The following is a 54473-nucleotide window of genomic DNA, read 5'->3' as shown; positions in this document are numbered from 1 at the left end:
GCCCGCTCCCGGCCCGGTGCGGACAGGAGCCTGCCTGATGCCGGCTTTGGTGCTGATGCAGATCTGGCTCGGCGGGCTGGTGGCCGGCTCCAAGGCCGGCCTCGTCCACAACACCTGGCCGGACATGGACGGGATGTTCCTACCCCCAAGCCAAGCGCTGTTCGCGCAGGTGCCGTGGATCGAGAACTTCGTCGACAACCTCACCCTGGTCCAGCTCAACCACCGCCTGTTCGCCTATCTCGTGGTGCTGGTGGCGCTGATCCACGCCGTCGATGCGCTCCGCCGCTCCGCCGGACCGGCGGCGGGCCGGGCCGTGGGCGTCGCGGTGCTGGCGACCGCCCAGATGGGGCTCGGCATCGTCACGCTGCTGTTGCAGGTGCCGCTCTGGGCGGGCCTCGCCCATCAGGTCTTCGCCATGGCGGTGCTGGTGATGGCGACCGTCCACGCCCGGCTCAGCCTCGGCACCGCCGCCGCGCCCGCCCCGGCCGCGCCCCAGCCGATGGTGCCGATCGGGTTCGAGGCCCTGGCCGGGCGCTGACCCGCATGGCGCGGCAGCGCCCTCCCCTGCTGCCGTGCCGGACGCTGTGGGGCACTTGCGAGCGGCACGATGCCCGGCCCGGCTGGCGCCGCTTCGCCCACGCGGATTTCCACCCGATCGACGGCGACGCACCCTGGGGCCTGTTCGCCCGCGATGGCAGCCTCCTCGGCACCGGACGCGCGCCGAGCGTGCCGCTGCCCGAGCCGGAGCCGGTGGAGACCGGGCCCCTGCTCTCCATCGGCCTGCTCGCGCTGCATTACGGGCATTTCCTCATCAACACCCTGCCCCATCTCTGGCCGCTCGTCGGCTGGCAGGGCGAGCGGCCGAAGCTGCTCTGCCACGCCAAGCTCGGAAGCTGGCGGAGCGCACCGTTCCTGGAAAAAATCCTTGGGCGGCTGGGCTTCACGCTCGACGATCTCGTCACCTTCGAGCGCCCGGTGCGCCTTGCCGATGTGCTGGTGCCGGAGCCGGCGCTGCACGAGCAGGCGAGCGTCCACGCCGTCTACGGCGATCTCTGCCGCGCCATCGGCGCGGGCTTCTGGACACTGGGCGAGGTCGATACCGTGGCGCGCCCGGCCTACCTCGCCAAGACGCGGCTCGCGTCCGGCATCACCCGGCTCGTCAACGAGGACGAGATCGCCGACGAGCTGGCGCGCCACGGCGTCGAGATCGTCCATCCCGAGACCCTCGATTGGCCGGCGCAGGTGCGCCTGCTCTCGGAGCGGCGGACGATCCTCGGCACCGTGGGTTCGGCCTTCCACACCACCGTATTCGCGGCCCCGAACCGGCGCCTCGTCGGCCTCAACTGGCAGCCGGCCTTGAACGCCAACTTCGCTCTGCTCGACGGCCTCAACGGGACACGGGCGCGCTACCTCCACGCGCCCGGCACGCTCTACCGCGAACGCGGCGCCTTCGAAGTCTCGTGGGAGGTGCCCGATCCGCGCGGGATCGCCCAGGCGATGCTGGCGGAAGTCGAGGCGCTCGACCGAAACGAGCCCGCGCCCCGCCGCGGCTTACGGTCTCGCTCCTGATCCCGGTGTGCCACCCGGTGGTTGGCTCGAAACCTGCTGCGTGCGCGGCGGCGGTTCACGAAACCGTCGCGGTCCGTCCCGATCCTGCACGCTGCGTGCACGGCGATGCAACATGCCATGCGCTTCTTCTTGCGCCGCACAAGGCAAGACCAGTTGTCATTCGTTCATGACTCTCGTGCGACACTCAGATTGACACCTGTGGATGCGTATTTTTCGGATGGAACGACTTGTGACTTGAAGAATTGAACGACACCAACGCGGGAGCATAGGATGTTTGTCGCGGACGATGGGCGCCCCCTGGGCCTGACCTGGCACTATACGCCGCGCGAGATGCGGGCGGATGGAGCCGTCCACGTCGCGGGCGTCCTCTTCGGTGTTCTCGGGGCGGTCTGCCTGATCGTCACCGCGGCGCTGAACCATCTCGGCTGGATGGAGCGGGCCTCACTGCTGGTCTACGCGACCGCTCTGGTGGCGATGCTCGGGGCGTCCGCCGCCTACAACATGTGGCCGATCTCGCCACGCAAATGGATCCTGCGCCGGCTCGACCACGCCTTCATCTACCTGATGATCGCCGGCACCTACACGCCGGTCGTGGCGCTGGTTGGCTCGGGAATCGTCGCCTGGAGCCTGCTCGCCCTGGTCTGGACGGTCGCGCTCGCCGGCATCGCCATCAAGATCCTGATGCCGGGCCGCTGGGACCGGGTCTCGATCGTGCTCTACCTGATGCTCGGCTGGAGCGGCGTGCTCGCCTACGAATCGGTGATCTCGGGCTTGAGCCCCTCCGCCTTCTGGCTGCTCGCCACCGGCGGCCTGCTCTACTCGGTCGGCGTGGTGTTCCACGTCTGGCGGAGCCTGCCGTTCCAGAACGCGATCTGGCACGCCTTCGTGCTCGCCGCCACCGCGTGCCATTACGGCACGATCATCACGAGCGTGCTCGCCGCGGGGACGTGATCCCTCCTGCCCCCCTCATCCTGAGGTGCTTCGCTGAAAGCGAAGCCTCGAAGGAGGGCTCCAGGGATCGCTGAGCGAACTGGAGCCCTCCTTCGAGGCTGCTGCGCAGCACCTCAGGATGAGGGGGATGGGCGGGGAGACGCGCGGTTCGAAAAAACCCTCACGCGCTCTCCGGCCCGCCGCCTTCGCCGATGGTGTCGGAGGCGCGCTCGACCGCGCCGATCGCGTCGAGCAGGTGCTGCACGCTGCGCTCCACCTCGATGGCCGGGCGGTCCATGGCGGCGGCGCGCTCCACCAGCCCTTCGAGCCGATCGAGAACGTCCAGGAGATCACCCGCCACGGCCGCCGCGTCGCTGGCGACGCGGGAACGGGTGGGTTGGGGCCTGCGGAAGGGAACGACCGTGCTCATCGAGAGCCTGTGTCGCGGATGGCGGGCGTCCGCGCCACCCCGAAGCCCGCGCCCATCCACATTTGCAGGCCGATCCGGCGGTCTCCCTCGCGGATTGGTGAGTTTTGGGTGAGGCCGTTGTTCGAGATGCGCGGCAAACCGGCAAGGTTCGGGGTCGGCCGTAGCCATTCCGAAGAGTCCGGTGAAACCGAACACTCCGAATCGCGTGTTTGCCGACACGGATTGACAAGGATGGCGCGGCGGAAGAGGTTGGAATCGTTCCGAGGGGGGCCCTAACCGGGCTGAGAGTGGGCACCACGCCCTGACCCTTGAACCTGATCCGGTTCGTACCGGCGGAGGGACGGGAACCTGTGGCCGGCGCGCGAGGCGTCGGCCTTCCGCACCATCGTCGGGACCAACGGGTCGCCTCCCACGCCAGGAGCGACAGCGATGAACGCACCCGTCCGTCCCAAAGACTTCCCCCAGAACAATCCCGCCAGCGTGACCACCGGGCCGATCCAGGGCTCGCGCAAGGTCTACGACGCGGTCCCCGGCCATCCCTACATCCGCGTGCCCTACCGTGAGATCGCGCTCTCCGACGCCAAGGAGGCGCCGGTGCGGGTCTACGATCCGTCCGGCCCCTACACCGAGACGGATGCCGGCATCGATCTGGAGAAGGGCCTGCCGACGGCCCGCGAGCCCTGGATCGCCCGGCGCGGCTACGCGGCGGTGAAGCCGCGTGAAGTGAAGCCCGAGGACAACGGCTTCGCCTCGGCCGACAAGCTCGTCGCCCCGTGCCCGGCCGAGCGCACGATCCGCCGGGCCGAGCCCGGCCAGATGGTGACGCAATACGAGTTCGCAAAGGCCGGAATCGTCACCGAAGAGATGATCTACGTCGCGCACCGCGAGAACGCGTGCCGCGCCGAGATGCTGAAGAGCGCCGAAGCCGCGCTCGCCGACGGCCAGAACTTCGGCGCGGCGATCCCACCCTTCATCACCCCCGAATTCGTCCGCGAGGAGATCGCCCGCGGCCGGGCCATCATCCCGGCCAACATCAACCACCTCGAACTCGAGCCGATGGCGATCGGCCGCAACTTCCTCGTGAAGATCAACGCCAACATCGGCAACTCAGCCGTCACGTCGTCGGCCGCGGAAGAGGTCGAGAAGCTGGTCTGGTCGATCCGCTGGGGCGCGGACACCGTCATGGACCTCTCGACGGGCCGCAACATCCACAACATCCGCTCGTGGATCGTGCGCAACTCCCCCGTGCCGATCGGCACCGTGCCGATCTACCAGGCGCTGGAGAAGGTCGGCGGCGACCCGCTCAAGCTCGATTGGGAGGTGTTCAAGGACACGCTCATCGAGCAGGCCGAGCAGGGCATCGACTACTTCACCATCCATGCCGGCGTGCGCCTCGCCCACGTGCCGCTGACCGCGCGGCGCACCACCGGCATCGTCTCGCGCGGCGGCTCGATCATGGCGCGCTGGTGCCTCGCCGGGCACCGTGAGTCGTTCCTCTACGAGCGGTTCGACGAGATCTGCGACATCATGCGGGCCTACGACGTGTCGTTCTCGCTCGGCGACGGCCTGCGCCCCGGCTCAATCGCGGATGCCAACGACGCGGCCCAGTTCGCCGAGCTGGAAACGCTGGGCGAACTCACCCAGATCGCCTGGGCGAAGGGCTGCCAGACCATGATCGAGGGCCCCGGCCACGTGCCGATGCACAAGATCAAGGTCAACATGGAGAAGCAGCTGCGCGAATGCGGCGAGGCGCCGTTCTATACGCTCGGCCCGCTGACGACCGACATCGCGCCGGGCTACGACCACATCACCTCCGGCATCGGCGCGGCGATGATCGGCTGGTTCGGCTGCGCCATGCTCTGCTACGTCACGCCGAAGGAGCATCTCGGGCTCCCGAACCGCGACGACGTGAAGACCGGCGTCATCACCTACAAGATCGCCGCCCACGCCGCCGACCTCGCCAAGGGCCACCCCGCCGCGCAGCTGCGCGACGACGCCCTCAGCCGCGCCCGGTTCGATTTTCGCTGGGAGGACCAGTTCAACCTCTCGCTGGACCCGGACACGGCCCGCGCCTACCACGACGAGACCCTGCCGAAGGACGCCCACAAGGTCGCCCATTTCTGCTCGATGTGCGGCCCGAAATTCTGCTCGATGAAGATCACGCAGGACCTGCGCGCCGACGTGCTCGCCATGGAGGAGGCCGGGATCGTGCTGGGGCAGGCCAAGCCCCTCTCGGAGGCGGAGCGCGAGGCCGGCATGGCGGCCAAGTCCCAGGAGTTCCTGGCCGAGGGCGGCAAGCTCTACGTCGACGCCGCCGAGTAAGCTTTGTGGGGGGCGGCCGGCACACGCGCCGGCCGCCCCTTCGTGACAGCCCGTATCATTCGATCGTTTCTTTGGGAAAATCTTTACGATTCATCGACTCCGTTCCGCGGCAGCGGGGGAGAACGAGCCTCGTTTAAGACTCCACTTATCGTCCGCGCGTGTTCTTGGGGTCATGGTTCCTCCCTGAACCTGAGAAGGACACCCGCCATGGACGCGATCCGTCCAGCACCGCCGATGCCGCCCGTCGCACCGGCCTCTACCGTCACCCCGATCCGTCCCGTGGCGGGCCCGTCGAACGGACCCGAGTCGCGGGTGCTCGACCCGGCGGTCTCCATCGACGTGCGCCCCGACGCCGCCGAGGCCAAGTCCTCCGAGCCGGAGCGGCGCGCCTACATCCGCGATCAGGACACCGCCTCCCTGGTCTTCCGCGTCACCGACCCCAAGACCGGCGACGTGGTGATGCAGCTCCCCACCGAGGTGGTCCTGCGGGCCCGCGCCTACGCCCGCGAAAACAGCGCGGCCTTCAGCGGCGAGCGGCTCGTCAAGACGGCGTGATCCGACCGCCCCTGCGCCGCCGCACCGCGGCGGCCGATGCCTTGACTCTCGGGGCCTCGCCCCAATCTTCGGCTGAAAGCGGGGCCATGCCCCACACTGGACAGCCGGACCCCACCTCATGCGCTTGTCGATCCTCACCACCTGCTTTTCCGCCGTCGTGATCCTGGCGGCCCTCGGACCGGCGGATGCCGCCAATCGCAAGGTTCAGGTGCCGCACCGCTACGATGGTCGGTGGAGCATCGAGGTCGTGACCCGCGACGGCCCCTGCGACCGCGCCTACCGCTACGGCGTCCAAATCCAGCGCGGCGAGGCGGTCTATGGCGGCGGCGAGGTGAACATTCAGGGCCGGGTTTCGGCCAACGGCGCCGTACGCGGCATCATCTCCCGCGGCGACAACGCCGCCCAGGTGACCGGGCGCCTGACCCCCGGCGGCAGCGGCTCGGGCACGTGGCAGACGGTCGGCAACGGCCTCATCAGCTGCAGCGGCAACTGGAACGCCATGCGCCGGGGCTGAACCCGCTCTGTGGCGCCGGGGAGACAACCGAACTTTGTGTCGCGCTGCGGCATGGAGTCGGCCCCGATGCCCTAGATCTGTCGGTTTGTTCAGGGAAGGATGGGGGCGTTCGACACCGGTTCGAGACGCCCCATGAAAGCCGTGCTGCTCTGCGGTCTTGCCGTCGCCCTCACCACCTCGGCCGTGGAGGCGCGCCCCGCCGCCCGCCAGCACGTGCCCGGCACGGCGCTTACGGTGCTGGCCCCGCTCGAAGAGGCCGCCACCGCCTGCTTTGCCGAGACGGTACTGTCGAACCCCAAGGCGATGCGCTTCGCCCGCGAGGCTCGCTGGTTCGAGGCCGCGGGCGTCATCGGCTTCCTGTGCCGCCCCGAGGTGCAGCGCATGGCGGTCGCCCATGACCAGATCTACGGCCGCGGCACCGGCGAGCGCTTCTTCAAGGGCGCCTATGCCCGCCATCTCGACAAGCAGCTCGCCGCCCGCCTCCAGCCGATGCTGGAGACGAAATCGGTCGCCAGCGCCGAGCCCCCGGCGGAGAAGGCCGTGCTGACCGACGTCACCGAGACCGGCTCGACCTCCGACGAGCACTGAGCCCGGTCGGCTCGTCCAACCCCCCCCCTCATCAAGAGGTGCCATAGCGTAGCGAAGGCCTCGAAGAAGGGCGCGGGTGTGTCGTGGCTTTCGAGACGGCTACTGACCTGCCCGTTCCGCCGCCAGCGCCTCGGCGCGCTTGCGCTCGTCCGGGGTGAGCCCGGCGGTAGCCTGATCGAGCACGTCGTCGGAGCGCCCCTGCGCCGTTGCGGCGAGGTTCCAGCCCGCCGCCTCGATGAGGTTCTTGGGCACGCCGCGGCCGTGGAGATAGAGCCGGGCGACGCGGTTCTGGGCGATGGCGTTGCCGCGGCGCGCCGCGTGCAGGAAGTAGCGGGCGGCCCGCGCCTCATCCTTGGTCACGCCGTCGCCGAGAAACAGCCGGATCGCGAACTCCACCTCGCCCGCGAGGTCGCCGTTGTCGGCGGCGCGCCGGAACCACTGCGCCGCCTGGACCGTGTCGCGCTTCACGCCCTTGCCCTGGAGGTAGAGCACGCCGAGCGCGTGCTGGGCCGAGGCGATCTCGGCCTCGGCCGCCTTGCGGAAGTTGGTTGCCGCGGCCGCGTGCTCCTCGGGCTTCGCGTCGGCGATCTGGATCAGGGCGAGGTTGTAGGCAGCAGCCGGCTCGCCGCGCTGGGCCGCCTTCTCCAGCCACTCGCGCCCGGCCTTGGCGTCCTTGGGCTGGCCGCGCCCGTCCATCGCCATCAGGCCGAGCGAGGCCATGGCGTGCGGCTCGCCCTGGGCGGCGGCGAGGCGGTACCATTCGAGCGCGCGCTTGGGGTCCTGCTTGGTGCCGAGGCCCTGGTTGTAGAGTTCGCCCAGCAGCGTCATGGCCGGGGCATCCTTGGGGTTTGCCTCGATGCGCTTGGTCGCCTCGCGGAACGCCGTGACGTAGCGCCCGCGCTGATAGGCGCCGTAGGCCGCATCCGGGTTCGGGCTGGGCCGGGCCGGCAGCACTCCATCGGATTTCGCGCTGTAGGGTGAGGGCAGCTCGCGATCGAGGCCCTGGCCGGGCTTCTTGGCCGGGGCCGCCTCCTTGGCGGGCGTCTCGGCGGGCTTGGGCACCGCGAGCGCCACGCCCGGCACGACGGCGAGGCCGGCACCGAGCGCCCAAAGCCTCAGCTGGCCGCCGCGACCGCGCGAAAAAACGTCCAAATCTCCAAAAAAAATCATCGAGCCTTGTCGAGAATCGCCTGCGCCGCGCGCACGCCCTCGGCATCGCCGAGCCAGAGGGCGCTTTCGAGGCCGACGAACTCGGCCCCCGTCGCGGCGAGCGCCTCGACCTCGTGGGCCAGTGCCGCAACCGCGATGCAGGGCGTCTCGAAGATCTCGGCCCACCACGTCGCGCGCTCGCGCACCTCGTCGGCGTCGGGCGCCACGCCGTCGGGAAACAGGCCGCCGAACAGCAGGTAGTCGGCGCCGGTCTCGCCCGCGAGCATGGCAGCATCGCGCGAGCCGAGCACGCCGCCCGCCCCGAGGATGCGCCCGTCGCGCAGGCGCCCGCGCAGGTCGCGCAGGGTCTCGTCGTCGGCGCGGTCCACATGGACGCCGTCGGCCCCGCCGCGGGCCGCGACCGAGACGAGATCGCCGTCGAAATCCGGCACGGCGACGACGACCGCCGCGCCGCGCTCCTGCGCCGCCGGGCAGAGCTTCTTGAGCAGGGCGACGAGGCTGCGTTCGTCGGCACGCGCGAGCCGCAGGATCACCGCCGCCACGTCGCCGGTCGCGCAGGCAGCTTCGAGCGCCCGCGCGGTCGCCTCGGCTTGCTCGGAGCCGAGGCCGTAGAGAGACAGGAGGGCGAGGCGGGGTTTAGGGCCCGCCGCTTGCGGCTCGCTCACGTGGATTGCCTCAGGCGTCGATGCGGGGGTCGAGGGAGCCGCTGGCGTAGCGCTTGGCCATCTCGGCGACCGAGATCGGGCGGATCTTCGAGCCCTTCCCCGCCGTCTCGAACTCCTCGAAGCGCTGCTTGCACAGCTTGGTCATCGCCTCCATGGCGGGCTTCAGGTACTTGCGCGGATCGAACTCCTCCGGGCTCTCGGTGAGGATGCGGCGGATCTGGCCGGTCATCGCCATGCGGTTGTCGGTGTCGATGTTGATCTTGCGCACGCCGTGCTTGATGCCGCGCTGGATTTCCTCGACCGGCACGCCCCAGGTCGGCTTCATCTGGCCGCCGAACTTGTTGATGATGTCCTGCAGCTCCTGCGGCACCGAGGAGGAGCCGTGCATGACGAGGTGGGTCGTCGGCAGGCGGCGGTGGATCTCCTCGATCACGTTCATGGCGAGCACGTCGCCGTCGGGCTGGCGGGTGAACTTGTAGGCACCGTGGCTGGTGCCCATGGCGACGGCGAGCGCATCGACCTTGGTCTCGCGCACGAACTTCACCGCCTCCTCCGGGTCGGTCAGGAGCTGGTCGTGGGACAGTTCGCCCTCGGCGCCGTGGCCGTCCTCGGCCTCGCCGGTGCCGCTCTCGAGCGAACCGAGCACGCCCAGCTCACCCTCGACCGAGACGCCGGCCCAGTGGGCCATCTTGGTGACGTTGCGGGTGATCTCGACATTGTAGTTGTAGTCGGCCGGGGTCTTGCCGTCGGCCTTCAGGGAGCCGTCCATCATCACCGAGGTGAAGCCGTACTGGATCGCGGTGGCGCAGGTGGCTTCGTTGTTGCCGTGGTCGAGATGCATGCAGACCGGGATGTGCGGGTAGATTTCCACGAGGCCGTCGATGAGCTTGGCCAGCACCACGTCGTTCGCGTAGGCGCGCGCGCCGCGGCTCGCCTGGAGGATCACCGGCGAATCGGTGGCGTCCGCCGCCGCCATGATGGCGAGGCCCTGCTCCATGTTGTTCAGGTTGAACGCGGGCACGCCGTAGCCGTACTCGGCGGCGTGGTCGAGGAGCTGCCGGAGGGTGATGCGGGCCATGATTCGATCCTCGTCCGATGCGGCCCTCGCGCGGGCCTATCCCTTTCGGGCGTATATAGACGCGTCCGTGCGGTCAGGCTGCGCGCGGGCGCGAAAAACTTGAGTGTAAATCCCGTTTCCGTAGCAAGCCCTCACCCGCGGAGCGGGGAGGGTTACGTGTGCGGTGTCAGCCCTTTGCCCGCAGCGCCTCGACGCCGGGCAGCTCCTTGCCTTCCAGCCATTCGAGGAAGGCGCCGCCCGCGGTCGAGACGTAGGAGAACGCCTCGCCCACGCCCGCGTGGTTGAGGGCCGCCACTGTGTCGCCGCCGCCGGCCACGCTGACGAGCTGGCCGGCCTTGGTGCGGGCCGCCGCGTGTTGCGCCACCGCGACCGTGCCCGTGTCGAACGGGGTCAGCTCGAAGGCGCCGAGCGGGCCGTTCCAGACCAGCGTGCGGGCCTCGTCGATGGCGCCGTCGATGGTGGCCATGGAGGCGGCGCCGACATCGAGGATCATCGCGTCCGAGGGCACGGCATCGACCGGCACCGTCTCGTTCTCGGCATTCGCCTTGAACTCGCGCGCCACCAGCGCGTCGGCGGGCAGGATGATGGTGCAGTTCTTCTCCTTGGCAGCGGCCAGGATGCGCCGGGCGGTCTCGGCCAGATCCTTCTCGCACAGCGACTTGCCGACATCTTTCCCTTGCGCGTGCAGGAAGGTGTTGGCCATGCCGCCGCCGATCACCAGCATGTCGACCTTGGCGACGAGGTTTTCCAGAAGGTCGATTTTGGTCGAGACCTTGGCGCCGCCGACGATGGCGATGACCGGGCGCGCGGGGGACTCGAGGCCCTTGGTCAGGGCGTCGAGTTCGGCCTGCATTAGGCGCCCGGCATAGGCCGGCAGCACGCGGGCGAGGCCTTCGGTCGAGGCGTGGGCGCGGTGGGCCGCCGAGAACGCCTCGTTGACGTAGAGGTCACCGTTGGCGGCGAGCGCCTGGGTGAAGTCGGGATCGTTCTTCTCTTCACCGGCGTGGTAGCGGGTGTTTTCGAGAAGAAGTACGTCGCCGTCCTTCAGGGCATCGACGGCCTTCGCCGCGGCCTCGCCGACGCAATCCTCGCCGAAGGCGACCGGCTTGCCGACCTTTTCCGAGAGCGTCGCCAGGATGGGCTTGAGCGAATCCTTCGGGTCCGGCTTGCCCTTCGGGCGGCCGAAATGCGCGAGCAGGATCACCTTGCCGCCTTGGTCGGCGATCTCGCGGATCGTCGGCACCACCCGCTCGATGCGGGTCGCGTCGGTGACGCGGCCTGCGTCCATCGGCACGTTGAGATCCACGCGCAGGAGCACGCGCTTGCCCTGGAGCGGGCCGGCATCGTCGAGGGTGCGGAAATCGGGCATGGCGCTCTTACGGGTTGGTCGTGGTGGTCTGCGGCTGGCCGCCGAGGCTCGGCGGGAGCAGCTTGTCGAGGTTCGCCCGCTGCACCGCGACCATCAGGGCCACGGTCAGGACGGCGGTGATGAGAGCGGTGAGCACCAGGGCGCCGGTGCCGGGCAGCCGGTTGATGCGGTCGGCCATGCCGCGGACTTCGCTGCGCAGCGAGGCGAGGTCGGCCTGGCGCGCGGCCTCGTTCATGCGGGAGGAGGCGTTCTCGACCTTGTCCTCGACGCGCGACAGCAGCGCCTCGGAGCGGGCGTACTTGTCCTCGATGCGCGCCGCCTTGTCCTCGATGCGGGCGAGCTGGTCGGAATGGTTGACCGGCGCGGCGGCCGAAAGGTCCGCCTTGGCAAGGGAGGGCGCCGGGGCCGGCGCGGGCGCAGCAGGGACCGGCGGAGTGGTCGGGATGAAGTCGGTCCCGGACGACTTGGTCGGCGAGGTCTCGGTCATCGCGTGCACACCATATCTGTCAGCGAGGGCTAAGCCCCGGTCATGCGTGAGGCGGCCGGCACAAGCCAGCCGCCTCGTCTCGGGCTGATCTAGGCGATCAGATCAGCTTGGCCATGGCGACGGCGGTGTCGGCCATGCGGTTCGAAAAACCCCACTCGTTGTCGTACCAGGACAGGATGCGCACGAAGGTGCCGTCCATGACCTTGGTCTGGTCGAGATGGAACGTGGACGAGTGCGGATCGTGGTTGAAGTCGATCGACACGTTCGGCCGGTCGGTGACGCCGAGCACGCCCTTGAGCGGGCCGGCGGCGGCGGCCTTGATCGCCTCGTTGATCTCCTCGACCGAGGTCGCGCGCTTGGCGGTGAACACGAGATCGACCGCCGAGACGTTCGGGGTCGGCACGCGGATCGCGGTGCCGTCGAGCTTGCCCTTCAGCTCCGGCAGGACGAGGCCGACGGCCTTGGCTGCGCCCGTCGAGGTCGGAATCATCGAGAGCGCCGCGGCGCGGGCCCGGTACAGATCCTTGTGCATCTGGTCGAGCGAGGGCTGGTCGTTGGTGTAGGAGTGGATCGTCGTCATGAAGCCGCGCTCGATGCCGACGGTCTCGTTGAGCACCTTGGCGACGGGGGCGAGGCAGTTGGTGGTGCAGGAGGCGTTGGAGACTACGAGGTGCTCGGCGGTCAGGCCGTCGTGATTGACGCCGTAGACGACGGTGAGATCGGCGCCGTCGGCGGGCGCCGAGACGAGGACGCGCTTGGCGCCGGCGTCGAGATGGGCCTTGGCCTTGTCCTTCGAGGTGAAGATGCCGGTGCATTCGAGCGCGACGTCGACGCCGAGATCGCGGTGCGGCAGCTCGGCCGGATTGCGCACGGCGGTCACGCGGATGCGCTTGCCGTTGATCACGATGGCGTCGCCCTCGACCGCGACCTCGGCCGGGAAGCGGCCGTGGACGGAATCGTAGCGCAGCAGGTGGGCGTTGGTCTCCACGGGCCCGAGATCGTTGATCGCCACGACCTCGATGTCGGTGCGGCCGGCCTCGACGATGGCGCGCAGCACGTTGCGGCCGATGCGGCCGAAGCCGTTGATGGCAACCTTGACGGTCACGGCGTGACTCCTTGGGATTGGGGCGCGCCTTCGCGCCGACGGGGAAGCGGGGATGCGGCGGACGATTGCCGGACCGGTCCAAGCGGGGCCGCACTGAACCTCGGATGAACCGCGACACGACCCGCGCTCGTCCGGACGGCGGACGGTCTGCGCGGGGAGCCGGAGAGAGGCAAGGTCGGGTTTCCGGTGGGCGGCGGCGCGCGGAGGGCGCGCGAGGGGCCGGACGCGGGCTCTCTAACATGGCCGTGGGGGCTGTCAAAGATCGTGGGTGCAACGGCGAACAGGCTGGAATTTCGAATGCGCTTGGCTGAAACCTCTTGAAGCGGAGCGCGGCGGGGAAGGATCGATTCAGCAATATGGCGAAGGCGGGTGAGAGGGCGGCGATCCCGCTTGAGGAAGCGATCGGCCGGCTCGATGCGGCCCTGGCGCTGTTGGAGACGGCGGTGGCGCGGCGCCTGGAGGCGGAGCGCAGCCGCGGCGACCGCGAGACCGAGTTCGCCCTGCTGGAGGAGGACCGGGCGCGGCTCGCGGCCGAACTCGACGCCGCGGGCGCCCGGCTCGCGCGGATGAACGTCACCACCGGCGAGGTCGGGCGCCGCCTCGATCGCGCCATCGAGACCGTCAAGGATGTCCTGTCCGGCCCGTCCGGCTCTTAATCTCTTCGTGGTCGCACGATGATTTCGGAAAACCGGCGCCACTTTTCCGCATCGTGCTCAGAGACGAAAGTACGCGTCCCATGCCCCATGTCAGCGTCACCATCGCGGGCAAGAGCTACCGGATGGCCTGCGCCGAGGGCGAGGAGAGTCATCTCGAAGCGCTGGCAGACGACCTCGACAAGCGGGTCGCCGACATGCGCGGGGCCTTCGGCGAGATTGGCGACATGCGCCTCCAGGTCATGGCGGCCCTGACGCTGGTCGATGAGTTGCAGGAGGCGCGCCGCCGCCTCGCCGACATGGAGCGCGACGCCGCCCGCGAGGCCGGCGAGCAGGCCCGCCTCGCCGCGGGTGTGGGCGTCGCTGCCGAGCGGATCGACCGGCTGGCGCGGGCCCTGTCGGGGCATTCGGGGGGCTGACGCGCCAGACGCACGCGTCAAACGAAGCCGACATCGGATTTCTTCGCACCTCGCGGCATTCGGCCCCTGGCGCCACGGCCCCGGCCCGGCTACATCTCGTGGGCGGGGCTGCAGAGTTCGCCAGGAGAACTTTCCCCGGGGCCTTATCGACTCCCTAGGGAGCTGTTCCTGGCCTCGTCCGTGGACTTGGCCAACACGGCGCCCACCTACACCGTAGGTTTCCCGGGATCGACACTCCGACGGCTCAGGTGGCTCCGCACTCCTCCCCCCTTCGCGCCCACAAGGCGCAACTGCGCGCCGAGGTTCTGGCCCGGCGCGACGCGCTCTCCCCCGAGGCCCGCGCCGCCGGCGCGCAGGCCGTGGCCGAGACCATCGTCCGGGAAATCCCCGAATTGGCTGCGGCGCCGCTCGTCGGCGCCTTCTGGCCGATCCGCAGCGAGATCGATCCGCGTCCGCTGATCGAGCGGCTGTTCGCCCGCGGCCAGCGCGTGGCCTTGCCGAAGGTGACGGAGCAAGGCCTCGTCTTCCGCGAGTGGCGGGCCGGTGAGGAACTATTTCAGGGCCGCTTCGGCCTGTCCGAGCCGCGCGACGACCTGCCTCCGCTCGATCCGACCGCCCTGATCGTGCCGCTCGCGGCCTTCGATCGGGCCGGCCAGCGCATCGGCTACGGCGCGGGCTACTACGATCAGGCGATCGAGCGGCTGTCGAAGAACGGGCCGGTGCTGACCGTCGGCATCGCCTTCTCGGTGCAGGAAATCGCGCAAGTCCCGGCCGAGCCGCACGACCGGCCCCTCGACCACATGGTCACCGAGCAGGGCCTCGTGCCGCTTCGGCAAGCCTGAGCCTCCCAGAATGCGCATCCTCTTCCTCGGCGACATCGTCGGACGCCCCGGCCGTTACGCGGTGACCGAGCGGCTGCCGTCCTTACGCGAGCGCTGGCGGCTCGATTGCGTCGTCATCAACGGCGAGAACGCGGCCGGCGGCTTCGGCATCACCGAATCGATCTGCGACGAGATCCTCCAGGCCGGCGCCGACGCGGTGACACTCGGCAACCACTCCTTCGACCAGCGCGAGGCCCTCGTCTTCATCGCCCGCCAGCCGCGGCTGATCCGGCCCGCGAACTACCCGCCGGGCACGCCGGGCCGGGGCGCCACGGTGATCGAGACTGCGCGGGGCGCCCGCGTCCTCGTCGTCAACGTGATGGGCCGCATCTATCTCGACCCGCTCGACGACCCCTTCACGGCGGCCGACCGCGAGCTGGAGGCCTGCCCGCTCGGCGCCGCGGCGGACGCCGTGATCGTCGACATGCACGCGGAAGCCACCAGCGAGAAGCAGGCGATGGGCCACTTCCTCGACGGCCGCGCGAGCCTCGTCGTCGGCACCCACACCCACGCGCCGACCGCCGACCATCGCGTCCTGCCCCACGGCACCGCCTACCTCTCGGATGCCGGCATGTGCGGCGACTACGATTCGGTGCTCGGCATGCAGAAGGAGGAGCCGGTGCGCCGCTTCCTCCAGAAGACGCCGGGCTCCCGCCTGGAAACCGCCACCGGCCCCGGCACGCTGTGCGGCGTCGCCGTCGAGACCGACGATGCGACGGGGCTGGCCAAGAAGGTCTGGGCGGTGCGGCTCGGGCCGCATCTGGAGGAGAGCTGGCCGCGGGAGTGGGATTAGGTTCGAGACCCGTTCGGCTCGAGCGTGCGGACGCCCGCTGAGGGTGGGACGCTGCGATTCAGCGCTCCCCGGCTGGATGCCGGGCTCCGGCCCAACGCCGTCTTGCTGGCGGGAATAATCTGACTCGAAAAGGGGACCGTCGGGCCGCGTTTGCCGGCGACCTGCAGGCGCAGGCCGAAGCGTACGACGTGACGTCCGGCGGACCGGTCAGGTCATCGCACCGGCGTTCATCAGCCCGGCCGGATCGACCGCGCGCTTGACGGCGGCGAGGAGATCCAGGCGGACCGCGTCGCCGTAGCGGCCGAGCAGGTCGCGCTTGAAGCGGCCGATACCGTACTCGGCGCTGAAGCTGCCGCCGAGTTCGATCGCCACCGCGTAGACGGCGTGGGCGATGCCCTCTTCCACCTCTGCGGTGAAGGCGATCCGGTCGCGTCCCGCCGGCACCATCAGGTTGAAGTGGATGTTGCCGTCGCCGACATGGCCATAGAACGACAGGCGCGTGCCCGGTGCATGCTCGGCGACCACCGCGCCCGCCCGCGCCAGAAAGTCCGAGACGGCCGAGGTCGGAACCGCGATGTCGAGCTTCACCGAGCCGCCCGCGTGCTTCTCGGCCTCGGGAATCGTCTCGCGGATGGTCCACATCTCGCGCCGCTGCCGCTCCGACTGGGCGAGCACCGCGTCCTCGACATGGCCGGCCTCCATCAGCGCCTCGAGGGTGCCGAGCAGGATGTCCTCGAGCGGAATGCGCGGCGAGGATGCGGAGAGTTCGAGCAGCACCGCACCGCCGGGTCCGGCCGACAGACCGAGGTCGGCGCCGCGCATGGCGGCGACGAGCCCCAGCGACGAGGCCGAGATCAGCTCGAAGGTCGAGGCGAGATCGGCGGTCTCGCGCCGAACCAGAGCTGCGATCTCGGGGATCGGCGCGTCGGCCGCGAGCTGCATCCAGGCGGTGGCGCGCTGCGTCTGCGCCGGCCAGAGCTTGAGCACCACTCCGGTGACGATGCCCAGCGTGCCCTCGGCGCCGATGAAGAGCTGCTTGAGATCGTAGCCGATGTTGTTCTTGCGCAGCGTCCGCACGTCGGAGAACAACGATCCGTCCGGCAGGACGACTTCCAGGCCGAGCACGAGGTCGCGCGTCATGCCGTAGCGCAGCACCTGCAGCCCACCCGCATTGGTGCCGACGTTGCCGCCGAGGCGGCAGCTCCCCTCGGCGCCGAGGCTCAGCGGCAGCAAGCAGCCGTGGGCCTCCGCGGCGGCCTGCGCGTCGGCGAGGATCGTGCCGGCGTCGCAGGCCAGCGTGAAGCCCGTCGCGTCGACGGATCGGATGCGGCTCATCCGTTCGAGCGAGACGACGAGTTGCCCGCGTCCGGGCTCGGGCGTGGCGCCGCCGACATAGCCGGTGTTGCCGCCCTGGGGCACGAGGCCGAAGCCGTGGCGCGCCGCGAGGCGGACGATCTCCTGGACCTCCTCCGTCGAGCGCGGGCGCAGGACGCCCGGCGTCTGCCCCTGCATGAGCGCCCGCTGATCATGGGTGTAGCGGGTCAGGCTGGCCGCGTCGGTGACGACGCCGCCCTCGCCGAGCAGGTCGTGGAAGGGGGACAGGTCGGGCGACGGCGGGAATGACATCCGAGATCGATCGGCTCGTGACGAGAGTTGAAGGGCTCAAGCGCCGATGCCGGACCATCGGTGCTTCAGCTCGGCGGCACTCTATCCGGAGCTCTCGACACGGCAAGCGCGTCCATCCGGCTTCGTCGTCGATTCCCCCGCAGATGTCTCGACCACCCCGGCATAGTCGCGCTGAACCGATCGAGTGGATTGCCACCTTTTGACCCAGGAGGACGTCGAGCCCGCGGCCGCCGAGAGTCCGGATGGGCGCGCAAACGGCCCGCCGCGGGGTCAAGCCGACTGGATTGCGATCCGACCCCCTCGCGGCGCTCCAGGACCGAGACAGCGTCGTGACTTGATCGCGCACGGCCAAGCCGCCAGAGTGCCGCCGCTGATCCCCCGCGCGGTGCCCTCCTCCCGGCGCGGCCGCAAACACGAGCATGGACCCGATGGCGGCCCGTCCCGCGTCTTCCCCAGACAGCCCGCCGCTTGCCAAGCCCGGCATGACCATCGTCAGGATGCTGGTCTTCCTCGTGCTGGTCGGCTTCCTCGCCTTCGTCCTCTACCGGCAGATCACCCCGGCCTTCCTCGCCAATCCCGGCCTCAACGGGCTGATCCTCGGCGTGCTGCTGATCGCGGTGCTGCTGGCCTTCGGGCAGGTGACGCGGCTGTTTCGCGAGACGCGCTACGTCAACGCCGTCGCCGCCGGCGAGAAGCCCAAGGACCGGCCGGTGCTGCTGGCCCCGCTCGTGCCGGCGCTGGAGGCGCGGCGCGAGGGCGTGACGCTGACGGGCACCCGCGCGCTGCTCGACACCACCGCCGCGCGCCTCGACGAGGGCCGCGAAATCCTGCGCTACAGCGCCGGCATCCTGATCCTGCTGGGTCTCCTCGGCACGTTCTGGGGCCTGATCGAGACGCTGTCGGCGGTCGGCTCCGTGATCGGCGGAATGCGCGGCGGGGGCGACGCCGCGGTGATGTTCGATGAGCTGAAGAGCGGGCTCGCGGTGCCGCTGTCCGGCATCGGGTTGGCCTTCTCGGCCTCGCTGTTCGGCCTCGCCTCCTCGCTGGTGATCGGCTTCCTCGATCTCCAGGCGGGCCAAGCCCAGGCGCGCTTCCACAACGAGTTGGAGGATTGGCTGATCTCCGGCGAGGAGCAGGCGGTGGTCTCCGCCGCGCGGCCCGCGCCCGCGCACGACCCGGCGGTCGCCCGCGAGCTTCAGGCGGCGGTCGAGCGCCTGAGCGGCGTCATCGCCGAGGGCGGCGGCGGGCGGGCCGCGACCCAGGCGATGACCAACCTCGCCGAGGGCATCCAGGGTCTCGTCCAGCACATGCGCGCCGAGCAGCAGATGATCCGCGACTGGGTCGAGGCCCAGGCCGCCCGCGAGCGCGAGTTGAAGCTGGTGCTGGACCGCATCGCCCGCGAAAAGGCGGAGTGATGGCCTCCCGGCGCCTCCGCGCGCATCGCGGCCTCAACGTCTGGCCGGGCTACGTCGATGCCCTGGCCACGCTCCTGCTCGCCGTGGTGTTCCTGCTCACCGTCTTCGTGGTCGGACAGTTCTTCCTGTCGCAGGAGCTGACCGGGCGCGACGCGGTGCTGACCCGCCTCAACCGTCAGATCGCCGACCTCACCGACCTGCTGGCGCTGGAGCGCTCCAGCCGCCGCGCCCAGGAGGAGGCGGTGGCGGGTATGCGCAACACCTTGACGGCGACGGAAGCCGAGCGCGACCGGCTCCAGGCGCTGGCCGACGCCGCGACCGCGGCTCAGGGCAAGAGCACGGACGTGGACGCGCAGCTCGCCGCCGAGCGCGGTGCCACCGCCCGCGCGCAGAATCAGGTGGAGTTGCTCAACGAGCAGATCCGGGCGCTGCGCCGCCAGCTCGCCGCGCTGGAGGACGCTCTGTCGGCCTCGGAATCGCGCGACCGCGAGAGTCAGGCCCGCATCGCCGAACTCGGCAGCCGCCTCAACGTGGCGCTCGCGCAAAGGGTGCAGGAACTCGCCCGCTACCGCTCCGACTTCTTCGGGCGCCTGCGCCAGATCGTCGGCGCGCGCTCGGACATCCGCATCGTCGGCGACCGCTTCGTGCTGCAATCCGAGGTGCTGTTCGCGGCGGGCTCGGCCTCGCTGAAACCCGAGGCCGGGCCGGAGATCGACCGGATCGCGGGCGCCATCCTTGACATCTCGAAGGAGATTCCCGCCGACATCCCGTGGGTGCTGCGGGTCGATGGCCACACCGACGCGCGGCCGATCCAGTCGCCGCAATTCCCCTCGAATTGGGCGCTCTCGGCGGCGCGCGCCATCGCGGTGGTTCAGTATCTGCGCAGCAAGGGGATCCCGCCGCAGCGCCTGCTGGCCGGCGCCTTCGGCGAGTTCCAGCCGCTCGATTCCGGCATGAGCGAGGAGGCTTATTCCCGCAACCGGCGCATCGAGATGAAGCTGACGGAGCGGTGATTTCGCTCGAGGTCGAGCCCGTCCGAGAGCCTGTCGGACCGGCTCATCCATTCGGCCCCCCTCATCCTGAGGTGCCGCGCCAGCGGCCTCGAAGGACGGCTCCAGGGATCGCGCGGCTGGTTGGAGCCCTCCCTCAAAGCTCCGCTTCGCTCCGCACCTCAGGATGAGGGGGGATGGAGGGGAGGTTCGGCTCCGCCTCGCAATGACGGGGCGGGACCAAAATCCCAGAAAATCACCGCATCCGGCGCCAGGTCTGGCGCTTGCAGATCACGCTGAGCACGCAGCCCGCGACCTCGACGGTGTCCGGGCCCTTGGGCGTAAGGCTGCCCGAATAGGTCTTGCCGTCCTTCGGGTTGTAAAGGCTGCCCTCGAACCCCTCCCCGCTCGGGGTGCCGGCCTGCATGATCTGCACGCCCACGAGTTTTCGCGTGCGCAGGGAGGCGTCCGGGTTCTGGCTGTCGAGGCCGGGGCCGGGGGTGGCCGCGATGGTGCCGCAATAGCCGCCCCCGCAGCGGGCGATCCGGACGGTCGAACCCGCCGTCTCGGTCTGCCACACGCCGGAGAGGTCGCCGGCCTTCTGCGCGAGGGCCGAGCCAGTGGACGACGCGACGAGCAGGGCGGCGAGCGCGGTTCGGCGGAGGGAAACGAGCGCGACCATCGTGAGCGGAACTCCGGATGAGGCCACGGGGGGCGGCCGGGGCGGCAGCGGTATGGCCGCCGCCGCCCCGGCGCAACCCCTGCCGCCGCGCACGATTTTTCGAGGGCGCCGCCTTGACTTCGCCGCCTTGGGCCGTCTCAAGCGGCCCCAATCGCCCGCCATGCGGGCCGGCCGCTTTGGGAACGGATCGAATGCAGGTGATCGACACGGAGATCCCGGCGGTCAAGCGGGTGGTCCCGAAGCGCCACGGCGACGACCGCGGCTGGTTCTCGGAAGTGTTCCGAGCCGACGTGCTGGCGCAGGCCGGCATCGCCAACGTCTTCATCCAGGACAACCAGTCGTTCTCGGCGCCGCAAGGCACCGTGCGCGGCCTGCACTTCCAGACGGCTCCGGCGGCGCAGGCCAAGCTGATCCGGGTGCTCGCCGGCGCGATCCTCGATGTCGCCGTCGATCTCCGCTCTGAGTCGCCGAGCTACGGCCGATACGTCGCCGTGCGCCTCGATGCGCAAGGCGGCGAGCAGCTCTTCGTGCCGGCCGGCTTCGCCCACGGCTTCTGCACCCTGGAGCCGAACACGATGGTGGCCTACAAGGTCGACGCCTATTACAGCCCGTCCGACGACCGCAACTTGCGCTGGAACGATCCCGCCATCGGCATCGACTGGCCGGTGACCGAGGCCGAGGCGACCGTGTCGGGCAAGGATAAGACGGCGCCGCTGCTGGCCGATCTCGGCCGCGTGTTCTGACGCCGCTCACTGACGAAATCGACGGAGACTTCTCGCGATGCGCATTCTGGTGACCGGCGGCTGCGGCTTCATCGGCTCCGCGCTGGTGCTGCACCTCGTGCAGGACCTCGGCCACGAGGTGCTGACCCTCGACGCGCTGACCTATGCGGCCAACCCGATCTCGCTCGATCCCCTGAAGGACGATCCGCGCCATCGCCTGGAGCAGGCCGACATCTGCGATCCGGCCCGCGTCCACGCCCTCTACGCCGAGTTCAAGCCGGAGGCCGTGATGCATTTGGCCGCCGAGAGCCACGTCGATCGCTCGATCACCGATCCGGGCGCGTTCGTGCGCACCAACGTCATCGGCACCCAGGTGATGCTCGACGGCGCCCGCACCCACTGGGAGAGCCTGGAGGGCGAGGCGAAGACGAATTTCAGGTTCCTCCACGTCTCGACCGACGAGGTCTACGGCTCGCTGCCGCCCAACGGGTTCTTCACCGAGGAGAGCCGCTACGATCCCCGCTCGCCCTACTCGGCCTCGAAGGCCGCCTCCGACCACCTCGCCCGGGCGTGGCACGAGACCTACGGCCTGCCGGTGCTGGTGACGAACTGCTCGAACAATTACGGGCCGCGCCACTTCCCCGAAAAGCTGATCCCGCTGATGATCCTGGCCGCGCTCGACGGCAAGAACCTGCCGGTCTACGGCGACGGCATGAACGAGCGCGACTGGATCCATGTCGAGGATCACGCCCGCGGCCTCGTTGCGGTGCTGGAGCGGGGTCGGCTGGGCGAGACCTACCTGCTCGGCGGGCGCGCGGTGCGCAACAACCTCGCCGTGGTGAAGGCGCTGTGCGCCGCCTTCGATCGGGTGCGGCCGGAGCACGGCCCGCACGAGCGGCTGATCACCTTTGTCGCCGACCGCCCCGGCCATGACCGGCGCTATGCCATCGACCCGACCAAGGCCGAGCGCGAAGTCGGCTGGGCGCCGACCAAGGTGTTCGAGGAAGCCCTGGTCGAGACCGTGCAATGGTATCTCGACAACGAATCGTGGTGGCGCCCGATCCGCGAGGGCCGCTATTCCGGCGAGCGCCTCGGCCTCGCGAAGTAGGCCGCCCGATGGATATCCTCATCCTCGGCGGCGCCGGGCAGGTCGGCACCGAACTCCAGGCCTATCCGTGGCCGGAGGGCGTGCGGGTGCACGCCCCCGACCGCCGGAGCCTCGACATCACCGACGAGGCGGCGGTCGCCGCCGCGCTCGATGCCCGCGCCTACGCCGCGGTGATCGTGCCGGCGGCCTACACCGCGGTCGACAAGGCAGAGAGCGAGGTGGCCGCCGCATGGCGCCTCAACGCGCTGGCGCCCGCGATCCTCGCCGCGGAGACCAAGCGACGAAATATTCCGCTGATCCACGTCTCGACCGATTACGTGTTCGAGGGCACCGGCGAGGGCTTCTACGCCCCCGACGATCCTGTGAACCCGACAAGCGTCTACGGCGCCAGCAAGGCCGCGGGCGAGATGGCGGTCCGCACCGGCAACCCGCGCCATGCGATCGTCCGCACCGCCTGGGTGGTCAGCCCGCACCGGGGCAACTTCGTCAAGACGATGCTGCGGCTCGCGGGCGAGCGGGACAAACTCACGGTGGTGGACGACCAGCACGGCTGCCCGACTTCCGCCGCCGACCTCGCGGGCGCGCTGGCCGTCATCGCCCTGCGGCTCGCGCAGGACGCGGCGGCGCCGACCGGCACCTTCCACTTCGTCAACGACGGTGCCACCACGTGGTGCGGCTTCGCCCGCGCCATCGTCGAGGGCTCGGCCAAGCGCGGCGGGCGCAGCATTCCGGTCGAGGGCATCCCGACCTCCGCCTACCCGACCCCGGCCCGGCGCCCGGCCAATTCGCGGCTCTCGACGCAGAGCCTCACCGACGCCTACGGGATCGCGCCGCGGCCCTGGACCGTGGCGCTCGACGACATCCTCGACCGTCTGGTCGGGCCGGCGCACTGAACGATAGGGTTATTCCGATGAAGGGCATCGTGCTCGCCGGCGGCTCCGGCACCCGGCTCCACCCGGCCACGCTGGCGATCAACAAGCAGTTGCTGCCGGTCTACGACAAGCCGATGATCTACTACCCGATCTCGGTGCTGATGCTCGCCGGCATCCGCGAGATCCTGATCATCTCCAGCCCCGAGCACCTCGGCAACTACCAGCGCCTGCTCGGCACCGGCGAGCAGTTCGGCGTCACCTTCACCTACGCGGTGCAGCCGCGGCCGGAGGGGCTGGCCCAGGCCTTCATCATCGGCCGCGACTTCGTCGGCACGGACGACGTGGCTTTGGTGCTCGGCGACAACCTGTTCTTCGGCAACGGCATGAGCGCGCTGCTCGGCAAGGCGCGCGCGCGGAAGTCGGGTGCCACGGTGTTCGCCTACCACGTCGATCACCCGGAGGCCTACGGCGTCGTCACCCTCGACGACGAGGGCCGCCCGATCCGCCTCGTGGAGAAGCCCAAGACCCCCGAGAGCCCCTGGGCGGTCACCGGCCTGTACTTCTACGACAATCAGGTGCTCGACATCGCCGCCGAGGTGAAGCCCTCCGAGCGCGGCGAGTTGGAGATCACGAGCGTCAATCAGGCCTATCTGGAGCGCGGCCAGCTCCACGTGGAGCGGATGAGCCGCGGCTACGCGTGGCTCGACACCGGCACCCACGACAGCCTGCTGGAGGCCGCCGAATTCGTGCGCGTGCTCCAGCACCGCCAGGGCCTCCAGGTCGCCTGCCTCGAAGAGATCGCCTATCTCCAGGGCTTCATCAGCAAGGAGCAGCTCCAGGCCCGCGGCGAGCTGTTCGCCAAGACCCATTACGGCCAGAACCTGCTGCGGCTGGCCCGCGAGGGACGGCGCGTCGATCAGGCGTTTTGATTTTCTTTTTTACGCAGCGCTCGTCGAACTACTTCATCCCACCCATCCCCCTCATCCTGAGGTGCCCGCCGCAGGCGGGCCTCGAAGGAGGGCTCCAGCCAGCCGCGCGATTCGCTGGAGCCCTCCTTCGAGGCTCCGCTTCGCTCCGCACCTCAGGATGAGGGGATGGGTGGGAAAGGCCGGCGCGAAGGGTTGCGCCCAACAAGCCATTCGCCGCAGCCCGCGCCGCGCGGCACTCCGCGCGCCATATCCGGCCCATGGCCGCACCCGCGCTCCTCGACATCGACCGCATCTTCCTCGAACCGGCCGTGGCGGATTTTCCGCGCGGTCGCGAGATTCTCGCGCGCTTCCCCGACGCGACGCGCATCGAAGTCCCCTCGCACTGGAACATCCCCTCGCTCCACGGCAACGCCGGCTCGGTCGAGGATTGGGTGCGGATCAAGCGCTCGACGCTGGTGCTCGGCGTCAAGAAGGGGCTCGCGATGCGCCCCAACGGGCGCTCGGCCCACTTCATCGCACCGTCGATCTCGAACGGCTGCGCCATGGCCTGCGCCTATTGCTACGTGCCGCGTCGCAAGGGTTTTTCGAACCCGATCTCGCTGTTCGTGAACGTCGAGGCGGTGGCCGCCGCCATCACCCGCCACGCCGCCAAGCAGGGGCCGCTGCCCCAGCCCGATCAGGTCGATGACGCGGCCTGGGTCTACGATCTCGGCGAGAACGGCGACCTCTCGGTCGATGCCATGCTCTGCGACAACGTCCGCGACCTCGTCGCCCTGTTCCGGGCCCTACCGAACGCCAAGGCGTCGTTCGCCACAAAATGGGTCAATCGCGACCTGCTCGACTACGACCCGCGAGGGCGCACCCGCATCCGCTTCTCGCTGATGCCGGCGCGGATCGCCAAGATCGTCGATGTCCGCACCGCGCCGATCCCGGAGCGGATCGCCGCGATCGATGATTTTCTCGCCGCCGGCTACGAGGTCCACGTCAACTTCTCGCCGGTCATCCTCTACGAGGGCTGGGAGGCCGATTGGGCCGAGCTGTTCACCGAGATCGACGACCGGCTCTCGGACGCGGCCAAGGCCCAGCTCAAATGCGAGATCATCATGCTGACCCACAATGCGGGTCTGCACGCGGTCAATCTCGGCTGGCACCCGAAGGCCGAGGCGCTGCTGTGGCGCCCCGACATCCAGGAGGCCAAGCGCTCTGAGGGCGGGGGCGACAATCTGCGCTACCGCACCGGCTGGAAGGGCCAATGGCTCACCCGCTTCCGCGCGTTGCTCGCCGAGAGGCTGCCGTATTGCACGGTACGCTACGCCTTCTGATTCACGGCGAGGGACCAGGCATGAGCGAACACGAGACCTACCTGCGCGAGGCGGTCGAGATCGCGCGGGCGAACGTGGCGGAGGGAGGGCGGCCCTACGGTGCCGTGATCGTGCGCGGGGGCGAAGTGGTGGCGCGCGCCGCCAACGGCATCCATGTCAGCCACGATCCGACCGACCACGCCGAGATGGCGGCGCTCCGGGCGGCGAGCCGCAAGCTCGGCACGCCGAAGCTCGATGGCTGCATCGTCTACGCCAGCGGCCAGCCCTGCCCGATGTGCCACGCGGCGATGCGGCTCGCCGGGGTCGAGCGCGGCTACTACGCCTTCACCGCCGTGGAGGCCGAGGCCGAGGGGCTGTTGAGCGCCGGCATCTACGCAGAACTGTGCCGCCCGGCGGACGAGCAGCCGATGCGCGTCAATCACCTGCCGTTGCCGGACGAGGCGAGCCCGCTGCGGGTCTGGGGCGAGCGGCAGCGGGGCGGCTGACGCCCGGCTGAGGCGGGAAGGACCGAGCCTTCCCGCCGCGCGCTCAGTGCGTCCAGGGCGCGGTACGGTTGAACTTGAAATTGTCCGAGTAGGACAGGCCCTTGCGCAGCACCGGGGGCTTGGCCTCCTCGACCCGGTAGGCGATGCCCTGGGACTTCGCGTAGGACACCGCCTCCTCGGCGGTGTCGAATTCGAGCCGCACCTGCTGCAACATGTCGGACGAGCCGGTCCAGCCCATCAGCGGATCGGTCTCGCGCGGGGCGGTCTGGTCGAACTCCAACAGCCATTGCTTGGTGCGCGCGAGCCCGGACTGCGACGGGTCCTTGGCGGGGCGGTAGATGCGGGCGCTCGACATCGGACGGTGTGCGACTCCGGGAAGGGCATGGTCGGGGCGATAGGATTCGAACCTACGACCCTCTGCTCCCAAAGCAGATGCGCTACCAGACTGCGCTACACCCCGACACCCTGACGGGCCCGCTGGAGATACGACCTTAGGGGCGTTCCAGCAAGCGGCGGCGGCATGGGAAGCGCGGGCTGTCACCGATCCTCGTGCAGCGGACACGTCGCGGAACCGGCCGAGCTTGACCGGAGGCACCGCGGTTCCCACCTCGCCGCCACCGAACCCCGCTCAGATGCGAGGCACAACCATGATCGACCTGCACTACTGGCCGACCCCGAACGGCCACAAGGTGACGCTGGTTCTCGAAGAGACCGGCCTGCCCTACCGCATCCATCCGGTCGATATCGGCAAGGGCGCGCAATTCGAGCCGGCCTTCCTCAGAATCGCGCCGAACAACCGCATGCCGGCCATCGTCGATCACGAGCCCGCCGACGGCGGCGCCCCGGTCTCGCTGTTCGAGTCGGGCGCGATCCTGCTCTATCTCGCGGAAAAGACCGGCCGCTTCCTGCCGGGCGACCTGCGCGGCCGGGTCGAGACGCTGCAATGGCTGTTCTGGCAGATGGGCGGCCTCGGGCCGATGCTCGGCCAGAACCACCATTTCTCGCAGTATGCCCCCGAAAAAATCCCCTACGCGATCGACCGCTACGTCAAGGAGACCAACCGGCTCTACGGCGTGCTCGACCGACGGTTGGCCGACCGCACCTTTGTGGCGGGTGAGGACTACACCATCGCCGACATGGCGGCCTATCCCTGGATCGTGCCGTGGGAGAAGCAGGGCCAGAGCCTCGACGACCACCCGCACCTGAAGCGCTGGTTCGAGGCTATCGCCGAACGCCCGGCGACCAAGGCCGCCTACGCCAAGGCCAAGGAAGCCAACCCGAATTACGGCCAGCCGATGAGCGAGGACGCCAAGAAGGTGATGTTCGGCCAGGACGCAGCGAACACGAAGCGGTAGTCGCCGAAAAAGCCTGTGTCCTGCGTGCCACCATCGGGAAACGGTGCGCAGGGCACCCCGGCGACCGGGTTGTGCGCCCTGACACACGCCGCATAGTAATTGTGTTGAACGAACACCCTCCCGTCACGAAGGCCCTGCGGCTCACAGGGCTTACGGCGGCCTCGCCGACCGCCGTCAACCGAGTAGGCAGACGGGAAGGGGGTGAGCGATGTGCTGATGTTTCCGCTTCTGCGGATCACCGTTACGAAAAACCCGAGCGGTGAGTGGTCGATGACCATCACGCTCGGGCTCATCTGGTAGTTAGTTCAATAAGAGCGCCCGCAGGTAGCCGCCTGCGGGCGCTCACCCAGAATATGGAGTGCGCGCTCCGCGAATGCAATCAGCGCGCGCCGCCTGTGCTCACCGCCCGCTGCGCCGCGCCGCCACCGTGGCCAGCGCCGCGAAATCCCGGTCGCCGTCGCCATGGGCGATGGCGTCGAGGAGGTTGTCGCGCAGCACGCTGGCGAAGGGCATCGGCACGGCGGCTGCCTCGCCGGCTTCCAGCGCAAGGCGCACGTCCTTGAGGCCGAGCCGCAGGGTGAAGCCCGGCGGCTCGTAGCGACCCTCCATGATCATCGCGCCGTAATTCTTGTAGACCGGGGCGGCGAACAGCGTGCCGGTGAGCATCGCCAGCACGTCGGCGCCGGGGATGCCGTGGCCTTCCGAGAAGGCCGCGACCTCGCCCATCGTCTCAATCGCCGAGACGATCATGAAGTTGCCCGCGAGCTTGACCGCGTTGGCCTTCTCCGGCTCGGCCCCGAAGCGCCAGGTCTTGGTGCCCATGGCGTCGAACAGCGGCTGGACCCGTCCGATCGCCCCGTCCTCGCCCGCGGCGATGATGTTGAGCGCGCCGCTCGCCGCCGCATCCGGCCGGCCGAAGACCGGGGCGGAGACGTAAGCGACACCCGCCCGCTCGTGCACCGCGGCGAGTTCCTTGGCGAGCGCCACCGAGATCGTCGACATGCCGACATGCACCGCCGGGCGCGAAGCGCCGTCGAGCAGCCCGCCCTCGACGATCACGGCGCGGAGCGCCGCGTCGTCGGCCAGCATGGTGATGGCGGCGTCGCCCGAGAACGCTTCCGCGGCGCTGCCGACCGGCTCCGCCCCCTCGACGGCGCGGGCGGCCTCGGGCGAGCGGTTCCACACCCTGACCCGGTGGCCCGCCGCGACGAGCCGGGCCGCCATCGCCCGGCCCATGCGGCCGAGCCCGATGAATCCGACGTCCATATCCGTCTTGCTCCTCAGTTGCGGTCGAGGAAGTCGAGCACCAGCCCGTTGAACATGTCGGTCGCCTCCATGTGGACGAGGTGGCCGACATTGGCGATCACCTCGGCGCGGCCGTTGGGCATGCGCGCGGCGAGCGCCCTCGCGTGGCCGGTGTTGTCGCCCATGTTGGCCCGCACTTCCGGCGGCGCGAAGGCCTTGCCCGGCGCGTTGCGGTCGTTGGCGCCCATCACGAACAGGGTCGGCGCCTTGACGAGCGGTATCTCGTGGACGACCGGCTGGCCCCAGATCGCCTGATACGACTGCACGAACGAGCGCAGCCAGCGCGGATACTCGCCCGAGGCCTTCACCCGCTCGCGAATCTGCACGAACGGCTCGATGGACGAGGCCGGCAGCGACAGCGAGTAGCTCGTCATCAGCTGCTTGCGGTAGGCGTCGGCCGTCAGCTCGCCCTCGCGGGTGAGCAGCAGGTCGTCGGTGACCGGCGGCACGGTGAAGCGGTAATCCTCCAACCCGATCGGGGCTTCGAGCACCAGCGCGTTGACCCGCTGCGGGAAGTTGCGCGCCATCCGGACCGCCAGCATCCCGCCCATGGAATGGGCGACGACGTCGAAGCGCTGCAGCCCGAGGGAATCGGCGAGCGCCACCGTCTCGGCGGCCATCCGGTCGAACGTGAACGGCTTGATCGGCTTGGAGGACTTGCCGAATCCGAGCTGATCCGGGACGACGACCCGGTACCCGCCCTCCGCCAGCGCGCGGATCACCGGCTCCCAGTAGCTCGAAGGAAAGTTGCGCCCGTGCAGCAGCAGGACGGTGCGGCCGTTGGCGGTCCTGGTCGGGGCGACGTCCATGTAGGCGAGGCGCTGCGCCTCGTGATCGCGCGTCAGCGGCAGGAACTTCACCGGATAGGGATAGGCGAAACCTTCGAGGCCGATGCCGAGCGGCGTCATCGTGCCCTCCTGGGCGGGGGCCGGCGCGGCGGTGAGGGCCAGCGCCAGCAGCGCCAGGATGGGGGCGGATCGCATGGGAACTCCTTGGTCGACTGTATAAGGATAGGACAGCCGGGCCGTCTGCGCGCCTCTGTAGCGCATTTCAGCGGGGCGCGACCGTCATGACGCGGGAGGTCACCGACGGGCTGCCGCCGCGGGCGCGGGGGCTGGCCTTTTCAGCGATGGCGCTCGCGATGGCCATGGCGGTGCTCGACGGGGCCATCGTCAACGTCGCGCTGCCCGTGATCGCCCGCGACCTCGGCGTGCCGGCCTCCGAGGCGATCTTCGTCGTCAACGCCTATCAGGCCGCGGTGACCGCAGCCCTTCTGCCGCTGGCCACACTTGGGGAGAGTCTCGGCTACCGCCGGGTCTATCTCTGGGGCCTCGCCGCCTTCACCGCGGCCTCGCTCGCCTGCGCGCTCGCGTCCGATCTGCCGAGCCTGATCGCGGCACGGATCGTCCAGGGGCTCGGCGGGGCCGGGATCATGAGCGTCAACACCGCGCTCGTGCGCTTCATCTACCCGAACCGCCTGCTCGGTCGGGGCGTGGGCAACGTGGCGCTCGTCGTCGCGGTCTCCTCCGCCGCCGGGCCGACGCTGGCGGCGGCCGTGCTCACCGTGGCCGAGTGGCCGTGGCTGTTCCTCGTCAACCTGCCGGTCGGGCTGGCCGCACTCGCGGTCGGGGCACGCACGCTGCCGCTGACGCCGCGCTCGGCGCGCGCGTTCGACTGGACCAGCGCGGCCCTCAACGCACTCACCATCGGCCTGCTGATCGTCGGCCTCGACGGGCTGAGTGATCCGAACCGGCGACCCTACGCGCTCGCCGGCCTCGCGGTGGCGCTCGTCGTCGGCACGGTGTTCGTGCGCAGCCAGCTCGGGCTCGCCCGGCCGCTGCTGCCGCTCGATCTCCTGCGGATTCCGGCCTTTGCCCTGTCGATGGTCTCGTCCGTCTGCGCCTTCGCCGCGCAGATGACCGCCTACGTCGCCCTGCCGTTCCACTTCCACGACGGACTCGGCCTGTCGGTGGCGCAGACCGGCTTCCTGCTGACGCCCTGGCCCCTCGCCATCGCGGTCGCGGCGCCGCTCTCGGGGCGATTGGCCGACCGCTACCCGCCGGGGCTGCTCGGGGCGCTCGGCCTGCTGCTGCTGGCCTTCGGCACCGCTTCGCTCGCGCTGCTGACGCCCGAGGCCACCACCCTCGACATCGTCTGGCGGCTCACGATCGCAGGCCTCGGCTTCGGGCTGTTCCAGTCGCCCAACAACAAGATCATCATCACCAGCGCCCCCCGCGACCGCAGCGGCGGGGCCAGCGGCATGCAGTCGAGCGCCCGGCTCGTCGGGCAATCCCTCGGCGCGGCTTTGGTCGCCGTCGCCTTCGGCCTGAGCGCCGGGGGCCCGGCCGCCGCCTTCGCCCCGACCCTGTGGTGCGCCGTCGCCCTGGCGCTCCTCGGCGCGCTCGCGAGCGGCCTGCGCCGGACGAAGCCTTGAGCCGCTTCGCGCGTTGATCCAGGGGGCCAAGCACGACGGACGAGACCATGGACATCGACCTGAACGGGCGCAGCGCCCTCGTGACCGGCTCGACCGGCGGCATCGGCTACGCCATCGCCAAGGCCCTGGGACAGCTCGGCGCGACGGTGGCGGTCAACGGGCGCACGGGCGAGCGGGTCAACGCCGCGATCGAGCGGCTGCGCGGCGAGGTGCCGGGCGGCGGCTTCATCGCCGGCATCGGCGATGTCGGCACCGAGGAGGGCGCGGCCGAACTGGTCGCGGCTTTGCCCAGGGTCGATATCCTCATCAACAATGCCGGCATCTTCGAGCCGAAACCCTTCTTCGAGATTCCCGACGGGGAGTGGCGCCGCTTCTTCGAGGTGAACGTGATGAGCGGCATTCGCCTCGCTCGCGCCTACGGGCCCGGCATGGTCGAGCGCGGCTGGGGCCGCATCGTGTTCATCGCCAGCGAGTCGGGCATCAACATCCCCGTCGAGATGGTCCATTACGGCATGACCAAGACGGCGCAGCTCGCCGTCTCCCGCGGGCTGGCCGAGACGGTCGGCGGCAGCGGCGTCACCGTCAACAGCGTGCTGCCCGGCCCGACGCTCACCGAGGGCGTGGCCGATTTCTTGGAATCCATGGGCGGGGCCGGCGGCGACCTCGAAGAGAAGGGCCGCGCCTTCATCGCCGAGAACCGCCCGACCTCGCTCCTCAAGCGCCTCGCCCAGCCGGAGGAGGTCGCCAGCATGGTGGCCTATCTCTGCACCCCGGCGGCCAGCGCCACGACGGGGGCGGCGCTGCGGGTCGATGGCGGGGTTCTGCGCAGCATCGCGTGAGCTGGTTCGCTCGCCGCGCGTTCAGCCGGCTCCCCCCCCCCGTGCGGCGAGAGGGGATGCGCGGCGTCGACGTGATCGAACAGAGCCATAGACAAAACGAAACCCGGTCCGCGGGAGCGAACCGGGTCGAGAATGTCGGCGCGGCGAACGCGCCGGATCCATCGCTTCCGAAAAAATCAGCCCTTCAGATGGGCGGCCAGGTGCTTGTTCATCTCGAACATCGAGCACTTGTCCTTGCCGAAAATCTTCTTGAGCTTGTCGTCGGCCAGAATCTCGCGCTTGTTCTCGGGGTTCTGGAGGTTGTGCTTCTTGATGTGTTCCCACACCTTGCTGACCACCTCGCCGCGGGGGAGCGGCTTGTCGCCGACGATGGCGGCGAGGTCGGCGGAGGGCTTCAGCGGCTGCTGCAGGGCGTTCGGCTTGGCGCCGGCCTCGGCCTTGGTCGCGGTGGCCTTCTTCGGGGCGGCCTTTGCGGCGGGCTTCTCAGCCTTGGCGTCGTCCTTCTTGGGGGCGGCGGCCTTCTTCTCCGTCGTCTTCGTTGCCATGGTGTCCCTCCGTTCTGCGATCCGGCAGCAATTTCGAAACGAGCCCGGGGGTTCCGGGGCGCTAGGGAGCAACAACTAAGCGGTACCGCGCCCGTTCCAAGAGCGGGGGCGCGCCGTTCGCGTGTCCATCCACAGATCAGGAGCGGTTTTCGCCATCTTGTGCAAGCCTTCGCGCTCCGAGGGCGCCACTGAGGGGGCCGGCATGCACAGGCGTTTGCCGCGGGGAACCGCTCACGCTGCACCGCATTCAACGCAGGACCCCGCCTCACGGGTGCAGCGAGGAGACCCGGATGCCGACGGACCTGCCCGCCGAGCGTAACCTACTACGGAAACCCGGAAGCCTGGAACTCGACCCCGCGGGCGGCGCGGGCATCGCCATCGACGAGACGCCGCGCCTCATCGCCTCCGACAAGGTCGAGGGCACACCGGTCTACGACGGCACCGGGCGCCATCTCGGCACCGTGCACAATTTCATGGTCGACAAGACCTCGGGGCAGGTCGCCTACGCGGTCCTGTCCTTCGGCGGCTTCCTCGGGATCGGCGAGACCTACCATCCGCTGCCGTGGTCGGCGCTGACCTACTCGGTCGAACTCGGCGGCTACGTGGTCGACATCGACCCGGCCGATCTCGAAGGCGCGCCGAGCCAGGGACCCGGCGACGACCCGTTCTCCGATCCGTCCTTCGGCGGCCGGCTCGACGACCACTGGGGTGGCCGCAAGGCGCCGACCGCCTGAGCCGGCGATGGTCTCAGAACTTTCCGCCGACCCCGACGCCGCCGGATCCGACCGAGGGGGCGAGCCCGCCCGACGAGGAGCGTCCGCCCTGTCCCGCGCCCTCGAGTTCGTCGCGGCTGATCCGGCGGGCGCCGGCGTCGGCAGCGCGGGCGTCGCCCCGCACGTTCTTGGGGAGGTCGAGGCGCCGGGTCGGGGTCGAGGGCAGCGGGGCGCCGTCGTCATCGACCTGCGAGGTCCGGGCGGCCCGGCCCGGAAGAGTGCCGCGGGCCGAAGGCGGCGGGCCGATCTCGGTCTCGGGCATGACGCCGGCGCCGCCGCTGAAGGCCTGGCAGCCGCCGAGGCTCGCGGCCAGCAGCGCCGCGGCGGTGAGTCTTTGGCAAAGGTTCGGGAAGGCCGCGGTGCGGAACATCGGCGGAAGGGGCATGGGTGTCGTCCTCGTCGCGGCCGCGTCCAGCGGCGGCCCCGCTTCACTCGCGTCTTCTCCTGCACGGCTCTAAGGCAGGGTTGGGGCGAAAACCAGACGGCGGGCGGCTACGGTGAGGCCTCGATCCACCGGTCCCGCTGCGCCGGCTATCCGGTTCGCAGTTCTTCACCCCGCCCCGGCGGGTCCTTAACTTCGCCGCGGTTGCCGCGCATCGCTGCGACATCCGCGCGCTTCGCTCTGACCGGCCGCGGCCCGTCGACGGTGTCCACGGCGCGACGATGACGATTCCAGGCGGCGAGAGGGGTTTAGGGGTGCGCAGACTGATTCGGACGATCGTGGCCTCGGCGATCGCCCTCCTGCCCGTCGTGGCGCTCGCGGGCGACGCCACCCCCAACGGCCCCGGCGACGCGCCGGCCGCCCCGCCGCCCGCGGCCCCTGCGCCGACTCCCGCCCCCGCGACGCCGCCCCCGGCCCAGGGCGGCGGTACGCCCGCGACCGTGCTCGACACCCAGGATTACGAGAGCCTGCTCGGAAAGAGCGTGCGCGCCATGAACGGCGACGACCTCGGCCGGATCATCGACGTGATCATCGACCGGGACGGTCGCCCGCGGGCGGCGGTGATCGATTTCGGCGGCTTCCTCGGCGTGGGCTCGCGCAAGATCGCGGTGGACTGGCGGGTTCTGAAATTCACCACCGAGGGCAAGGTCGGCCGCCTCGTGCTCCAGCTCAACCGCAATCAGGTGCGGGTCTCGCCCGAGTACAAGGCCGGCGAGCCGATCGTGGTGCTCGGCGCCTCCGGGCCGGCGACCGCCGCGGCGCCCGACGCCGACCCCGCGACGCCGGCCCCCACGCCCGCGGCGGCCCCTGCGCCCGCAGCAGCCCCCGCGCCCGCGCCGGCCCCCGAGAAGCCCGCCGACCCCGTGAAACAAGACAAGTCGCCGGACAGATGACGGCGATCCCGGCGACGGAAAGGCGGGCGGTCCTGCCACGCGAGCGCGACGTTCCCCGACCCGATCCGCGCGACCGGGCCGGCTGGCGCCCCGCGCGCCGCCGCGGCCCCGGCGCGGGCGAGCCGGCCTCCGCCGGGCCGGCGCCGAGTGCCGCGCGCGGGCTCGACGCCTTCACCTTTTTCATCGCCAACCTGCAGACCGGCTTCGGCCCGTTCCTCGCCGTCTACTTCACCCAGCAGAAGTGGACGCAATCCGACATCGGCCTCGCGCTCACCGTCGGCAGCCTCGTCAGCCTGCTTGGGCAGATGCCCGGCGGCGCCTTCGTCGATGCCTCGCGCTCGAAGCGCTTCGCCGCCGGCTTCTCGGCCTTCTGGGTGGGGATGAGCGCGGTGATGCTCGCGGCCTTCCCGACCTACCTCATCGTCCTGCTCGCCATGGCGATCCACTCGGCGGCGAGCTGCGTGCTGACGCCGGCCATCGCCGCCATCTCGATCGGCCTCGTCGGCCACGCCAACGCCGGCGCCCGGCTCGGCCGCAACGCCAGCTTCTCGGCCATCGGCAACGCGCTGGGTGCCGCCAGCATGGGCGCGGTGGGCTACTACCTGTCGAACGACGCGGTGTTCTATCTCGCGGGCGCGCTCGTCATCCCGGCGCTGATCTCGCTGCGCTTCATCCCCTCGCGCCGCACCGACGTGGCCCGCCCGGCCGCCGCGGACGAACCGCCGTCGCCGCCCTCGGCCGGCGGCCTGGCGGCGCTGCTCAAGAACCGCGCGCTCTTGTGCTTCGCCGCCTGCATGGTGCTGTTCTTCCTCGCCAACGCCGCGATGCTGCCGCTGGTCGGCTCGGTGATGACCTTGCGCGCGAGCGAGACCGCGACCGCGCTGGTGGCCGCCTGCATCATGGTCCCCCAGGCGGTGCTCGCCGTCACCGCGCCCTTCGTCGGACGCCTCGCGCAGAGTTGGGGCCGCAAGCCGCTGCTCGTCATCGGCTTCGCCGCGTTGCCCGTGCGCGGCCTGCTCTTCGCCTTCGTCAGCGACCCCTACTGGATGGTGGCGATCCAGGTGTTCGACGGCATCTCGGCCTCGGTGCTCGGCGTCATGGTCCCGCTGATCGTCTCCGACCTCACCCGCGGCACCGGCCGCTTCAACACCGCGCTCGGCGCCGTCGGCACCGGCATGGGCATCGGCGCCGCGCTCTCGACGGCGCTCGCCGGCTTCATGGCCGACAACCTCGGCAGCCAGAGCACCTTCTTGGGACTCGCGGTGATGGGCGCGGTCGGCCTCGTCCTCGTGCTGCTGATCATGCCGGAGACGCGGGGTAAGGCACCGGACGAGCGCGCGAGTGCGTGAAGAACGGGCGCCCCTGCGCTCACATACCTTGACCTAGGCCCCGCGACGCGCTTGGAGTCGTTGCTGCGCCGCACGGTCGCTCAAGTCCCGTTCAGCTTGGCCGCGATAGTTCGCGGGAAAGCGGCCCGCGCTTGAAACATAAGGCGACGCTTCGCGTTGCGGTTAACGGGCTCGGCGTGCGCTTCGCCGCCCACGGCATGCGTCTCGCCGCCCTGCGGGTCTGATCGAATCGGGATTGACGGTCGCGATGGAAGATCTCTGCCAATACGCCAACCGGCCCTTCGCCTTCGTCGGGCGCTATCTCAAGCGCCGCATCGTCCCCCATCTCATCATCCTGTTCGCGGTTCTCGGCGCCGTTACCTTCTCGGTCTCGACGGATTATGCGCTGAAGGGCGTGGTCGATGCGCTGGGCAAGGGGCCGAGCGCCGGGCAGGTCTGGACGGCGCTCGCGGTGCTGATCGCCTTCATCGCCGCCGACAACCTGCTCTGGCGCGTCGCCGCGCTCGTCGGCGCCTTCACCTTCGTGGGCGTCACAGGCGACATCCGCCGTGACATGTTCCGCCACATGACGGGCCACGCCCCGTCCTTCTTCGCCGACCGGCAGCCTGGCACGCTGGCGTCGCGCATCACGGCGACCTCGAACGCGATCTTCACCGTCGAGAACATGTTCACGTTCAACGTGATGCCGCCCTGCGTCGCGGCCGTGCTCTCGATCATCTACATCGGCACCGTCAACCTCACGATGGCGCTGGTGCTCGCCTCCATCTTCACCGCTGTGGTGGTGCTGATGTTCAAGATGGCGTCCGCCGGCAAGCCGCTGCACCACGACTTCGCGGCGAAAGCTGCCAGCGTCGACGGTGAGATGGTCGATCTCGTCGGCAACATGCCGCTGGTGCGCGCCTTCTCGGCCTTCAATCGCGAGTTCGTCCGCTTCGACGGCACCATCGGCACCGAGATGCGGGCGCGGCGCTCGTCGCTGATCTACCTCGAGAAGCTGCGCATCACCCACGCGATCCTCACCGTCGTCTCGATCCTCGGCCTACTCTACTGGTCGATCAAGATGTGGGAGGCGGGTCAGGCGACGACCGGTCAGGTCGTGCTGGTCTGCACCCTCGGCATCCGCATCCTCGCCGCCACCCGCGACCTCGCCGTGGCGCTGGTGGACGCCACCCAGCACACCGCTCGCCTGTCGGAGGCGCTCCACACCCTGCTGCAGCCGCACGAGTTGGTCGATCACCCGGAGGCCGAGACGCTGGTGGGCCAGACCGGGGCCGAGATGCATTTCGACCACGTCGCCTTCAGCTACCCCGACGGCCGCCCCGTCTTCTCCGATTTCGACCTGCTGATCCCGCCGGGCCAGACGGTGGGGTTGGTCGGCAAGTCCGGCGGCGGCAAGTCGACCCTGTTCTCGCTGATCCAGCGCTTCTACGAGGTGCAGGGCGGGCGCATCCTCATCAACGGCCAGGACATCACCCGGGTCACGCAGGAATCCCTGCGCGAGGCCATCACGGTGGTCCCGCAGGACGTGTCGATGTTCCACAGAAGCTTACGCGAGAACATCCGCTACGGTCGGCCCGACGCCAGCGACGAGGACGTGTGGAAGGCGGCCGAAGCCGCGCATTGCACCGACTTCATCCAGGCGCTGCCCGAGGGCTTCGACACCATCGTCGGCGACCGCGGCGTGAAGCTGTCCGGCGGCCAGCGCCAGCGCATCGCCATCGCCCGCGCGATCCTGAAGGACTCGCCGATCCTGCTCCTCGACGAGGCGACCTCGGCGCTCGACGCCGAGTCCGAGGAGGCGATCCGCGCCGCGCTCGCCAACCTGATGAAGGGCCGCACCGTCATCGCCATCGCCCACCGCCTCTCGACGCTGAAGGACTTCGACCGGATCGTGGTGCTGGAAGGCGGCAAGATCATCCAGGACGGCTCGCCGGAAAAACTGACCCATCTCGACGGCTTCTACCGCGAGCTGATGAAGAAGGAATCGATGTCGATGTCGCTCGCCGCCGCGTGAGGCGACGCTTTCGTCATCGTCATCCCATCACCCCTCATCCTGGGGTGCCGCGAAGCGGCCTCGAAGAAGGGCTCCAGTCGGCTCAGCGATCCCTGGAGCCCTCCGTCGAGGCTCCGCTTCGCTTCGCACCTCAGGATGAGGGGGTGAGTGGAAAGGGCCGGTTCCTCCAGCCGTTCCGCTTACCAAGCCCCGAGCTTTTGGTTGCGGGACACCGACCCGCTTCATAGCTTAGGCTGCTCTCGAGGCGGCTCCGCCGGACCGGTCCCGCCCTCCCCCCATGGCAGGAGCGAGCCGCACGGTGCCCGACCAGCAATTCGCCAGCGACAACTATGCCGGGATCTGCCCGGAGGCGATGGCTGCGATGGTGGCCGCCAATGCCGGCCACGCCCCGGCCTACGGCGCCGATAGCTGGACCCAGGCAGCCGCGGACGGGTTTCGCCGGCTGTTCGAGACCACTTGCGAGGTGTTCTTCGTCTTCAACGGCACGGCGGCGAACTCGCTGGCGCTGGCTTCGCTGTGCCAGTCCTATCACAGCGTCGTCTGCGCCGACTCGGCCCATATCGAGACCGACGAGTGCGGCGCGCCGGAATTCTTTTCCAACGGCTCGAAGCTCCTCACCGTCGCGAGCCCGGACGGCAAGCTGACGCCCGAGTCGCTGCGCGCGATGGCCGGGAAGCGCAGCGACATCCACTTCCCCAAGCCCAAGGCGGCGACGATCACGCAGGCGACCGAGACCGGCCGGGTCTACCGGCCGGACGAGATCGCCCGACTGTCCGAGACCTGCCGCGCGCTCGGCCTGCACCTGCACATGGACGGCGCGCGCTTCGCCAACGCCTGCGCCTCGCTCGACGCCTCCCCCGCCGCGCTGACGTGGAAGGCGGGCGTCGACGTGCTCTGCTTCGGCGGAACCAAGAACGGCATGGCGATCGGCGAGGCGGTGGTCTTCTTCGACACCGCGTTGGCGGAAGACTTCGACTACCGCTGCAAGCAGGCGGGCCAGCTCGCCTCCAAGATGCGCTACCTCTCGGCCCCCTGGGTCGGGATGCTGGAGGACGACGCGTGGTTGCGCCACGCCCGACACGCCAACGCTTGCGCCCGCCGCCTCACCGCGGCCATCGCCGACGTGCCGGGCGCCGCGCTCGCCGCGCCCGTGGAGGCCAACGGCGTGTTCCTCAACCTGTCGGCCGCAACGCAGGAGCGCTTGCGCGCCCGCGGCTGGCACTTCTACGGGTTCATCGGCGGCGCCTCGCGCTTCATGTTCGCGTGGGATTCGAAGCCCGAGCGGGTCGATGCACTGGCGCGGGATATCCGGGCCTGCGCGTTGTCGGCGGCAGCGTAGGTTTCAAAGCCAATCAGCTTAGCCATGCGAGGGGCCGCTTCCGACCCTGAGCAGACATGACCCCTTTGTGCTGGTCGTTCTTCCGGTCACGCCACGGCAGAAGATTTTTCGGGTCGGGGTCGAGAAATCGCCCTTTGCGGCGCCTCTTTAAGACCCGGCATACGCCGTCTCCAGAGAAGGAGGGCTACCTTGAACGCGGATCGATCGATGTTGCCGACGGCACGCAGGTATCTGCGCCCGCTTGCACTCCCCCTCTTGCTCCTAGGTTCCGCTACTGCGCTCGCGGAGGGGCTGGACAAGAGCCGCATCGACGCCGCGGCCAACACCTTCATGGAACGCACCAGCGCGCCCGGACTGGCTGTCGGCATCGTGACCCCGGATGGTGCGAAGGTGTTCTGCTATGGCGTCGCCTCGAAAGAGACTGGTACGCCGGTGGACGAGCGCACACTGTTCGAGGTCGGGTCAATCAGCAAGACTTTCACCGTGGCGCTGGCCTCCTACGCCGCGGAGACCGGGGAACTCCAATGGGATGCCGCACCCGGCCGATACATCCCTGAACCGAAGGACAGCGCCCTCGACCGGGTGTCACTCCTCAACCTCGCGACCCACACGACCGGGGGTATGCCCCTGCAATTACCCGACAACGTGAAGACCGACACCGACCTCATCGCCTACTTCCATACTTGGACACCGCCGTCGCCGCCGGGGAGCGTGCGCACCTACGCCAATCCCAGCATCGGTCTGCTCGGCGTGGTGACGGCCCGTGCGATGAAGGGCCAGTTCGCCGCACTCGTGCGAGAGCACATCACGGGTCCGCTCGGGCTTCAGCACACCTTCCACGACATCCCCAAGACTGAACAGGCGAACTACGCCCAGGGCTACACGCGAGACGGCAAGTCGGTCAGGGTCTCGATGGCCCCTCTCGCCACCGAAGCCTACGGCGTTCGCACGACAGCGCGTGATCTGCTGCGGTTCGTAGAGGCGCATCTCGGGCGGATCGAGATGAGCCCCACGATGCGACGTGCTCTCTCGGCAACGCAGGTCGGCCAGTTCCAGGCTGGACCGATGACGCAGGCGCTAATCTGGGAGTGGTATCCGCTCCCGGTCTCGGATGATGACCTCATGGTCGGCAACGGTGACGCGATGGTGCTGAAGCCCACCCCGGTCACGCGCCTCAGCCCACCCCAGACACCGCCTGCCGACAGCCTCGTCACGAAGACGGGAGCCACCAACGGGTTCGGGGCCTACGTGGCCTTCATCCCTGGCCGCAAGATCGGGCTTGTGCTGATGGCGAACCGCAACCATCCGACAGCCGTGCGGCTCGCCCTCGCCAAGCAAATCTTCGCGGCACTGAACATCCAAGGGATCCCCGCTCAGTAGATGGCGGGGAAGCCGATCCTCAACGTCGGCTTTCCAACCTCAACAGCCCTTCGACCCTTCAATCTGACTAAGCTTTGACTTGAAGGGCCTAGCCTCTCACCGCGGCGTCGAAGAAACCCCCGACGCATCGATCGACCCCGGCAGCCACGCCACCGGCTCGCCCGCGGCGATCGGCAGGGTGCCGGTCACCCGTCCCTGATGCAGCTCGGCCAACTCCACGGCCTGCCGCGTGTCGTCCTCGGTGAGGAACAGGCCGCGGGCCTTGGAGCCGAGGCCGAGGCGGGTCGAGCTGGTGAGCACGCTCTGAGCCGGGCTGGTCAGCAGGGCGAAGGCGACCGGGGCCATCCAGGCGGCGAGCAGCGGAAAGCCGGCCAAAGCGACGAGGACGGCGAGCGCCAGACCCGTGGCGATCGCGTCGCTCTGGAGGCGGCAGGCCTCGCCCCACGGCACGCTGCGGTCGTCGCGGGATTGCGCGTCCCAGCGCACCACCCGGCCGAACAGGGTCGAGACCACGGCGCCCGCGCTGAACAAGGCCATCACCGGCCACAGCAGAACCCAGACCGCCTGTTCGATGGCGGCGCTGACGAGCAGCGAACTGGCACCGCCGAAGGCCGCGCGGCGCTCACGTGAGGCCAGGACGTAGCCGAGGCTGAGGAGTTTCGGCAGCGCCATCACGGCGAGGACGAGGGCGGCGAGCCCGAAAGCCGCGGGCGTGCCGCCGTCGAAGCCGTAGCCCAAGAGGCCGAGTTCGCCCATGCGCGCCGCCTGCCACGTGCCGAGGCCGAGGAAGGCGATCCAGAGCGGGTAGACGCAGTAGCCGAGGATGCCGACGCCGAGATGCCAGCGGCTGGCGCCGCGCAGGCCCTTCATCGGCAGCACGCGGATGTGCTGAAGGTTGCCCTGGCACCAGCGCCGCTCGCGCCCGAGCAGATCGATGAGGTTGGTCGGCATCTCCTCCCAGGTGCCGCCCATCTCCGGCAGCAGGCGCACCTCCCAGCCGGCGCGGCGCAGGAACGCACCCTCGACGATGTCGTGGCACAGGATTTCGCCGCCGAGCGGCGCCTTGCCCGAGAGCACCGGCAACTCGGCGTTCTGCGAGAATGCGGCGATCCGCAGGATGGCGTTGTGGCCCCAGTAGGAGCCGTCCGGCCCCTGCCACGTCTCCAGGCAACGGAGCGACAGCGGCGCGTAGAGCCGCACGGCGAATTGCTGGATGCGGGCGAACAGGGTGTCGCGGCCGGCCGCGTAGGACACGGTCTGGATCAGGCCGACGCGGGGGTTCTCCTCCATCAGCCGGGCGAGCTTGCGCATGGCGGCGCCCGTCATGAGGCTGTCGGCGTCGAGCACGATCATGAAATCGTACTCCTCGCCGTAGGTCTGGCAGAACTCGGCGATGTTGCCGGCCTTGCGGCCGGTGTTCTGCGCCCGGCGGCGGTAGCGGATGCGCGGCATGCCGCGGCCCTCGCGCTCGGCCCAGGCCACGGCGCGGGCGAATTCGTGCTCCTCGACCGCCGAGATCGCGCCCTCGCGGGTGTCGGACAGGACGAAGATGTCGATGTCGGACCCGTTGCCCCCCTCGCGCTGGAGCGAGCGGGCCATGACGCGGATGGCGGAAAACACCGCGATCGGATCCTCGGCGTGGATCGCCACGACCGCCGCCGTGCGACTCAGGCCCGTGGGACGGGCCGAGATCGTGGCGGCGCGCCGCTCCAGGGGCGAGAGCACGCGATCCCCCATCGCGGTCGCGATCAGCCCGTAGAGATACTGCCATGCCGTGAACGATTGCCACGCCATCAGCACGGCGAACAGGCCGAGCACGATGCGCCCGAGCCACGTCTCCGGCATCCCGTAGGCGGCAAGCGCCAGCGCGAGGATCGCTCCCGCCGTCGCGAGCGTTGGGACGACCAGCGCGAGGCGGCGCAGGCTGAACGACGCGGTCCGCGGCGCCGGTCCGGTGCCGGAGGGGCGGGCCGGGCCGGTCTCGACGGGCGCATCGACCTGCGGCAAGTCTGGGCTGGACATGGTCGGCGTGAACGCTCGCGGGAGGGATCAGCGGATGACGGAACCGTCGGGGGAAGACGGCGATGCGTGCCGGGACGGCGGCGTCTCGCGGCGGCAGGTGGTGCGGAACGGGCTCGCCGGGTTATCCGGCCTTTCTATCCCTGGCCTCCTCGACCTGAATGCCGCCGGAACGATGGCCCAGACCGCCCCATCGGCACAATCCCGCATGGAGGCGCGGCCCGTGACCCTCGACGACGTGGCCGCCCGCGCCGAATCGCTTGCCCGCACCCCGTATCGCCCGCACGACGACGACCTGCCGCAGGAGTTGAAGGGCCTCACCTACGACGACACGCAAGCGATCCGCTTCCGCCCGGAGGCGACCGTACCGCTCGGCCCCGGCTTCTCGCTGCAGCCGTTCCACCGCGGCGGGCTGCAGCCCCGGCGCGTCGACATCTTTTTTCAGAAGGCCGGGCAGGCGCCCGAGCCGTTCGGCTACGACGCCAAGCTGTTCGATCTCGGGCCGGCGCTGAAGGATCGCAGCTATCCCGCGGCATTGGGCTATGCCGGCTTTCGCATCGCCCATGCGTTCGATTCGGCCAAGCCGGACGCTCAGGAAGAGTTTCTGGTCTTTCTCGGCGCCTCGTATTTCCGGGTGCGGGGCAAAAGCCAGATCTACGGCCTCTCGGCCCGCGGCATCGCGGTCGATACCGGTGCGCCGACCGGCGAGGAATTTCCCGACTTCACCACTTTCTGGATCGGCCCGGTCGAGGGCGAAACCATCACCGTGCTGGCGCTGCTGGAGGGCCCGAGCCTGACCGGGGCCTACCGCTTCCGCGTCACGCCGGGCGATCCCTCGACGCTTCAGGTCACCGCCACGCTGTTTCCGCGGCGCGCCATCGCGAATCTGGGGCTGGCGCCGCTCACCAGCATGTTCATCGACGGCGAGAACGGCCCCGGGGCGCGGGGCGCCCTCCCCTTCGACGATTTTCGCCCGCAGGTGCATGATTCGGACGGCCTGCTGGTCCAGACACCCGGCGACCGGCTCTGGCGCCCGCTCACCAACGGCCGGGCCGCCCCGCAGACCTCCGCCTTCCGCGCCGCGCCGCTGGAAGGATTCGCGCTTCTCCAGCGCGAGCGGCGCTTTGCCGCCTATCTCGATGTCCAGGCCCGCCACGAGGACCGGCCCGGCCTGTGGGTCCGGCCCGAATCGGGTTTTGGGGCCGGCGCGGTGCGGCTGTTCGAGATCCCCTCGCGGGAGGAGGCGACCGACAACATCGTCGCGGCCTTCGTTCCCGAAGCGAAAGTCGAGGCCGGTCGCCGGATCGACCTCGCCTATGCGCTGGTCACGGTCGGGGCGGAGCCGGCGGCTGCGATGGCACCGCCTTTGGCGCGGGTCGTTTCGAGTAGGGTCGGGTCCGCCGAACGGTTGCGCCCGACCAACCCGCCGAGCCCGAGGCGCCGCCTCTACGCCATCGACTTCGAGGGACCGGGCCTGCCCGACGACCCGAAGGCCGCAATCGAGGTCGCGCTCTCGGCCAGCGTCGGCGCCTTCGTCGAGCCCTACGCCGAGCACGTCGCCCAGACCGGCGGCTGGCGCCTCTACGCCGAGTTCCGCCCCCCCGAGCCGATGCCCCCCGGCGACGTGGTGCTCCGCGCCCGCCTCAGCCATGCCGGCAAAGTGATCACCGAGACCTGGGACGGAGTGGCGTGACGCTCGTTTGAGTGCGCGTTCGCCAGCCGCCTCCCACCTCATCCCCTCATCCTGAGGCGGGGAGCGAAGCGCAGCCTCGAAGGAGGGCTCCAGGGATCGCGCGTCTAGTGGAGCCCTCCTTCGAGGCCCGCTGACGCGGCACCTCAGGATGAGGGGATTAGGTGGGAGAGAAGGCGCTCAGCGGCCTCGCTCGGCCGGCGTCTCGGAACGGCGCTGCCGCTCGATCCGTACCACGCTCGGCGGCAGGCCGGGCTCGTTCCGGTCGGCGCCCGTCGGCGGCAGGGGCGCGGTGGCGTCGCGGCCGCGCTCGAACGCCCAGCCGGCATTCACCCCCGCATAGAAGCCCGTGAAATCTTCGGCTGCCACGGGGCCGGTGCCGAGCATCAGGCCCAGACAGAACGTCCTCGCCCCACGCATCAACTCGATCCTCGAACAAAATCCCCACCGGCATCCCGACAAACGAAAACGGCGGCCCTGAGGCCGCCGCTTCGTCATTCAGTGGTCGGGTCGATCAGTAATCGACGCTGACGCTGGAGGCCTCGCGGCCCTTCTGGCCCTCGACCACGCCGAGGGTGACCTGCTGGCCTTCGGCCAGGGAGTCGAGTCCGGCGCGGGACAGGGCGGAGCGGTGCACGAACACGTCCTTGCCGCCGTCATTGACGGAGACGAAGCCGAAGCCCTTGGCCGGGTCGTACCACTTCACGGTGCCGGTCATCTCGACCGACGGGCCGGAGGCGAAGCGGCCACCGCCGCCGCCGCCGCGATCACCACCGCGATCGCCGCCGCCGAAGCGGTCACGGCCGCCGCCGCCGCCGAAGCGATCGCCACCGCCGAAGCCGCCGCCACCACCGCCGAAGCGATCACCGCCGCCGCCGAAGCGCGGGCCCTCGCGCCGGGGCGGAGCCGCCTCGGCCGTGGAGGTGTCGACGCTGTTGACCGCAGTAACCTGCGGGCCCTTCTGGCCCTGGGCGGTCTGCACCGTGAGGCGCGTGCCGGGCAGGAGGTCGTCGTGGCCGGCGGCCTCGACCGCGCGGATGTGGAGGAAGGCATCGCCGGAGCCGTCGCCGAGCTCCACGAAGCCGAAGCCCTTCTCCTTGTTGAACCACTTCACCGTGGCGTCACGCTCCGGGCCCGTGGGCGCCGCAGCCGCGGGGGCGCCCCGCGACGGGCCGCGGTCGAAGCCACCGCCGCCACCACCGTAGCCGCCGCCACCGCCGCCGAAGCGGTTGCCGCCACCACCGTACCCACCACTGCTCGGGGGCAGCTGGTCCGGCCACTGAGGCTCGGCACCGCCCTCGTCGAAGCCGCGCTTCTGCGGCCCCCGAAAATCACGACCACGTCCCATTGAAAGCTCGCAAAAACCGTCCGCCCGCCACGTCTCGAATACCGCGTGCGCGCTATCCCGAGACAGCCCACGCCTCGCACTATCATCTCCTCGGCAGCGGATACCGAGATCGATGCCTCAGGTCTGACGCAATCGGGGCCGAATCGCAAGGAACTTCTAACCCGTCCGTGCCGTGGCCGGCCGATTTTCGGTGTGAACTGCGTAGCGGCGCGGTTTTTGGGCTTTTTGCGGGCCCGACCAGAATCGTTCCAAGTCCAGTGGTGTTGCGCAAGTGTCCTTAGGGAAGCGCAAACCGGCCGCCGCTAGACTCGGGACCGAGACCGGCCGCATCCGCGCGCCGGCCCCGAGCCGCCGATGATCGCCACCCCGACCTTCCCGGACCTCTCGGCCCTCGTCGTCGATGAGAGCCTCTACATCCGCCGCATCGTGCGCGACATGCTGATGCGCGTCGGCATCAAGCGTGTGCTGGAGGCGCCCGACGGCGCCGAGGCGCTCGGCGTGCTGGCCGAGAGCAAGCCGGACCTCACCATCCTCGACTGGGACCTGGCGATTCTCTCCGGCGAGGAGTTCATCCGGCTCGCCCGCACGCCGACGACCTCGCCCTCGCCGACGGTGCCGATCATCCTGATGCTGGCTCAGCCCCGGCGCAACGTGGTGGACCGGGCGATCTCGCTCGGCGTCAACGAGATCATCGCGAAACCGTTCTCGCCCAAGACGTTATGGTCGCGCCTCGACGAGGTCATCAACCGGCCCCGCCCCTTCTCCCAGGTCAAGAGCCTGCTGCGCCCGCTGCCCCGCGCGACCGGGGTGTCAAAGGGGATGGGGCTGAACTGACGCTGCGTCTCTCCCACCCGTCCCCCTCATCCTGAGGTGCCGCGTCGGCGGCCTCAAAGGGGGCTCCAGAAGTCTCAGCGATCCCTGGCGACCTCCTTCAAGGCTCCGCTCAGGATGAGGGGGTTGGGTGGGAAGCAAGGGAGTCGAATCGCCCTCAGTGCCGCCCGCGCTTCGGGGCCGGGCCGAGCCGGTCGGCGGGTGGCGTGCGGATGTCGAAGGCGGAGAGTTCGGCGATGCCGCCCTCCGCGTCGAGGCCGCGCTCGACCACGGCGATGTGGTGCCTGCCGGCGTCCGGCGTGATCGTGTAGAGGTAATACGAGGCACGCCGGTTCACGAGGAGCGACCGGGCCGAGGCCGAGGGCGCTCCGACCACCGGCACCGGGCGTCCGTCCGGGCCCGGGATGCCCGCCACGCTGCCCACGTGATTGTGACCGTGCAGGATCAGGTCGGCCCCGGCCCGGCCGATCATCGCCGCGAAGGCGGCGGCGTCCTTCAGCTCGCGGCCCGCGGCCGCGCCGCCCGGATGGGGTGGATGGTGGATCATCACCACACGGCAGGGCCGCTCGGGCGCCGTGGCCAGATCGCCGAGCAGGCGCTCCGCTGCCTCGATCTGCGGAGGTCCGAGCCGCCCGGTCGCAGCGAAGGGCTTGGTCGGGATCGCCGAGGACAGGCCGATGAGCGCGAGCGGCCCGCGGCGGCGCAGATACGGGAACAGGCCGCTGCGTCCGTCGTCGTCGGCGGTCCAGCCGCCGCAGGTGCCGAGCAAGCCCTCAAGCGAGCCGCGGACATAGGCGTCGTGGTTGCCCGGCACGAAGCTGACCCGGTCGGCCGGCCCCACAGCTTCGAGAAAGATGCGGGCGGTGTCCCACTCGTCGGGCAGGCCGAGATTGCACAGGTCGCCGGTGCAAGCGACGTGGTCGCTGCCTTGCGCCCGAAGGTCGGCGATCAGGGCGCCCAGCAGGTCCATGTCGTGATGGCGCCCGCGCCCGCGATGCCAATTCACGTAGCCGGTCGCGCGCTTGCTCAGGAGCTGGCGCAGGCGCAGCCGCGGCAGCGGTCCGACATGGGGATCGGTGAGATGGGCGAGCCTGAACATTGCGGGGCTCCGCATCGGGGCATCGGGGTCGAAGGTCAACATCCGGCGAGCGGAAGTCGCGCTGCGATGCTCTGCCAGAGATGGATCAACCGTCAGGCCGTCATTCCGGGGCGCCGAAGGCGAACCCGGACCCGAAGGGGCGCGCCAGCGGCGTGCAATCCACGACTGGCCGCAACGGTTCAACTTCGGCCGCGCATCCCGCATCACGGGTGGATTCGGGGTTCCGCTCCGCGGCCCTGGAATGACGGCGTGGAGGGTACGGGTTCGGTGAGCGTGATACCGGAACGCTCCCCTCGCCCGAACTCCGCCGCATTGCGGCACGAGTCGGAAGGCCGTGGTTCGGCCCGCGTTGCCACCCGGCGGGCCGCGGGGCTAGACCGCCGACCCGGGCGGCGCCCGATTCGAAACGCGAGCGAAGGCGGAGCGGTCCGAGCCCATGGGCCTGATCAAGACCATCGGCCGCAAGCCCGCGGTCCAGCGTGTGCTGAGCCGAATCGCCTACGGCTACCTCCGGCTGGTGAAGCGCACGAACCGCTTCACCGTGGAGCCCGCCGGCATCGACGGGCGGCTCGACGCGACCGGACCGTTCATCGCCGCGATGTGGCACGGCCAGCACCTGATGATCTCGTTCATGCGCCGGCCCCACGACCGGATCGCCACGATCATTTCCCGCTCCCCCGACGGCAACATCAACACTATGGCGCTGGAGCGGATGGGGGTGCGGGTGATGCGCGCCTCCGGCGCCCGCGGCCGCGCGGTGCGCGACGCCCGCGCCAAGGGCGGCGCCGAAGGCCTGCGCGCCATGGTGAAGGCGCTCAAGGGCGGCGAGACCGTCGCCTTCTCGGCCGACGTGCCGAAGGTCTCGCGGGTCTGCGATAACGGCATCATCATGCTGGCGCGCTTTTCCGGCTGCCCCATCGTCCCCGTCGCCGTGGTGACGGGCCGGCACATCCGCTTCAACTCGTGGGACCGGGCCTGCCTCGGCCTGCCTTTCGGCCGCGGCGCCATGGTGTTCGGCGAATCGATCTACGTCCCCCGCGAGATCGAGCCGGCGGCCGTCGAGGGCTATCGCGCCCGCGTCCAGGCCGAACTGAACCGCGTCCACGACCGCGCCTACGCCCTCGTTGGCCGGCCCGACCGCGTGGTCGGCTCCGCTCTGGAGCAGGCCGCGTGAGGGTGCCGCCGCTTCCCGCTGCGCTCCGGGTCTACCGCTACGGACTCTATCTCGGCGAGCCCGCGGTGGCCGGCCTGCTGGCGTGGCGCTCCCGCCGCGGCAAGGAGGACCCGGCTCGCCTGCCCGAGCGGCGCGGCTGCCCCGGTCGCGCTCGGCCGGTCGGGCATCTGGTGTGGATGCACGGGGCCAGCATCGGCGAGGCGCTCTCGCTGGTCGGCCTCATCGAGGGCATGGTCGGCCGCGGCTGCTCGGTGCTCGTCACCACCGGCACCCGCAGCGCCGCCGACCTGCTGAGCCAGCGCCTGCCCGCGGGCGCGGTGCATCAATACGTGCCGCTCGACGCGCCGCGCTGGGTCGAGCGCTTCCTCGCCCATTGGCAGCCCGACCTCGCGGTGGTGGCCGAATCCGAGATCTGGCCCAACACCGTCGTCGCCCTGCACGAGCGCGGCATCCCGCTGGTGCTCGTCAACGGGCGGATGTCGCAGCGCTCGTACCAGGGCTGGGCGCGCTCGCCGCGCACCGCCCGCGCGCTCCTGTCGCGCATCGCCGTGTGCCTGTGCCAGACCAAGGCCGACGCCGAGCGGTTCGCGCGGCTCGGCGCTCCGCGCATCAGCGTCATCGGCAATCTCAAATACGACTCCGCCATTCCCCCGGCAGATGCGCAGCAACTCGCCTATCTCCGCGACATGGTCGGTGATCGCCCGGTCTGGGTCGCGGCGAGCACGCATCCGGGCGAGGACGCCGTGGTCGCCCGCGTCCATGCCCGCCTGCGGGACCGCTTTCCGCGCTTGCTGACCATCGCGGTGCCGCGCCATCCCCGCCGCGGCGAGGAGGTGGCGCAGGTGGCGCAAGAGGCCAGCCTGCGCACCAACCGACGCGCCAAGAACGGGCGCCCGCAGGCGAACGTGGATTTCTACGTCGCTGACACGCTCGGCGAACTCGGCCTGTTCTACCGCCTCTGCCCGTTGGTCTTCCTCGGCGGCTCGCTGGTGGAGCATGGCGGCCAGAACCCGATCGAGCCGGTGCGCCTCGGCAGCGCCGTGCTGCACGGGCCCCACATCTTCAACTTTTCGGAGCCCTACGGCGCGCTGGACGAGGCGGGCGGCGCGCGATTGGTGTCCGACGAAGAAGACTTGGCGGCGGCCGTCGCCGACCTCGTGGCCAACTCCGGCCGCACCGCCGAGATGGCGCGGCGGGGACAGACGGCGCTCGCCGCGTTCGAGGGCGCGGTCGGCCGCACGCTCGCGGTGCTCGACCCCTACGTCGCGCAGATGAAGCTCGCCGCCCGCGAACGGGCCTGATGCGCCCGCCGGATTTCTGGCACCATTCGCCCTCGCACCCGCTGGCCCGGCTGTTGACGCCGGCCGGCGCGCTCTACGGCGCGCTGACCGTCCGGCGGATGGACCGGCCCGGCGTGCAGGCCCGCTGCCCGGTCCTGTGTGTCGGCAACTTCACCCTCGGCGGGGCCGGCAAGACGCCGACCGCTCTGGCGCTGGCCAAGATGCTGCGGGACGATCTCGGGCGGCGCCCGGCCTTCCTCAGCCGAGGCTATGGCGGAACACGCCCCGGACCGGTGGCGGTCGATGCCGCCCGGCATTCCGCGGCTGATGTCGGTGACGAGCCGCTGCTGCTCGCGCGCTTCGCGACGACGGTGGTGGCCCGCGACCGGCCCGCGGGCGCGCAGCTCTGTAACGAACTCGGCGCCGAGGTCATCGTCATGGATGACGGGCTCCAGAACCCGAGCCTGCAAAAGACCCTGGCGCTCGCCGTGGTCGATGCCGGGGCGGGGCTCGGCAACGGCCTGCCTTTCCCGGCCGGCCCCCTACGGGCGCCGCTGGCGCGGCAATGGCGGCATATCGGCGGGGTGGTGCTGATCGGTGACGGGGCGCCGGGCGAGGCGCCGGCACGGGAGGCCGCGGCGCGGGGTCTGCCGGTGCATCGCGCCCGGCTGGTGCCGGAGGCGCCGGAAAGCTGGAAGGACCGGCCCGTGGTCGCCTTCGCCGGCATCGGCCGCCCGCAAAAGTTCTTCGGCACGCTGGCCGGGCTCGACGCCCGGATCCTCGCCACGAAAAGTTTTTCGGATCACCATCCCTATCGGGCCGGCGATCTCGATGCCTTGCGGGCGCTGGCGCAGCGCGAGGGCGCCCACCTCGTCACCACCGAGAAGGATGCCGTCCGTCTCCCCGCGGGTGAGCGCGTGGACGTGCTGCGGGTCGCCCTCGCCTTCGACGATCCGGCCGCGCTGCGGGGGCAGCTGGCTGAAGCGCTTACGGCGCCCGGCCGATCTCCTTGAGCCGCTGCATCGCGGCTTCCGGCGTCGCATAGGCCTCCTGGCGATCGACGTTCCAGTAGCGCAGCGCGTCGAGATGGATTGCCTCGCCGGTCACGGCGCAGCGCACGAAGGTGCCGGGCTTGATCACCCGCATGGTGCCGTCGCCGAACTCGACCTTGGCCTCGCCGTTGTTCGAACCCCGATCGTAGCGCCCGAGCATGTCTCCGGCTCCCTGCCGCATCCGCAAGGGTTCGGCATAGAAGGCGGACACGCGCCTGTCGACCGCCCCTCGACACGAGACCCACCCTCGGGCCAAACGGTGCCATGACTGCGCCCGGCGCCCTTACAAAAAATCCCGATCTTGATGCCCTCTTCGCGGCGGCCGCCGCCGTGCGGGCGCGGGCGCATGCGCCCTATTCGGGGTTTTCGGTCGGGGCGGCGCTCGCCGACGAGGCGGGCCGCGTGCATGCCGGCTGCAACGTCGAGAACGCGGCTTATCCGGTCGGCACCTGCGCCGAGGCCGGGGCCATCGCGGCCATGATCGCGGGGGGCGGGCGGCGCATCCGGGCGATCCTGATCCTGGCCGACAGCCCCGCTCCCGTCACGCCCTGCGGCGCCTGCCGCCAGCGCATCCGCGAATTCGCCGGGCCGGACACGCCGATCCTCGTCGCCGGGCCCGACGGCGTGCGCGCCCGCTTCACCCTGGAGGCGCTGCTGCCCGCCTCCTTCGGCCCCGAGCATCTGCCGGAGCATACCTTCGATGCCGAGTGAGGACGCCGCCGTCGCGCTCCTGCGTGACAAGGGGTTCGCCGGCCCGATCGCCCTGGCGATCGTGACCGGCACCGGTCTCGGCGCCCTGGTCGAGGCGGTGGAAGAGCGCATCAGCCTCGACTACGAAAGAATTCCCGGCTTCCCGGCGCCGGGCGTGTCCGGCCATGGCGGGCGGCTGCATCGCGGGACGCTCTCGGGGCGGCCGGTGCTGGTGCTGGAGGGCCGCGCCCACGCCTACGAGCGGGGCGAGCCCGCCGCCATGCGGGTGCCGCTCGCCACCGTCGCAGCGCTCGGGGCGAAGCGGGTTCTTCTCACCAACGCCTCCGGCTCGCTGATGCCGAAGGCCGGCCCCGGCAGCCTCGTGGTGCTCACCGACCACATCAACCTGTCCGGGCTCAACCCGCTGATCGGGGAGGCGAGCGACGCCCGGTTCGTGCCGATGACGAACGCCTACGCCCCCCGCTTGCGCGCCGATCTGCGCGCCGCGGCCGAGAGGGAAGGCCTCTTCCTGCACGAGGGCGTCTACGCGTGGTTCTCCGGCCCGAGCTTCGAGACGCCGGCGGAAGTCCGCATGGCGGGACGGCTCGGGGCCGATCTCGTCGGGATGTCCACCGTGCCGGAGACGATCCTGGCCCGCTTCCTCGGGCTCGAGGTCGCCGCCGTCTCGGCGGTGACGAATTTTGCGGCCGGCATCTCGGGGGGCGATCCGCACCATGCCGAGACCAAGGCGGTGGCGGCCCGCGCCGGGGCCGACCTCGCCCGCCTCGCCGCCGCCTTCGCGGCGCGCCTTCCCGAATCGTGAGGTTTTTTGCGATGACCGCAGCCGATCCCCTGCTTCGGGAAGTGGCCGCCCGCGCCCTGCCGCTCCTCGACCTCACCGATCTGAGCGAGGGCTGCACGGAGGAGCCGGTTCGCCTGCTCTGCGAGCGCGCGCAACGCTACGCCGTGGCGGCGGTCTGCGTCTGGCCCCGCTTCGTCGCGGAGGCCGCGCAGGCGCTGACCGGCGGCGGCGTGCGGATTGCGACCGTCGTCAACTTTCCGGACGGCGGCGAGGACGTGGCCGGCACGTTGGCGGAGACCCGCACGGCAATCGAGGACGGCGCCGACGAGATCGACCTCGTGCTGCCCTATCGTGCGCTCCTGCGGGGCGAGGCCGACACCGCCCGCGCCATGGTCGCGGCCGTGCGCGAGGCCTGCGGCGAGACGAGGCTCAAGGTCATCCTGGAGACCGGCATGCTGCCCGACGCGGACACGGTCGCGCGAGCGAGCCGGCTGGCGCTGGAGGCGGGCGCCGACTTCCTCAAGACCTCGACCGGCAAGACCCCGGTCTCGGCCACGCCCGAGGCGGCGGAGGCCATGCTTCTCGCGATCCGTGAAGGCGGCGGTCGGATCGGCCTGAAGGTGTCCGGCGGCCTGCGCCGGGTCGAGGACGCCGCGCGCTATCTGGCGCTCGCCGACCGGATCATGGGGCCGGACTGGGTCAACGCAGAAACATTCCGGATCGGCGCCAGCTCGCTCCTCGACGACCTCGTTCGCGCCGCGGAGGCCGGCGCATGAGGCTCCCCCAGGAAATCATCCGCGACAAGCGCGACGGGCGGGCTCTGTCGGAGGCCGACATCGCCGGCTTCATCGGCGGGCTCACCGCGGAGCGCGTCACCGAGGGGCAGGCGGCGGCCTTCGCGATGGCGGTGTTCTTTCGCGGCCTCGCGCTCGACGAGCGCCTGGCGCTCACCCGCGCCATGCGGGATTCCGGCACGGTGCTCGAATGGGACCTGCCCGGCCCGATCCTCGACAAGCACTCCACCGGCGGCGTCGGCGATACGGTGAGCCTCTCGCTCGGCCCCCTGGTGGCGGCCTGCGGCGGCTTCGTGCCGATGATTTCGGGGCGCGGCCTCGGCCACACCGGCGGCACTCTCGACAAGCTCGCCAGCATCCCCGGCTACGACGTGACGCCGGGGCTCGACCGTTTTCGCGCGGTGGTGCGCGAGACGGGCTGCGCCATCATCGGACAGACGGCGGAGCTGGCGCCAGCCGACCGGCGCCTCTACGCCATCCGCGACGTCACCGGCACGGTCGAATCGCTCGACCTGATCACCGCCTCGATCCTCTCGAAGAAGCTGGCGGCGGGCCTCGGCGGCCTCGTCATGGACGTGAAGGCCGGCTCCGGCGCCTTCATGGCGCGGGACGAGGACGCGCGGGCGCTGGCGACAAGCATCGTCACGGTGGCCAACGCCGCCGGCCTGCCGACCCGCGCGCTGCTGACCGACATGGACGCGCCGCTGGCGTCCGCTGCCGGCAACGCCGTCGAGGTCGCCTACGCCGTCGATTACCTCACAGGCCGCGCCCGTGAGCCGCGCTTCCACGCGGTGACGATGGCACTCTGCGCTGAGATGCTGGTGCTGGGCCGCCTCGCAACCGACCGCGCGGACGCCGAAGCGCGGTTGCAAGCCGCCCTCGACACCGGGGCCGCCGCCGAGATTTTTGGCCGAATGGTGAGCGCCCTCGGCGGCCCGTCGGATTTTCCGGAAGCCTCCGAGCGGCATCTGCCGCGGGCGCCGGTGGTGCGGCCGGTTGCGGCGGAACACGCGGGCACGGTCGAGGCGGTGGACACCCGCGCCGTCGGCCTCGCGGTGATCGGGCTGGGCGGCGGACGCACCCGGCCGCAGGACGACATCGACCCGCGCGTCGGCTTTTCCGGATTGGTCCGGCCCGGCGACCGGCTCGGGGCCGGCGATCCTCTCGGGACCGTCCACGCGGCGGACGCGGCGGCGGCGGAGCGGGCGGCGGTGGCCCTGCGGGCGGCCTACCGGATCGGCGAGACGGTGCCAGCGGCGCGTGAAGCGGTCATCGAGCGCGTGGGCTGATCGAGGCTCCTGTTGCTCCCATCCATCCCCTCATCCTGAGGTGCGCAGCGAAGCGAAGC

At 70.3% G+C, this 54473-nt stretch carries 56 protein-coding genes, 1 tRNA gene, 1 other RNA gene and 1 riboswitch (1 of these 59 running past the window's edge); of the genes, 38 read left to right on the top strand and 20 right to left on the bottom strand.

Annotation, left to right across the window (positions count from 1 at the left end):
* From ASG52_RS14600 to trhA, 3 genes are all read left to right on the top strand, one after another.
* Nucleotides 1-538 carry the final stretch of a COX15/CtaA family protein gene (locus ASG52_RS14600; RefSeq protein ID WP_056244403.1) on the top strand. The gene continues 587 nt to the left of window position 1, outside the view, so only the last 538 of its 1125 coding nucleotides appear in the window; its start codon lies beyond the left edge, outside the window; the stop codon is at nucleotides 536-538.
* Nucleotides 539-543: 5 nt separating this feature from the next.
* The gene (locus ASG52_RS14595) at nucleotides 544-1569 is read left to right on the top strand and encodes a glycosyltransferase family 61 protein (RefSeq protein ID WP_056244401.1); all 1026 of its coding nucleotides are present in this window, start codon (nucleotides 544-546) and stop codon (nucleotides 1567-1569) included.
* A 270-nt stretch (nucleotides 1570-1839) separates the two neighbouring features.
* Nucleotides 1840-2520 carry a PAQR family membrane homeostasis protein TrhA gene (gene trhA / locus ASG52_RS14590; protein WP_056244398.1) on the top strand — a complete coding sequence of 227 codons (681 nt, stop codon included), beginning with the start codon at nucleotides 1840-1842 and terminating at the stop codon, nucleotides 2518-2520.
* A gap of 160 nt (nucleotides 2521-2680) precedes the next feature.
* On the opposite strand, the gene ASG52_RS14585 is transcribed toward trhA, so the two are convergent.
* Nucleotides 2681-2929, bottom strand: coding sequence for a hypothetical protein (locus ASG52_RS14585; RefSeq protein ID WP_056244397.1), 249 nt, complete (start codon nucleotides 2927-2929; stop codon nucleotides 2681-2683).
* Between the two features lie 253 nt (nucleotides 2930-3182).
* Nucleotides 3183-3287, top strand: a riboswitch (TPP riboswitch).
* Nucleotides 3288-3358: 71 nt separating this feature from the next.
* On the opposite strand from ASG52_RS14585, the gene thiC reads away from it, so the two are divergent.
* The 4 genes from thiC to ASG52_RS14565 all read left to right on the top strand — a co-directional run bounded on the left by thiC (nucleotide 3359) and on the right by ASG52_RS14565 (nucleotide 6908).
* Complete coding sequence (thiC, locus tag ASG52_RS14580; protein ID WP_056244395.1) at nucleotides 3359-5251, top strand: phosphomethylpyrimidine synthase ThiC; 1893 nt, start codon at nucleotides 3359-3361, stop codon at nucleotides 5249-5251.
* 207 nt (nucleotides 5252-5458) lie between these two features.
* Complete coding sequence (locus tag ASG52_RS14575; RefSeq protein WP_056244392.1) at nucleotides 5459-5806, top strand: flagellar protein FlaG; 348 nt, start codon at nucleotides 5459-5461, stop codon at nucleotides 5804-5806.
* A 118-nt stretch (nucleotides 5807-5924) separates the two neighbouring features.
* On the top strand, nucleotides 5925-6320 hold the full coding sequence (locus tag ASG52_RS14570) for a hypothetical protein (RefSeq protein ID WP_056244389.1): 396 nt from the start codon (nucleotides 5925-5927) through the stop codon (nucleotides 6318-6320).
* A 132-nt stretch (nucleotides 6321-6452) separates the two neighbouring features.
* Complete coding sequence (locus ASG52_RS14565; protein WP_056244386.1) at nucleotides 6453-6908, top strand: hypothetical protein; 456 nt, start codon at nucleotides 6453-6455, stop codon at nucleotides 6906-6908.
* A 99-nt stretch (nucleotides 6909-7007) separates the two neighbouring features.
* On the opposite strand, the gene ASG52_RS14560 is transcribed toward ASG52_RS14565, so the two are convergent.
* From ASG52_RS14560 to gap, 6 genes are all read right to left on the bottom strand, one after another.
* On the bottom strand, nucleotides 7008-8060 hold the full coding sequence (locus tag ASG52_RS14560; protein ID WP_502691063.1) for a tetratricopeptide repeat protein: 1053 nt from the start codon (nucleotides 8058-8060) through the stop codon (nucleotides 7008-7010).
* 14 nt (nucleotides 8061-8074) lie between these two features.
* Nucleotides 8075-8743, bottom strand: a complete 669-nt coding sequence (locus tag ASG52_RS14555; RefSeq protein ID WP_056244380.1) for a thiamine phosphate synthase — start codon at nucleotides 8741-8743, stop codon at nucleotides 8075-8077.
* Between the two features lie 10 nt (nucleotides 8744-8753).
* Complete coding sequence (gene fba / locus ASG52_RS14550) at nucleotides 8754-9821, bottom strand: class II fructose-bisphosphate aldolase (RefSeq protein WP_056244377.1); 1068 nt, start codon at nucleotides 9819-9821, stop codon at nucleotides 8754-8756.
* A 166-nt stretch (nucleotides 9822-9987) separates the two neighbouring features.
* The gene (locus ASG52_RS14545) at nucleotides 9988-11190 is read right to left on the bottom strand and encodes a phosphoglycerate kinase (protein WP_056244374.1); all 1203 of its coding nucleotides are present in this window, start codon (nucleotides 11188-11190) and stop codon (nucleotides 9988-9990) included.
* Between the two features lie 7 nt (nucleotides 11191-11197).
* Nucleotides 11198-11677 carry a hypothetical protein gene (locus ASG52_RS14540; protein ID WP_056244371.1) on the bottom strand — a complete coding sequence of 160 codons (480 nt, stop codon included), beginning with the start codon at nucleotides 11675-11677 and terminating at the stop codon, nucleotides 11198-11200.
* A gap of 97 nt (nucleotides 11678-11774) precedes the next feature.
* Complete coding sequence (gap, locus tag ASG52_RS14535; protein WP_056244368.1) at nucleotides 11775-12782, bottom strand: type I glyceraldehyde-3-phosphate dehydrogenase; 1008 nt, start codon at nucleotides 12780-12782, stop codon at nucleotides 11775-11777.
* Nucleotides 12783-13138: 356 nt separating this feature from the next.
* Here gap and ASG52_RS14530 point away from each other — a divergent pair, with 356 nt between their 5' ends.
* The 5 genes from ASG52_RS14530 (at nucleotide 13139) to ASG52_RS14515 (ending at nucleotide 15528) form a co-directional block, all read left to right on the top strand.
* A complete protein-coding gene (locus tag ASG52_RS14530; protein WP_056244367.1) occupies nucleotides 13139-13438 on the top strand; it encodes a DUF4164 domain-containing protein in 300 nt (99 codons plus the stop codon).
* A gap of 80 nt (nucleotides 13439-13518) precedes the next feature.
* Nucleotides 13519-13854, top strand: coding sequence for a cell division protein ZapA (locus ASG52_RS14525; RefSeq protein WP_056244364.1), 336 nt, complete (start codon nucleotides 13519-13521; stop codon nucleotides 13852-13854).
* Between the two features lie 102 nt (nucleotides 13855-13956).
* A non-coding RNA gene (gene ssrS / locus ASG52_RS26430) (6S RNA) lies at nucleotides 13957-14113 on the top strand.
* The gene (locus tag ASG52_RS14520) at nucleotides 14103-14696 is read left to right on the top strand and encodes a 5-formyltetrahydrofolate cyclo-ligase (protein WP_056244361.1); all 594 of its coding nucleotides are present in this window, start codon (nucleotides 14103-14105) and stop codon (nucleotides 14694-14696) included. The genes ssrS and ASG52_RS14520 overlap by 11 nt, the downstream gene beginning before the upstream one ends.
* 10 nt (nucleotides 14697-14706) lie before the next feature.
* Complete coding sequence (locus ASG52_RS14515; protein ID WP_056244357.1) at nucleotides 14707-15528, top strand: TIGR00282 family metallophosphoesterase; 822 nt, start codon at nucleotides 14707-14709, stop codon at nucleotides 15526-15528.
* 207 nt (nucleotides 15529-15735) lie between these two features.
* Here the strand turns inward: ASG52_RS14515 and ASG52_RS14510 are convergent, their stop codons facing one another.
* On the bottom strand, nucleotides 15736-17154 hold the full coding sequence (locus ASG52_RS14510; RefSeq protein ID WP_056244355.1) for an FAD-binding oxidoreductase: 1419 nt from the start codon (nucleotides 17152-17154) through the stop codon (nucleotides 15736-15738).
* Between the two features lie 428 nt (nucleotides 17155-17582).
* Between ASG52_RS14510 and ASG52_RS14505 the strand changes: the two genes are divergently transcribed.
* Nucleotides 17583-18569: a MotA/TolQ/ExbB proton channel family protein gene (locus ASG52_RS14505; RefSeq protein WP_056244739.1), complete on the top strand. Its 987-nt coding sequence runs from the start codon at nucleotides 17583-17585 to the stop codon at nucleotides 18567-18569.
* Entirely contained in the window at nucleotides 18569-19582 is a 1014-nt protein-coding gene (locus ASG52_RS14500; RefSeq protein ID WP_056244349.1) for a peptidoglycan -binding protein, read from the top strand. The genes ASG52_RS14505 and ASG52_RS14500 overlap by 1 nt, the downstream gene beginning before the upstream one ends.
* A gap of 232 nt (nucleotides 19583-19814) precedes the next feature.
* On the opposite strand, the gene ASG52_RS14495 is transcribed toward ASG52_RS14500, so the two are convergent.
* On the bottom strand, nucleotides 19815-20240 hold the full coding sequence (locus ASG52_RS14495; RefSeq protein ID WP_056244347.1) for a DUF2147 domain-containing protein: 426 nt from the start codon (nucleotides 20238-20240) through the stop codon (nucleotides 19815-19817).
* A gap of 191 nt (nucleotides 20241-20431) precedes the next feature.
* Between ASG52_RS14495 and rfbC the strand changes: the two genes are divergently transcribed.
* The 6 genes from rfbC (at nucleotide 20432) to ASG52_RS14465 (ending at nucleotide 25678) form a co-directional block, all read left to right on the top strand.
* Nucleotides 20432-20983 (top strand): dTDP-4-dehydrorhamnose 3,5-epimerase, encoded by a 552-nt coding sequence (gene rfbC, locus ASG52_RS14490; protein ID WP_056244342.1) that lies wholly within the window; start codon nucleotides 20432-20434, stop codon nucleotides 20981-20983.
* Nucleotides 20984-21020: 37 nt separating this feature from the next.
* Nucleotides 21021-22070, top strand: coding sequence for a dTDP-glucose 4,6-dehydratase (gene rfbB / locus ASG52_RS14485; protein WP_056244340.1), 1050 nt, complete (start codon nucleotides 21021-21023; stop codon nucleotides 22068-22070).
* Between the two features lie 8 nt (nucleotides 22071-22078).
* On the top strand, nucleotides 22079-22963 hold the full coding sequence (gene rfbD, locus ASG52_RS14480; protein ID WP_056244337.1) for a dTDP-4-dehydrorhamnose reductase: 885 nt from the start codon (nucleotides 22079-22081) through the stop codon (nucleotides 22961-22963).
* A 17-nt stretch (nucleotides 22964-22980) separates the two neighbouring features.
* Nucleotides 22981-23871, top strand: coding sequence for a glucose-1-phosphate thymidylyltransferase RfbA (gene rfbA, locus ASG52_RS14475; RefSeq protein WP_056244334.1), 891 nt, complete (start codon nucleotides 22981-22983; stop codon nucleotides 23869-23871).
* 257 nt (nucleotides 23872-24128) lie between these two features.
* The gene (locus ASG52_RS14470; protein ID WP_056244332.1) at nucleotides 24129-25193 is read left to right on the top strand and encodes a spore photoproduct lyase family protein; all 1065 of its coding nucleotides are present in this window, start codon (nucleotides 24129-24131) and stop codon (nucleotides 25191-25193) included.
* Between the two features lie 20 nt (nucleotides 25194-25213).
* Nucleotides 25214-25678, top strand: coding sequence for a nucleoside deaminase (locus ASG52_RS14465; RefSeq protein ID WP_056244329.1), 465 nt, complete (start codon nucleotides 25214-25216; stop codon nucleotides 25676-25678).
* Between the two features lie 43 nt (nucleotides 25679-25721).
* On the opposite strand, the gene ASG52_RS14460 is transcribed toward ASG52_RS14465, so the two are convergent.
* Both ASG52_RS14460 and ASG52_RS14455 read right to left on the bottom strand, forming a co-directional pair.
* Entirely contained in the window at nucleotides 25722-26033 is a 312-nt protein-coding gene (locus ASG52_RS14460; RefSeq protein ID WP_056244327.1) for an ETC complex I subunit, read from the bottom strand.
* A gap of 28 nt (nucleotides 26034-26061) precedes the next feature.
* Nucleotides 26062-26138, bottom strand: a tRNA-Pro gene (locus ASG52_RS14455).
* Nucleotides 26139-26325: 187 nt separating this feature from the next.
* Between ASG52_RS14455 and ASG52_RS14450 the strand changes: the two genes are divergently transcribed.
* Nucleotides 26326-27033: a glutathione binding-like protein gene (locus tag ASG52_RS14450; RefSeq protein ID WP_056244325.1), complete on the top strand. Its 708-nt coding sequence runs from the start codon at nucleotides 26326-26328 to the stop codon at nucleotides 27031-27033.
* 399 nt (nucleotides 27034-27432) lie between these two features.
* Here ASG52_RS14450 and ASG52_RS14445 read toward each other — a convergent pair whose 3' ends face one another.
* Together ASG52_RS14445 and ASG52_RS14440 are read right to left on the bottom strand one after the other, a co-directional pair.
* Nucleotides 27433-28299 (bottom strand): NAD(P)-dependent oxidoreductase, encoded by an 867-nt coding sequence (locus tag ASG52_RS14445; RefSeq protein WP_056244322.1) that lies wholly within the window; start codon nucleotides 28297-28299, stop codon nucleotides 27433-27435.
* A gap of 14 nt (nucleotides 28300-28313) precedes the next feature.
* A complete protein-coding gene (locus tag ASG52_RS14440) occupies nucleotides 28314-29321 on the bottom strand; it encodes an alpha/beta fold hydrolase (protein WP_056244320.1) in 1008 nt (335 codons plus the stop codon).
* An 86-nt stretch (nucleotides 29322-29407) separates the two neighbouring features.
* Between ASG52_RS14440 and ASG52_RS14435 the strand changes: the two genes are divergently transcribed.
* Nucleotides 29408-30772 (top strand): MFS transporter, encoded by a 1365-nt coding sequence (locus tag ASG52_RS14435; protein WP_056244317.1) that lies wholly within the window; start codon nucleotides 29408-29410, stop codon nucleotides 30770-30772.
* Between the two features lie 47 nt (nucleotides 30773-30819).
* Nucleotides 30820-31611, top strand: a complete 792-nt coding sequence (locus ASG52_RS14430; RefSeq protein ID WP_056244314.1) for an SDR family NAD(P)-dependent oxidoreductase — start codon at nucleotides 30820-30822, stop codon at nucleotides 31609-31611.
* A 176-nt stretch (nucleotides 31612-31787) separates the two neighbouring features.
* Here ASG52_RS14430 and ASG52_RS14425 read toward each other — a convergent pair whose 3' ends face one another.
* On the bottom strand, nucleotides 31788-32156 hold the full coding sequence (locus ASG52_RS14425; protein WP_056244310.1) for an SWIB/MDM2 domain-containing protein: 369 nt from the start codon (nucleotides 32154-32156) through the stop codon (nucleotides 31788-31790).
* A 290-nt stretch (nucleotides 32157-32446) separates the two neighbouring features.
* On the opposite strand from ASG52_RS14425, the gene ASG52_RS14420 reads away from it, so the two are divergent.
* A complete protein-coding gene (locus ASG52_RS14420) occupies nucleotides 32447-32890 on the top strand; it encodes a PRC-barrel domain-containing protein (protein WP_056244307.1) in 444 nt (147 codons plus the stop codon).
* 13 nt (nucleotides 32891-32903) lie between these two features.
* On the opposite strand, the gene ASG52_RS14415 is transcribed toward ASG52_RS14420, so the two are convergent.
* Nucleotides 32904-33314: a hypothetical protein gene (locus ASG52_RS14415; protein WP_286159052.1), complete on the bottom strand. Its 411-nt coding sequence runs from the start codon at nucleotides 33312-33314 to the stop codon at nucleotides 32904-32906.
* A 311-nt stretch (nucleotides 33315-33625) separates the two neighbouring features.
* Between ASG52_RS14415 and ASG52_RS14410 the strand changes: the two genes are divergently transcribed.
* The 5 genes from ASG52_RS14410 (at nucleotide 33626) to ampC (ending at nucleotide 40346) form a co-directional block, all read left to right on the top strand.
* Complete coding sequence (locus tag ASG52_RS14410) at nucleotides 33626-34264, top strand: PRC-barrel domain-containing protein (protein ID WP_056244305.1); 639 nt, start codon at nucleotides 33626-33628, stop codon at nucleotides 34262-34264.
* Nucleotides 34261-35613 carry an MFS transporter gene (locus ASG52_RS14405; RefSeq protein WP_056244303.1) on the top strand — a complete coding sequence of 451 codons (1353 nt, stop codon included), beginning with the start codon at nucleotides 34261-34263 and terminating at the stop codon, nucleotides 35611-35613. The genes ASG52_RS14410 and ASG52_RS14405 overlap by 4 nt, the downstream gene beginning before the upstream one ends.
* A 247-nt stretch (nucleotides 35614-35860) precedes the next feature.
* Nucleotides 35861-37627, top strand: coding sequence for an ABC transporter ATP-binding protein (locus tag ASG52_RS14400; RefSeq protein WP_056244300.1), 1767 nt, complete (start codon nucleotides 35861-35863; stop codon nucleotides 37625-37627).
* 298 nt (nucleotides 37628-37925) lie between these two features.
* Nucleotides 37926-38966, top strand: a complete 1041-nt coding sequence (locus tag ASG52_RS14395; protein ID WP_056244732.1) for a threonine aldolase family protein — start codon at nucleotides 37926-37928, stop codon at nucleotides 38964-38966.
* 189 nt (nucleotides 38967-39155) lie between these two features.
* The gene (gene ampC / locus ASG52_RS14390; RefSeq protein WP_156383966.1) at nucleotides 39156-40346 is read left to right on the top strand and encodes a class C beta-lactamase; all 1191 of its coding nucleotides are present in this window, start codon (nucleotides 39156-39158) and stop codon (nucleotides 40344-40346) included.
* Between the two features lie 96 nt (nucleotides 40347-40442).
* On the opposite strand, the gene mdoH is transcribed toward ampC, so the two are convergent.
* Nucleotides 40443-42368 (bottom strand): glucans biosynthesis glucosyltransferase MdoH, encoded by a 1926-nt coding sequence (mdoH, locus tag ASG52_RS14385; protein ID WP_056244296.1) that lies wholly within the window; start codon nucleotides 42366-42368, stop codon nucleotides 40443-40445.
* A gap of 34 nt (nucleotides 42369-42402) precedes the next feature.
* Between mdoH and ASG52_RS14380 the strand changes: the two genes are divergently transcribed.
* Nucleotides 42403-44058 (top strand): glucan biosynthesis protein G, encoded by a 1656-nt coding sequence (locus tag ASG52_RS14380; RefSeq protein ID WP_056244729.1) that lies wholly within the window; start codon nucleotides 42403-42405, stop codon nucleotides 44056-44058.
* Nucleotides 44059-44235: 177 nt separating this feature from the next.
* Here ASG52_RS14380 and ASG52_RS14375 read toward each other — a convergent pair whose 3' ends face one another.
* Nucleotides 44236-44475 carry a hypothetical protein gene (locus ASG52_RS14375; protein WP_056244293.1) on the bottom strand — a complete coding sequence of 80 codons (240 nt, stop codon included), beginning with the start codon at nucleotides 44473-44475 and terminating at the stop codon, nucleotides 44236-44238.
* A gap of 94 nt (nucleotides 44476-44569) precedes the next feature.
* Nucleotides 44570-45403 (bottom strand): cold-shock protein, encoded by an 834-nt coding sequence (locus ASG52_RS14370; protein WP_056244290.1) that lies wholly within the window; start codon nucleotides 45401-45403, stop codon nucleotides 44570-44572.
* Nucleotides 45404-45757: 354 nt separating this feature from the next.
* Between ASG52_RS14370 and ASG52_RS14365 the strand changes: the two genes are divergently transcribed.
* Nucleotides 45758-46237, top strand: a complete 480-nt coding sequence (locus tag ASG52_RS14365) for a response regulator (RefSeq protein ID WP_056244287.1) — start codon at nucleotides 45758-45760, stop codon at nucleotides 46235-46237.
* A 154-nt stretch (nucleotides 46238-46391) separates the two neighbouring features.
* Here ASG52_RS14365 and ASG52_RS14360 read toward each other — a convergent pair whose 3' ends face one another.
* Entirely contained in the window at nucleotides 46392-47333 is a 942-nt protein-coding gene (locus ASG52_RS14360; RefSeq protein WP_056244282.1) for a metallophosphoesterase family protein, read from the bottom strand.
* A 436-nt stretch (nucleotides 47334-47769) separates the two neighbouring features.
* Between ASG52_RS14360 and ASG52_RS14355 the strand changes: the two genes are divergently transcribed.
* From ASG52_RS14355 to lpxK, 3 genes are read left to right on the top strand one after another with little or no spacing between them, the layout of a single operon-like run.
* The gene (locus ASG52_RS14355; protein WP_056244279.1) at nucleotides 47770-48507 is read left to right on the top strand and encodes a lysophospholipid acyltransferase family protein; all 738 of its coding nucleotides are present in this window, start codon (nucleotides 47770-47772) and stop codon (nucleotides 48505-48507) included.
* Complete coding sequence (locus ASG52_RS14350; protein WP_056244276.1) at nucleotides 48504-49808, top strand: 3-deoxy-D-manno-octulosonic acid transferase; 1305 nt, start codon at nucleotides 48504-48506, stop codon at nucleotides 49806-49808. Before ASG52_RS14355 ends, ASG52_RS14350 begins: the two co-directional genes overlap by 4 nt.
* Complete coding sequence (gene lpxK, locus ASG52_RS14345; RefSeq protein WP_056244272.1) at nucleotides 49808-50800, top strand: tetraacyldisaccharide 4'-kinase; 993 nt, start codon at nucleotides 49808-49810, stop codon at nucleotides 50798-50800. Before ASG52_RS14350 ends, lpxK begins: the two co-directional genes overlap by 1 nt.
* Here the strand turns inward: lpxK and ASG52_RS14340 are convergent.
* Nucleotides 50775-50999 (bottom strand): DUF2093 domain-containing protein, encoded by a 225-nt coding sequence (locus ASG52_RS14340; protein ID WP_056244270.1) that lies wholly within the window; start codon nucleotides 50997-50999, stop codon nucleotides 50775-50777. The two genes, lpxK and ASG52_RS14340, sit on opposite strands and share 26 nt — an antisense overlap.
* A 104-nt stretch (nucleotides 51000-51103) precedes the next feature.
* Between ASG52_RS14340 and cdd the strand changes: the two genes are divergently transcribed.
* Genes cdd through deoA form a run of 4 tightly spaced genes read left to right on the top strand, consistent with a single transcriptional unit; the run spans nucleotide 51104 to nucleotide 54414 of the window.
* Nucleotides 51104-51550, top strand: a complete 447-nt coding sequence (gene cdd, locus ASG52_RS14335) for a cytidine deaminase (protein WP_056244267.1) — start codon at nucleotides 51104-51106, stop codon at nucleotides 51548-51550.
* Nucleotides 51540-52352 (top strand): purine-nucleoside phosphorylase, encoded by an 813-nt coding sequence (locus ASG52_RS14330; protein WP_056244262.1) that lies wholly within the window; start codon nucleotides 51540-51542, stop codon nucleotides 52350-52352. The genes cdd and ASG52_RS14330 overlap by 11 nt, the downstream gene beginning before the upstream one ends.
* A gap of 11 nt (nucleotides 52353-52363) precedes the next feature.
* Nucleotides 52364-53107: a deoxyribose-phosphate aldolase gene (gene deoC / locus ASG52_RS14325; protein ID WP_056244259.1), complete on the top strand. Its 744-nt coding sequence runs from the start codon at nucleotides 52364-52366 to the stop codon at nucleotides 53105-53107.
* The gene (gene deoA, locus ASG52_RS14320) at nucleotides 53104-54414 is read left to right on the top strand and encodes a thymidine phosphorylase (RefSeq protein ID WP_056244258.1); all 1311 of its coding nucleotides are present in this window, start codon (nucleotides 53104-53106) and stop codon (nucleotides 54412-54414) included. Before deoC ends, deoA begins: the two co-directional genes overlap by 4 nt.
* The last annotated feature ends 59 nt before the right edge of the window (nucleotides 54415-54473 follow it).

Source organism: Methylobacterium sp. Leaf456 (genome assembly GCF_001425465.1).
GTDB lineage: Bacteria > Pseudomonadota > Alphaproteobacteria > Rhizobiales > Beijerinckiaceae > Methylobacterium.
The sequence above is the reverse complement of the archived record's forward strand: the minus strand, read 5'-3'. Positions and strand labels throughout refer to the sequence as shown.

Coding starts and splice junctions, on each gene's coding strand:
- ASG52_RS14450 (WP_056244325.1), top strand. CDS start 26,326: ATGATCGACCTGCACTACTGGCCGACCCCGAACGGCCACAAGGTGACG.
- ASG52_RS14415 (WP_286159052.1), bottom strand. CDS start 33,314: ATGCCCCTTCCGCCGATGTTCCGCACCGCGGCCTTCCCGAACCTTTGC.
- ASG52_RS14360 (WP_056244282.1), bottom strand. CDS start 47,333: ATGTTCAGGCTCGCCCATCTCACCGATCCCCATGTCGGACCGCTGCCG.
- ASG52_RS14420 (WP_056244307.1), top strand. CDS start 32,447: ATGCCGACGGACCTGCCCGCCGAGCGTAACCTACTACGGAAACCCGGA.
- ASG52_RS14510 (WP_056244355.1), bottom strand. CDS start 17,154: ATGTCATTCCCGCCGTCGCCCGACCTGTCCCCCTTCCACGACCTGCTC.
- ASG52_RS14400 (WP_056244300.1), top strand. CDS start 35,861: ATGGAAGATCTCTGCCAATACGCCAACCGGCCCTTCGCCTTCGTCGGG.
- ASG52_RS14525 (WP_056244364.1), top strand. CDS start 13,519: ATGCCCCATGTCAGCGTCACCATCGCGGGCAAGAGCTACCGGATGGCC.
- ASG52_RS14460 (WP_056244327.1), bottom strand. CDS start 26,033: ATGTCGAGCGCCCGCATCTACCGCCCCGCCAAGGACCCGTCGCAGTCC.
- ASG52_RS14355 (WP_056244279.1), top strand. CDS start 47,770: ATGGGCCTGATCAAGACCATCGGCCGCAAGCCCGCGGTCCAGCGTGTG.
- trhA (WP_056244398.1), top strand. CDS start 1,840: ATGTTTGTCGCGGACGATGGGCGCCCCCTGGGCCTGACCTGGCACTAT.
- cdd (WP_056244267.1), top strand. CDS start 51,104: ATGACTGCGCCCGGCGCCCTTACAAAAAATCCCGATCTTGATGCCCTC.
- ASG52_RS14465 (WP_056244329.1), top strand. CDS start 25,214: ATGAGCGAACACGAGACCTACCTGCGCGAGGCGGTCGAGATCGCGCGG.
- ASG52_RS14435 (WP_056244317.1), top strand. CDS start 29,408: ATGACGCGGGAGGTCACCGACGGGCTGCCGCCGCGGGCGCGGGGGCTG.
- ASG52_RS14565 (WP_056244386.1), top strand. CDS start 6,453: ATGAAAGCCGTGCTGCTCTGCGGTCTTGCCGTCGCCCTCACCACCTCG.
- ASG52_RS14430 (WP_056244314.1), top strand. CDS start 30,820: ATGGACATCGACCTGAACGGGCGCAGCGCCCTCGTGACCGGCTCGACC.
- ASG52_RS14470 (WP_056244332.1), top strand. CDS start 24,129: ATGGCCGCACCCGCGCTCCTCGACATCGACCGCATCTTCCTCGAACCG.
- ASG52_RS14380 (WP_056244729.1), top strand. CDS start 42,403: ATGACGGAACCGTCGGGGGAAGACGGCGATGCGTGCCGGGACGGCGGC.
- ASG52_RS14330 (WP_056244262.1), top strand. CDS start 51,540: ATGCCGAGTGAGGACGCCGCCGTCGCGCTCCTGCGTGACAAGGGGTTC.
- ASG52_RS14425 (WP_056244310.1), bottom strand. CDS start 32,156: ATGGCAACGAAGACGACGGAGAAGAAGGCCGCCGCCCCCAAGAAGGAC.
- ASG52_RS14340 (WP_056244270.1), bottom strand. CDS start 50,999: ATGCTCGGGCGCTACGATCGGGGTTCGAACAACGGCGAGGCCAAGGTC.
- ASG52_RS14585 (WP_056244397.1), bottom strand. CDS start 2,929: ATGAGCACGGTCGTTCCCTTCCGCAGGCCCCAACCCACCCGTTCCCGC.
- ASG52_RS14495 (WP_056244347.1), bottom strand. CDS start 20,240: ATGGTCGCGCTCGTTTCCCTCCGCCGAACCGCGCTCGCCGCCCTGCTC.
- deoA (WP_056244258.1), top strand. CDS start 53,104: ATGAGGCTCCCCCAGGAAATCATCCGCGACAAGCGCGACGGGCGGGCT.
- ASG52_RS14530 (WP_056244367.1), top strand. CDS start 13,139: ATGGCGAAGGCGGGTGAGAGGGCGGCGATCCCGCTTGAGGAAGCGATC.
- rfbC (WP_056244342.1), top strand. CDS start 20,432: ATGCAGGTGATCGACACGGAGATCCCGGCGGTCAAGCGGGTGGTCCCG.
- ASG52_RS14505 (WP_056244739.1), top strand. CDS start 17,583: ATGGCGGCCCGTCCCGCGTCTTCCCCAGACAGCCCGCCGCTTGCCAAG.
- ASG52_RS14545 (WP_056244374.1), bottom strand. CDS start 11,190: ATGCCCGATTTCCGCACCCTCGACGATGCCGGCCCGCTCCAGGGCAAG.
- ASG52_RS14370 (WP_056244290.1), bottom strand. CDS start 45,403: ATGGGACGTGGTCGTGATTTTCGGGGGCCGCAGAAGCGCGGCTTCGAC.
- ASG52_RS14440 (WP_056244320.1), bottom strand. CDS start 29,321: ATGCGATCCGCCCCCATCCTGGCGCTGCTGGCGCTGGCCCTCACCGCC.
- ASG52_RS14405 (WP_056244303.1), top strand. CDS start 34,261: ATGACGGCGATCCCGGCGACGGAAAGGCGGGCGGTCCTGCCACGCGAG.
- ASG52_RS14500 (WP_056244349.1), top strand. CDS start 18,569: ATGGCCTCCCGGCGCCTCCGCGCGCATCGCGGCCTCAACGTCTGGCCG.
- ASG52_RS14515 (WP_056244357.1), top strand. CDS start 14,707: ATGCGCATCCTCTTCCTCGGCGACATCGTCGGACGCCCCGGCCGTTAC.
- ASG52_RS14570 (WP_056244389.1), top strand. CDS start 5,925: ATGCGCTTGTCGATCCTCACCACCTGCTTTTCCGCCGTCGTGATCCTG.
- lpxK (WP_056244272.1), top strand. CDS start 49,808: ATGCGCCCGCCGGATTTCTGGCACCATTCGCCCTCGCACCCGCTGGCC.
- fba (WP_056244377.1), bottom strand. CDS start 9,821: ATGGCCCGCATCACCCTCCGGCAGCTCCTCGACCACGCCGCCGAGTAC.
- deoC (WP_056244259.1), top strand. CDS start 52,364: ATGACCGCAGCCGATCCCCTGCTTCGGGAAGTGGCCGCCCGCGCCCTG.
- rfbD (WP_056244337.1), top strand. CDS start 22,079: ATGGATATCCTCATCCTCGGCGGCGCCGGGCAGGTCGGCACCGAACTC.
- ASG52_RS14365 (WP_056244287.1), top strand. CDS start 45,758: ATGATCGCCACCCCGACCTTCCCGGACCTCTCGGCCCTCGTCGTCGAT.
- ASG52_RS14375 (WP_056244293.1), bottom strand. CDS start 44,475: ATGCGTGGGGCGAGGACGTTCTGTCTGGGCCTGATGCTCGGCACCGGC.
- ASG52_RS14595 (WP_056244401.1), top strand. CDS start 544: ATGGCGCGGCAGCGCCCTCCCCTGCTGCCGTGCCGGACGCTGTGGGGC.
- ASG52_RS14540 (WP_056244371.1), bottom strand. CDS start 11,677: ATGACCGAGACCTCGCCGACCAAGTCGTCCGGGACCGACTTCATCCCG.
- rfbB (WP_056244340.1), top strand. CDS start 21,021: ATGCGCATTCTGGTGACCGGCGGCTGCGGCTTCATCGGCTCCGCGCTG.
- ASG52_RS14445 (WP_056244322.1), bottom strand. CDS start 28,299: ATGGACGTCGGATTCATCGGGCTCGGCCGCATGGGCCGGGCGATGGCG.
- mdoH (WP_056244296.1), bottom strand. CDS start 42,368: ATGTCCAGCCCAGACTTGCCGCAGGTCGATGCGCCCGTCGAGACCGGC.
- ASG52_RS14575 (WP_056244392.1), top strand. CDS start 5,459: ATGGACGCGATCCGTCCAGCACCGCCGATGCCGCCCGTCGCACCGGCC.
- thiC (WP_056244395.1), top strand. CDS start 3,359: ATGAACGCACCCGTCCGTCCCAAAGACTTCCCCCAGAACAATCCCGCC.
- rfbA (WP_056244334.1), top strand. CDS start 22,981: ATGAAGGGCATCGTGCTCGCCGGCGGCTCCGGCACCCGGCTCCACCCG.